We start from the raw sequence: 56539 nt of genomic DNA, 5'->3' as shown, positions 1-56539 counted from the left end.
CCGGCAAGACCGACGGCAAGGGGATGTACGGCATCGATGCGCGGATCGAGGGCATGGTCCATGCCGCGCCGGTCGTGCCGCCCACGCGCAACGGGTCCAAGGTCGCCTCGGTGGACGATGCGGCCGCCAAGCAGCTCAAGGGCTACCAGGGCCATCTGGTCCTGGACGACCCCTCGGGCACGGTGCCCGGCTGGGTGCTGGCGGTGGCCGATTCCACCTGGACCGCCTTCCAGGCGGCGGCGCTGTTGAAGGTGCAGTGGACCAGCGACGACACCGCCAAGGTGTCCGAGCAGGATCTGCAGGCCCATGCCGCCGGCCTGATCGACGATGCCAAGGCCGGCGCGCGGGTCGTGGAAGGGCCGGTCGAGGACGCCTTCGCCAAGGCCGCGCGGACGATCCAGGCCGACTACACCACCGCCAGCGTGCTGCACTTCCAGCTCGAACCGCTCAATGCCACGGCGCTGCTCAAGGACGGCGTGTGGGAGATCCACACCGGCAACCAGTGGCAGTCGCTGATCCTGCCCACCCTGGCCAAGGCGCTGGGCGTGGGCGAGGACAAGGTGGTCCTGCGCACCTATCTGCTGGGCGGCGGCTTCGGCCGTCGCCTCAACGGCGACTATGCGGTGCCCGCGGCGCTGGCGGCCAAGGCGCTGGGCAAGCCGGTCAAGCTGACCTTCGCCCGGCCCGATGACGCGCGCTTCGATTCGTTCCGCTCGCCTTCGCTGCAGCGCCTGCGCATGGGCTTCGATGCGCAGGGCAAGGTGCTAGCGATGCAGCACGATGCCTGCGCGGGCTGGCCGACCCAGGTGATGGCGCCGGCGCTGATGCCCAAGGCCAAGAACGGCGTGGCCTACGATCCGTTCGCCATCTCCGGGGCCGACCACTGGTACACGGTCGGCGCGCACCGGGTGCGGGCGATCACCAACGATCTGGCCAATCGCGCCTTCCGCCCGGGCTGGCTGCGGTCGGTCGGGCCGGGCTGGACCAACTGGGCGCTGGAGAGCTTCATGGACGAGGCGGCGCACGCGCTGGGCGCCGATCCGCTGCAGTTCCGCCTGAGCCTGCTCGACGGCGCCGGCGACAACGCCGGCAGCGCGCCCAACGCGGTCGGCGGCGCCAGCCGCCAGGCCGGCGTGCTGCGTCACCTGGCCGGCCTCTGCGGCTGGGGGCAGGCCTTGCCGGCCGACACCGGGTTGGGCCTGGCCACCTCGTTCGGCCAGGAGCGCGACATGCCCACCTGGGTGGCGTGCGCCGCGCGGGTCCATGTCGATCGCGCCAGCGGCGAGGTCAAGGTGGAGAAGCTGTGGGTGGTGACCGACTGCGGCACCGTGGTCCATCCCGACGGCGCGCTCGCCCAGACCGAGGGCGCCTGCCTGTGGGGGCTGAGCATGGCGCTGTACGAGGGCACGACCTTCGAGAACGGCCAGGTGCGCGACCACAACCTCAACGCCTACACGCCGCTGCGCATGGCCGATGTGCCGGAGCTGCAGATCGAGTTCGTTGCCAGCACGCAGGCCGCCGTCGGCCTGGGCGAGCCGGCCACCACGGTGGTGGCGCCGGCGATCGGCAACGCCATCTTCCGTGCGGTCGGCGCGCGGGTGCGCCATCTGCCGATCACGCCGGCGCAGGTGCTGGCGGCGTTGCCGGCGACCCAGGCCAAGGCGCCGGCTTGACCTGGCGCCTGCCGCGGGGCGGGCCATCGCGCGAGGCCTGGACCTGACTCGTGGCCAAGCGGCAGATGCCGATGGGGAACCGCTTCCGCAGGCAGGCGGTCACACCGGTCTCCCTTCGCAACAGAGGCGTCGCGCCTGATGCCGTCATCTCCTTCTTCGACGCCGCGCTGGCCCTGGGTCATCGTCGTGGTCCTGGTCGCCGCCGCCGGCTGGTGGCTGTTCGGCCAGCGCGACGCGCCGCAGTCAGCCCCTGATACCGACGCGGCGACCGCCGCGCAGCCGCAAGGCCCGGCCGCCTCGACGCCGCCCGCCGGATCCCCGTCCCAGGCCGCCCCGGCCATCCAGCATCCGGTGCCCGGCGATGCGGCCGATGCCGCACTGCCGGCGCTGGCCGCCAGCGACGACGCGGCCTGGCAGGCCTTGTCCGGCGCGTTCGGCAACGACGCGGCGCTCGGCATCGTGCTGCGCGAGCATCTGATCCAGCGCCTGGTGGTGATGATCGACAACCTCACCCAGCCCAGCCTTACGCGTAACGCGCTGGCGGTGAAGCCGGTCGAAGGCACGCTGCAGGTCAGGGAAGGCGAGACGGCGATGGAGATCGATCCGGCCAATGCGCAGCGCTATGCGCCGTATGTCGCGGCGTTCACCCATGCCGACCCCGCCACGCTGGTGCAGGCGTATCGGCGCTTCTATCCGCTGTTCCAGCAGGCCTACCTGGAACTGGGCAAACCCAACGCCTACTTCAACGACCGCCTGGTCGAGGTGATCGACCATCTGCTGCAGGCGCCGGATCCCAGCGGGCCGCTGAGCGTCGAACCCGACGGCAAGGGCCGCCTGCGCTTCACCGATCCGGCGCTGGAACGTCTGTCGGTGGGGCAGAAGGCGCTGGTGCGTCTGGGTCCACAGCAGGAGGCCGCGGTGAAGCAACAGCTGCGCGCCATCCGCACCGCGCTGACGCGCATGGACTAGGCCTGCCCGAAAACGAAGGACAGGTCCTGGCGCCTCAGGCCGCATCCAGCTCCGGGTAGTGGCGGAAGATGCCGTTGGTGTTGAACGGCAGCCGCCGCTCGGAGGCCAGATAGGCCGCGATGCGCGGGCGCTGCGCGACGCGCTCCTGTAGGCCGTGCAGCAGCGGCAGCTCCGGCGCCAGCGCGGCCATGCGCCGCGGGAACATGTACTGCAGCCCGCTCATCAGCTGGAACAGCGACAGGTCGACGTAGGAATGCTGGCGCAGCGCATGCCGGCCATCGGCCTGCGCGAGCACCTGTTCGAAGTAGCCCAGGAACTTGGGCAGGCGCTGCGCGCGCAGGTCCGCGGCGCGGCGCTGCGCCTCGGCCTGCTGGTCCTGGTAGTACAGCGAGGAGGCGATGGGGTGGTGGGTGTCGTGCACCTCGGCGACCAGGTCGGCGATGGTCAGCTGCAGCTGCAGGGCCTGCAGGCGGCGCGACTCGGCCTCCGGCACCAGCTCCAGCGTCGGGCCCAGGTAATGCAGGATCGCGCTCACCTGGGCCAGCACCAGACGCCCGGCCTTGAGGAAGGGCGGCGCGAACGGCCGCGCGCCATCCTGCTGGCCGGACAGGAACGGCTCCATCGCCGCATCGCCCTGTTCGCGGACCACGTCGGTGTAGTCGGCGCCGGCATCTTCCAGCGCCAGCCGCACGAACTCGCCGCGCCCCTGAATGCCGCTCCAGTAGTACAGCTCGTAATGCATCGCGCGCTCCGCGTCCGGGGGAACGCGTCAGGCTAGTCGAGCCGTGGCGAGGGAGGCGTGATGCGCGCCGGGTGCGGTTCGCAGCATTGCCCAACTGTCGCGGATCGTCGGCGTGCGCCCCTGAGTCCCGCACAACAGCGCCCGGCCAATCGCCGGGCGCCGGCGTCGCCGCAGCCCTCAGTAGACCTCCAACTCGTAGATGCGCGTGGCCGGGTCGCCGTTCTGCGTCGGCGTGTTGATCTTGAGCTGCACGTAGCGCGCCGTGACCGGATTGATGTCGTGCGTGCTGACGTTGGCGGTGTTGCTGCTGGCGCTGGCCACGGTGGACCAGGTGCTGGCGTCGGAGGACACCTGCAGCGTGTAGGCGCGGGTGTTCAACGCGGTGTTCTCGCCACCGGCGCCGGCGTGTCGCACGATCACGCGCTTGATGCTCTTGGCGCTGCCCAGGTCGACCCGCAGCCACGCGCCGCTGACCAGAGAACAGAACTTGTCGCTGGTGCCGCCCGAGACGCTGCCGTTGACCGCCTTGGCCGGCGTCTCGTTGGCGTTGCAGGCGCTGCTTCCGGTCGCGGTCTTGGCATAGGTCAGGTTCGGCGAGGCGGTGCCGGTGCCGCTGCTCACCGCCTGGTTGATGGCGCCCGCATAGTCGGCCGCGGTGCCCTGCGCGGCGCAGGCCTGGATATCGTCGTAGAGCCAGATGAAGCCGCCGGCGATGCCGGCCGAGGACTTCCAGGCGCTCATGCGACTGTTGACGCTGGCCGGGCTGTCGCCGCTGGCGCAGTTGCTGCCGTGTCGGCTCCACAGGCCCGGATCGACGGTGATGCCCAGGCTGTCGGACCAGGACTTGGGATCGTTGCCGGCGCCGCCGTCGTAGACCTGCAGATAGACCCCGTCGACCCGATCGCCCAGGTTGGCCTTGAGCGTCTTCCAGAACGTCACCTGCGTATACGGCGCGAAGGTGATCGCCAGGCCCAGGCTGTCGTAGAGCATCTTGCCGAAGGCGGTGGCCGAGGCCAGGTCGTAGGCCGACTCGTCGTCGAAGTTGACGGCGTTGGCGCCGGTGGCGTTCTTCAGCGCCTGGAAGTTGCGGTACAGGATGCTGTCCGACCCGGTGCCCTGGCTGTTGATCAGCGCTTTGATGTTCTCGAAATCGGTGGCGCCCGCCGAGCCGACGGACAGCTCGATGCGCGTCACCGAGGTCGGCGCGGTCTTGAGGCGGGTCAGGCGGCTGGGCCAGCCGCTGTCGCCCACGTAGCTGCCGTTGGACACGATCAGCTTGTCGTTGAGGTACAGGTCGCCGTTGGACTGGACGTGCACGCTCCAGAGCATGACGGTGGTGAAGCCCGAGGCGCGCAGGTCGTCGATGACGGTGGTGCCGCCGGAGTAGAACGGGCCGCCGCCGTAAATGGCGGAGTCGGCACGGGCCTGGCCGGGGAACAGCGGGGCGAGCGCAGCGAGCAGCAGGCAGAGCGAGAGACGGGTCGTGCGGTGCATGGTCCAGCTCCTGGTTGGCGAAGGCGGGGGACGCCGACGCTCGGCAGGGCGATGGGCGTCGTCAATTCGCGGAAAACGGTTGCGGCCCACCGCCTGCGTCGATGTGTGACCCACAACGCAGTTGGAAGCGCCTGCGACGCCCTGGAAAATTCGTAGATTAGATCGATCCAAAGCCTGCTATTGCGCCGCAGCAGCGATTTTGCGCGAAGGCATGTGCCGATCGCCGGCCTGCCGTGCGCTTGCGTGTCATGACGCGGGGCTAGGCTTCCGTCAGCCAGGCCTGCTTGCGGGCGCGCGGCAGTTGCTTGACCTGCCATTCGGCGCGCGCGGCGCTGGCGCGGTCGGGATAGGCGCGGCTGGCCAGGATGCGCAGCGGCGGATGGGCGCGGGTATAGCGCGCGCCGCGGCCCTGCTGATGGGCGGCGAAGCGCGCGGCCACATCGGTGGTGATGCCGCAGTAGTAGCTGCCGTTGCGGCATTCGAGCAGATAGACGAACCAGGGCGCGGGCGCAGGCATCGGCGGGAATTATGCAGCGCCTGAGCGCTGCGTCTCACCACCCCTTGAAACACGCTGGCTGAACGCCATGTGGAAGACATTGCCGGTATCGCCGGCCCCCTTTCTTCGAGGATGTTCCCATGCGAATGGACAAGCTGACTTCGCGCTTTCAGCAGGCACTGGCGGATGCGCAGTCGCTGGCCGTCGGCCGCGACAACAACTTCATCGAGCCGGTGCACCTGATGGTGGCGCTGATCGACCAGACCGGCGGCAGCACCAAGGCCCTGCTGCAGCAGGCCGGCGTCAACGTGCCGCTGCTGCGCGAGCGGCTGGGCGAGGCGCTCGACGCGCTGCCCAAGGTCACCGGGCAAGCCGGCAACCTGTCGGTCGGCAACGACCTGAGCCGCCTGTTGAACGTCACCGACAAGCTCGCCCAGCAGCATGGCGATGCCTTCATCGCCAGCGAATGGTTCGTCCTGGCCGCGGTCGAGGACAGCGGCCCGCTCGGCCTGATGCTGCGCAACGCCGGCGCCGACAAGGCGCGGATCAGCGCCGCCATCGACAAGATCCGCGGCGGGGAGAGCGTGCAGAGCGAGAATGCCGAGGACCAGCGCCAGGCGCTGGAGAAGTACACCATCGACCTGACCGCGCGCGCCGAGGCCGGCAAGCTGGATCCGGTGATCGGCCGCGACGAGGAAGTGCGTCGCACCATCCAGGTCCTGCAGCGCCGCACCAAGAACAACCCGGTGCTGATCGGCGAGCCAGGCGTGGGCAAGACCGCCATCGTCGAGGGCCTGGCCCAGCGCATCGTCAACGGCGAGGTGCCCGAGAACCTACGCAACAAGCGCGTGCTGAGCCTGGACATGGGCGCGCTGATCGCCGGCGCCAAGTTCCGCGGCGAGTTCGAGGAGCGCTTGAAGGGCGTACTCAACGACCTAGCCAAGAGCGAGGGCCAGATCATCCTGTTCATCGATGAGCTGCACACCATGGTCGGCGCCGGCAAGGCCGACGGCGCGATGGATGCGGGCAACATGCTCAAGCCGGCGCTGGCGCGCGGCGAGCTGCACTGCATCGGCGCCACCACGCTGGACGAGTACCGCAAGTACATCGAGAAGGACGCTGCGCTGGAGCGCCGCTTCCAGAAGGTGTACGTGGGCGAGCCCAGCGTCGAGGACACCATCGCTATCCTGCGCGGGCTCAAGGAGCGCTATGCGCTGCACCACGGCGTGGAGATCACCGACCCGGCCATCGTCGCGGCCGCCACGCTCTCGCACCGCTACATCACCGACCGCCAGCTGCCTGACAAGGCCATCGACCTGATGGACGAGGCGGCCAGCCGCATCCGCATGGAGATCGACTCCAAGCCGGAGGAGCTGGACCGCATGGAGCGCCGGTTGATCCAGCTCAAGATCCAGCGCGAGATGCTCAAGAAGGAGAAGGACGAGGCATCGCGCAAGCGCCTGGCCGATCTGGAGAGCGACATCGAGGCGCTGGAGCGCGAGTTCTCCGATCTGGAAGAGATCTGGAAGTCGGAGAAGGCCGCCCTGCAGGGCACGACCAAGATCAAGGAGCAGATCGAACAGGCCAAGCTGGACCTGGAAGCCGCCCAGCGCCGCCAGGACTACGCCAAGATGAGCGAGATCCAGTACGGCGTGCTGCCACAGCTGGAGAAGCAGCTGGCCGCCGCCGCCGAGGCCGAGCACACCGAGTTCAAGCTGGTGCAGGACCGCGTCACCGCCGAAGAGATTGCCGAGGTGGTCAGCCGCTGGACCGGCATCCCGGTCAACCGCATGCTCGAGGGCGAGCGCGAGAAGCTGCTGCGCATGGAGGACGTGCTGCACCAGCGCGTGGTCGGCCAGGAAGAGGCCATCCGCGTGGTGTCCGACGCGGTGCGCCGCTCGCGCGCCGGCCTGGCCGATCCGGACAAGCCCAGCGGCTCGTTCCTGTTCCTGGGTCCGACCGGCGTGGGCAAGACCGAGCTGTGCAAGGCGCTGGCCGAGTTCCTGTTCGACAGCTCCGATGCCATGGTGCGCATCGACATGAGCGAGTTCATGGAGAAGCACGCCGTGGCGCGGCTGGTCGGCGCGCCTCCGGGCTACGTGGGCTATGAGGAGGGCGGCTACCTGACCGAGGCCGTGCGTCGCCGGCCGTATTCGCTGATCCTGCTGGACGAGGTCGAGAAGGCCCATCCGGACGTGTTCAACATCCTGCTGCAGGTGCTCGACGACGGCCGCCTGACCGACGGTCAGGGCCGCACCGTGGACTTCCGCAACACCGTCATCGTGATGACCTCCAACCTGGGCTCGCACCAGATCCAGGAGCTGTCCGGCGACGACTCGCCCGAGGCCTATACGCAGATGAAGGCGGCGGTGATGGGCGTGGTGCAGGCGCACTTCCGCCCGGAGTTCATCAACCGGCTCGACGACATCGTCGTGTTCCACCCGCTGGACAAGGCGCAGATCAAGCAGATCGCGCGCATCCAGATGAGCGGGCTGGAGAAGCGCCTGGCCGAGCGCGGGCTGAAGCTGGAGGTGTCGGACAAGGCCTTCGAGCTGCTCGGCAACGTCGGCTTCGACCCGGTCTACGGCGCGCGTCCGCTGCGCCGTGCGATCCAGGCGCAGCTGGAGAACCCGCTGGCGCAAAAGATCCTGGCCGGCGAATTCGTCAGCGGCGATACCATCCAGGTCGATGCGCAGGGCGGGCAGCTGGTCTTCAGCAAGGCGTGATCGAGGGGGGCGGGATTGGGGGTTCGGGATTGGGGATTCGCAGGGAGCGGTCCTTCGATCCCGGCCTCGCCCGCTCTGACCAATCCCCAATCCCGAATCCCCAATCCCCGACGGCAACAGCCGTCGAGGACAGCTTGGCGAAAGCCAGCCGCGTGATGCTGTGAGGGCCGGCCTCGTGCCCCTCTTCGCCGTCTTCGCATGTCTGGTTTCGCCCTGGTGTCGTCCGTCGCCCATGCCTGGTCCACGCTGGTCGACCTGTTCTCGCGGCATGCCGTAGCGCCGCTGCTGGACGCGCTGCACCTGCGTGGCCTCAGCGACGACCCGCACGACATCGCCGCCTCGCTGCTGATCGCCGCGCTGCAGCTGGCGATCATCGGCCTGGTCTTCCGCCCGCTGGAGAGCCTCTGGCCGGCCGAGCGCTGGGAAGATCGGCGGCTGGCGCGGATCGACTTCCACTACACCTGGGTGATGCTGGTCGGGGTCTTCCCGCTGTTCTCGTTCCTGGTGCTGACGCCGCTGGCCAACCTGGCCGGCGGCGGCGCGGATGCCGGCACTGCCGGGCACGGCCTGCGCGACGCTTGGCCCTGGCTGGACCGCCATCCTGCGGTGCTGTTCGTCGCCTACTACGTGGTCTACGACTTCACCTACTACTGGATGCACCGCGTGCAGCACTGGATGCCGTGGTGGTGGGCGATGCATTCGATGCACCACAGCCAGCGCCAGCTCAGCTGCTGGGCCAACGACCGCAGCCATTACCTGGACGGGGCGCTGCAGTCCTTCGTGCTGGCCGGGGTGGGCGTGGCCTTCGGCATCCGCGCCGACGAGTTCGCCTGGATGATGCTGCTGGGCGAGCTGGTGCAGAACTTCTCGCACGCCAACGTGCGCATCGGCTTCGGCCCGGTGCTGGGCAGGGTGCTGGTGGATCCCACCTTCCATCGCCTGCACCACATGGTCGTCGATCCGCAGCGGCCCAACCTGCACAACTGCAACTTCGGCCAGGTGCTGGCGGTGTGGGACGTGCTGTTCGGCACCGCGCTCTACGGCGAGCCGGTGCGGCCCACCGGCGTGGCCGACCCGATGGTCGACCGCGACAACGAGCTGGGCCTGGTGGCGATGCAGTGGGAGACGCTCAAGCGCTTCTGGGGCGCGGTGCGCTGCCGCGCCGGCTGGACGCCGGGGGACGTGGCCTTCGATGCGCACTATCGGCCGGTGCCGGTGCAGCACGAGGCGCATGCGCCGGTGCCGGCACACGGTGCGCAGGGCGTGCCGGCGCTGGAGGGCGAGCGCGTCCGCTGCTGATCCGGCCCGCGGCGCCGGGGCGGGCGTGCGGCCGCCTCAGGCAGACGTTGCGGCCGGCTCGGCAGCGGGCGGGCGGCCCTGGCGGTAGGGCGGCATGGCCATGATCATCTCGGCCAGCGAGAACGCCAGTTCGCGCTCGGCCAGCACGGCGGCATCGGCGCCGTGTTCGAGCAGGTGTTCGACCTCGGCCTCGCTGTGCGCGCGCGCCAGCACGGTCAGCTCGGGATTGAGTGCGCGCAGCTTGGCGATGGCCTCGCCGGCCTCCAGCGGCTGCGGGATGGCCAGCACCGCGATGCGCGCCTTGTCCGGCTGGGCCTCGGCCAGCACCGCATCGGCCGCGGCGCTGCCGCGGATGGCGGAAATGCCGGCCGCATGCGCCTTGTCGACGTTGTCGCGGCTGTCGTCGATCACCACCACCGGCACGCCGCGCTCGTGCAGCACGTGCACCAAGTTGCTGCCGACCCGGCCATAGCCGATCACGATGGCGTGCTCGCCGGCGCGCAGCGGCGGGCCGGGCAGGGGCTCGGGCTCGACCGCCGGAATGCCGGGGGCATCCTGCGGATGGCGCCGCAGCCAGCGGTCCAGCGCGGTGAACAGGAAGGGGTTGGCCACGATCGACAGCAGCGCGCCGGCCAGGATCAGGTCGTGGCCCTCCTGCGGCAGGATCTTCAGGGCCAGGCCCAGGCCGGCCAGGATGAAGGAGAACTCGCCGATCTGCGCCAGGCTGGCCGAGATGGTCAGCGCCGTGCCCTTGGGATAGCCGAAGCTGCGCACGATGGCATAGGCCGCCAGCGACTTGCCGACCACGATGATCAGGAAGGTGGCCAGCACCTGCAACGGGTACTTCACCACGATGGTCGGGTCGAACAGCATGCCGACCGAGACGAAGAACAGCACCGCGAACGCATCGCGCAGCGGCAGCGAATCGTTGGCCGCCTTGTGGCTGAGCTCGGACTCGTTGAGCAGCATGCCGGCGAAGAACGCGCCCAGGGCGAAGCTCACGCCGAACAGCTTGGCCGAGCCGAACGCCACGCCCAGCGCGATCGCCAGCACCGACAGGGTGAACAGCTCGCGCGAGCCGGTCGCCGCGACGCGCTCCAGCGTCCAGGGGATGACCCGGCGCCCGACCAGCAGCATCACCGCCACGAACGCGGCCACCTGCAGCAGCGTGGCGCCCATCGCCTTGGCGATCTCCATCCACGCGCCGCCGCCGGCCTGGGCGCCGGCCTCGCCTTCGCCCAGCGCGCCGGCCAGCGCCGGCAGCAGCACCAGCGCCAGGACCATGGCCAGGTCCTCCACGATCAGCCAGCCCACCGCGATGCGGCCGCGGCTGGTGTCGAGCATGCGCCGCTCCTCCATCGCCCGCAGCAGCACCACGGTACTGGCCACCGACAGCGCCAGGCCGAAGACGAAGCCCTGCATCGGGTTCCAGCCCATCCACCAGGCCAGCCCGAAGCCCAGCAGCGTGGCCACGGTGATCTGCACGACCGCGCCGGGGATGGCGATCTTCTTGACCGACATCAGGTCTTCGAGCGAGAAGTGCAGGCCCACGCCGAACATCAGCAGCATCACGCCCAGCTCGGACAGCTGCGTGGCCAGGTCCTGGTTGGCGACGAAGCCGGGGGTGAACGGCCCGACGATCATGCCGGCCACCAGGTAGCCCACCAGCGGCGAGAGCTTGAGCTTGTTGGCCAGCGCGCCCAACACGAAGGCCACGGCCAGGCCGACGGCGATGATGTCGATCAGGCTGGTGTCGTGATGCATGGGCGTCCTTCGTGTTGCGAGCCGTCGAGTTTGGCTCAGCATGAACAGGCTGCGCAAATCGAAAATGACCGAACGGTTCATGCGGCCTATCGCTCATGACCGAACCGACAGCTGCGATGCCCCGACCTTACGCCCATCGCCGTTCGCTTCATGCCGATGCGATCTTGTGGTGGCTGCGCGCCCCGCTCGGCGCCACACGCCCCCAACCGCCGTCTTTCCCGCGAACGCGGGAAGTGCCTTTCGGCAGACGCATGTCTGACTATCCGTGGATTTTGGCGATCACGCGCGAAACGCCAAGGTGGCGGCACCCGGCGCCGCACAGCGCGCTATGGATGCACTTCCGGCCGGATACGCACGGCCACCAGCACGCCCGCGATCAGCAGCCCGATCCCTAGCAGCATCACGCCGCCGGGCCAGCTGCCGCGCAGCAGGAAGGCGTAGAGCAGGGCGGCCAGGGTCTCGAACACGATGAGCTGCCCCACCAGCGCGGTGGGCAGGCGTTGGCTGGCGGCATTCCAGCACAGCGTGCCGGCCCAGGAAGACAGCAGCCCGATGGTGCCCATGAGGCCGACGAAGGCCCAGGGGCGCGGACCCAGCGGCGCCACATCGGCCGCCGCGCTCGCCGTTGCGTAGCGCCAGGCCAGATAGGCGGCATAGCCGAGCAGGGCGATCGGCAGGGTCGCCAGGCCCTGGGCCGTGGCCCAGGCGCGCGCCTTGCGGTTCGGATGGGCGCGCATCCAGTCGCCGTTGCGCAGGGGATACCAGGTCCAGCAGCCGACGGCGCCCACCGCGAGGATCGCGCCCCACAGGTAGCGGCTGCGCTGGGCCGCAGAGGCGTGGGCGAGTGCGGCCATCTCGACCTGGTTGACGCAGGCGATGCCGGCCAGGATCACCACCAGGGCGGGGGCGAGGCGGGGCCAGGGCAGACGCCCGTCGCGGGCGTGGTTACGCAGGTTGGCGGCGATGGCGATGACCACGGGCAGGGTGCCGATGATCATGGTCGGCAAGGGCGCGCCGGCGCGCTGGATGGCGCTGGAAAGACACAGGTAGTACAGGAAGTTGCCGACCAGCGAGAGCTTGAGCGCTTCGGTCCAGTCGGCGCGCGTGAGTCGCCGCAGTTCGGCGCGGTCCCACCAGGCCAGCGGCAGCGTGATCAGGCCGAACGCCAGGTAGCGGCCCAGGGTGTGGAGGATGGGCGGGTACTCGGGCAGCAGCAGTGGCCCGACGAAGACCAGGCCCCACATCAAGCCTGCCATCAAGGCAAATGCCACGCCTGCGCCCATGGTCGGTGTTCCCCTGCGATGCCGATGCCGTCACGTCAGGCCGCAGGGTGGCGCGTGGGCGCGGCCGTCGTCTTGTACCAGCTTGCGCTTGCGGTCGTATCGGAGGCTCAGCGGATCTGGCGTTGATAGCGCGCCGGGGTGACGCCGTAGCGGCGTGCGAAGGCGCGGGTCAGGTGGGCCTGGTCGGTCAGGCCGGTGGCCGCGGCGACCTCGGCCGGGCGCATGCCGCGGGCCAGCAGGCGCTTGGCTTCGGCCAGGCGCAAGGCCATCAGCATCTGGTGGGGAGTGAGGTGGTATTGCGCCTTGAACTTGCGCAGGAAGTGGAAGGGGCTCAGGTTCGCCACGGCGGCCAGGTCGGCCAGTGCCAGCGGCTCGTGCAGCGCGGCGCGCATGGCCTCGATCACGGGCGCGAGGCGTGCGGTGGCGCCATCGCGGAGCTCGCGCGTGGCGGTGCGCGCCAGGGGGCGCAGGCTGGCGATGAATTCCAGCAGCAGGCCATCGGCCTGCAGGGCATCGCTGCATTGCCACAGGTGCTGATGCAGGCAGGTCAGGCGCTGCGCGAGTTCGGGATGGCGCGATTCCACCACGTCGCCGAACCACCAGTGCGCTTCGCCGCTGAGCGCGCTGACCAGGCTCGGATCCAGATACAGCATGCGGTAGCGCCAGCCGCCTGCGGTTTCGGCGCGGCCGGTATGCGGCACGTCGGGGTGCATCAGGACGAGGGACTGTGGGGTGGCGAGGTGGTCGGCGCCGCGATAGCGGAACCGTTCGACGCCGGTCTCGATGATGCCCAGTCCGTATGCCTGGTGCGTGTGCGGCTCGAAAGCGTGCTGCACGATGCTTGCGCGGTAGAGCTCGGCGCCCGGCCGGCCCGCCACGTTCCGAAATTCGGCGTGGTCTTCGGAGGCGGTCAGGGGCTCTGGCAGGTGGGGCATGCCGAGAGTCTAAGAGCGATGCGCGTCCTGGTGGCGGTGCTTGAGTCAGGCTTTTGACCAATCTGCTACTTGCAGCGTCATTCGCGTCTGGAGCTCAGTGCTGCAATGTTCCGGCCTCGTCGTTCCAGGGGCCGGGTGTTCTAGTTCCGTCGAAGAACAAAAAGCGTTCTTTGCCTGATTAGGCATCGCGGCGCGTGGTTGTTGTTTTGGCTTCGGGTGGGCAGCGGTCCGGCGGGCGGTGTCCGCTTTTCCCTCGGTCAGGGCATCCTGCCCTGACTCGGGCGCTCGGCGTCCTGCCTCGCTAGGCGCGGCCACCGCCCGCCGGCCCGCTGCTGCGTGCGTTTGGTTGAAGGGCTTCGGGTTGAAGGAAGTCTCGATCCATCTGCCCCAAGGCTCGACCCGATCGGGCCATGCGGAAAGCGGGCCATGATGGCTCGCGACGGCGCGTGGGTGCGATGCGTCCTTGCGGAATGCCGACGACAGATGCGTTGTCGGACCCCATCGTGGGAGCCGCCATGGCGGCGATGAGGCTCTACCGGGCATGTCTGAGTCGCGATTAGGCTTTACCGGGAAAGCCCCATCGCCGCCAAGGCGGCTCCCACCAGGCATGGTGAGGAGTCTCAATCCTCTCCGGTCCAAGGCTAAGCCAAGAGAGCTGGCGAGCCGAGGAGCCGCGCCAAGCCGGATCGAGGCGATGAACGAAGTGCGCTCACCAACCTCGTGCCTGGGCGCAAAAAAAAAAGCCCCGGCCAGATCGGCCGGGGCTTTGGGTTCACGCGATGACGCTGGAGCGGCTTACCAGGTGTAGGCGATGCGGCCGTACACGTAGGCGCCGTTGAAGCCGAACGGCGAGTAGTTGCTGTACGGGAACACGCCGCTGGTCGAGTTGGCGTAGGTGTTTTCCTGCGGATAGGTGTCCAGCACGTTGTCCGCACCCACCGTCAGCGTCCACTGCGAGGTCGGCTTGTAGCTGGCGTTGACGTCGACCAGCCACTTGGCGTCGAAGGTCTGGTCGTTGGCCGGCGTGGTCGAGTTGCGCACGGTGACGCTGCCATAGCGCGTGCCGGTCAGGCCCACGCTCCAGTGGTCGCTATGCCAGGTGCCGCCGACGATCGCCTTGCTCTTGGGGAAGCTGTCTTCCAGTCGGCCGATCTCGTCGCGCCCGACCAGGCCGGTGGTGATGCCCAGGCCGGTCAGCACGGCCGGCGAGGCGTCCAGGCGGGTCACCTCGGTCTTGCCGTAGCTGTAGCTGGCGGTCAGGTCCAGGCCGCTGGTGGCGAAGGGGATCGCATAGGTGCCCACCACGTCCACGCCGCGGGTGCGGGTGTCGGCGGCGTTGGTGAAGTAGCGGAACTGGGTCACCTGGTCCTGGCCCAGGCTGGTCAGCAGCGCGCGCGCGGCCGGGGTGGTGTTGACGTTGGAGGACAGCAGGATGCGGTCGTCGATCTTGATCTGGTAGGCGTCGACCGTCAGCGAGAACGCATCGGTCGGCTGCAGCACCAGGCCCACGCTATAGGAGGTCGAGGTCTCGGCCTTGAGCGGCTTGGCGCCCAGGGCCTGGGCCACGGCGGTGTCGGCCGGGAAGGTGCCGGACTGGAAGAACACGCCGTTGTTGATCGTGCTGGAGATGGCCTGGAAGCTCTGCTGGGCCAGCGACGGGGCGCGGAAGCCGTTGGACGCCGTGGCGCGCAGGGCCACGCGGTCGGTGAAGGCGTAGCGCGCCGACAGCTTGCCCGAGACCTTGCTGCCGAAGTCCGAGTAGTCCTCGTAGCGACCGGTCAGGCCGGCGGAGAACTTGTCGGTGAAGTCGGCTTCCAGCCCGGTGTAGACCGCGTAGCTGTGGCGGTCGGCATGCACGGCGTTGGCCGGGGTGAAGCCGCCGAAGCCCTGCGCGCCGGAGCTGGAGCCGGCGATGCCCTGGCCCGCGTTGGCGTAGGAGCCGTACTCGCCCGGCGACTGGTTCCACTTCTCGCCGCGGTACTCGGCGCCGAAGGACCAGGTCACCGGATAGGCCAGGCCCCAGTCCAGCGCCTGGGTGAAGTCGGCGTTGAAGATGTTCTGGGTGTACTCCAGCGCGCCATCGTAGAAGCTGGTCGGGCTGGCCGCGCCGAGCGTGTAGTTGATGGTGTTGCGGGTGTGGTAGTCGATCTTGTTGTAGCCGTAGTTGTAGCTGACGTCCCAGGTGAAGCCGCCGTCGGTGTTGCCCTTGAGCCCGGCGATCAGCGAGCGGTCCTTGGAGTACTGGTTGATCACCGGCACGTAGCCGTCCGGATAGAACTGCGCCAGCAGCGCGCTCTGGTTGTTATGGTTCTTCGAGCGGTAGAAGGCGTAGGAGTCGATGTCGCGGTTGCTGGCGATCGCCGTGGCGTAGGCGCTGAGGTGGTCGCTGAAGTCGAAGCTGGTGTTGGCCGACACCGCGCCGGCGTTCACGTCCGGGTCGCCGATCACGAAGGCCTTCTGGCCCACCGAGGGGAAGTTGCCGGTGTTGGGCGTGCTGCCGGCGTAGGCGCCGGAGCGGTTGGTCGGATCCTGGTAGCCGACCTGGCCGGCCACGTGCAGCTTGCCGCGACCGTCGGCGAAGCCCACGCCCGCATCGCCGGAGAGCTGGTACTGCTCGCCGTCGCCCTTGGCGTACTTGCCGTAGTTCACCGCCAGGCTGCCGCCGCTGCCGGCGCCCTTGAGCACGATGTTGACCACGCCGGCGATGGCGTCCGAGCCATACTGCGCCGAGGCGCCGTCGCGCAGCACTTCCACGCGCTCGATGGCCGCGACCGGAATGCTGTTGAGGTCCACCGCCGAGGAGCCGCGGCCGATGCTGCCGTTGAGGTTGATCGCGGCCGAGCTGTGGTAGCGCTTGCCGTTGACCAGCACCAGCACCTGGTCGGGCGAGAGCCCGCGCAGCTGCGCCGGGCGCACGCCGCTGGTGCCGTCCACCAGCGCCGGGCGCGGGAAGTTGAGCGAGGGCAGGGCGCGCGAGAGCGCGGTGGCCAGTTCAGTGGTGCCGGTGGACTGCAGGGTCTCGGGCGAGATGATGTCGATCGGCGACTGGGATTCGGCCACGGTGCGGTCGGCCACATGCGTACCGGTGACGATCACGGTATCCAGCGTGCTGGCTTTGACGGGCGCCGAAGAGGCGGCGTCCTGGGCGAAGGCGGGGGCGGCGGCCAGGGCGAGAGCCACGGCGGCGGCGAGGGGACTGGTCTTGCGGTTCATCTGTGCAACTCCGGTAATAAAGGCTCGCATCGCTGGGGGAGGGCTCGTCACCTGAACAGGGGGCGAGGTCGCGATGCACTTTCGAATTAACGCTTTTCTAACTGATGTGTCAAACCCGGTTTCGGCTGAAATCGCTTTGGCCGTGCGCGCCGCGCGCCGGAGAATCCGCGGTTGCGGCGCCCCGCGCGGGCTCCGAGTCAAGTATTCGTTAACGTTAGAATGGCGTCGCAGGAAGGGTCCTCATCTCCTCATGCCCTTCGGTTATTTCGGAAAACCCCCATGATTTCGTTGCGTAATTTCGCCCTCCGTCGCGGCGAACGCCTGCTGTTGTCCAATGTCGACCTGGCCATGCACGCCGGCTACCGGGTCGGCGTGGTCGGGCGCAACGGCACCGGCAAGTCCAGCCTGTTCGCCGCGGTGAAGGGCGAGCTGGAGGCCGACAAGGGCGATGTCGAGCTGCCTGGCAAGGTGCGCATCGCCAGCGTGGCGCAGGAGACCCCGGCCCTGCCTGATGCGGCGCTGGACTTCGTGCTGGGCGGCGACACCGAAGTGGCCGCCGTGCTCAAGGCCGAGGCCGATGCCATGGCCGCCGAGGATTGGGAAGCGGTGGCCGCCGTGCACATCCGCATGGAGGAAGTCGGCGGTTACGACGCCCAGGCGCGCGCCGGCAAGCTGCTGCACGGCCTGGGCTTTCCGGCCGACACCCACCAGCGTGCGGTCAAGGACTTCTCCGGCGGCTGGCGCGTGCGCCTCAACCTGGCGCGCGCGCTGATGATGCCCAGCGACCTGCTGCTGCTGGACGAACCGACCAACCACCTCGACCTGGACGCGGTGTTCTGGCTGGAGCAGTGGCTGCTGAAGTATCCCGGCACGCTGCTGCTGATCAGCCACGACCGCGAGTTCCTGGACAACGTGGCCACCCACACCCTGCACCTGCATGGCGGCGGCGCCAAGCTCTACGTCGGCGGGTATACCGACTTCGAACGCCAGCGCACCGAGCACCTGCGCCAGCAGCAGATCCAGCACGAGAAGGCCGAGGCCGAGCGCGCGCATCTGCAGAGCTTCATCGACCGCTTCAAGGCCCAGGCCAGCAAGGCCAGCCAGGCGCAGAGCCGCATCAAGCGCCTGGCCAAGATGGCCGGCACCGAGGCGGTGCGTGCCGAGCGCGAGTTCCGCATCGAATTCGCCGCGCCGGCGCGCCTGCCGTATTCGCTGATCCGCCTCAACCATGTCGAGGCCGGCTACGGCGAGGACACGGTGATTCTGCACAAGGTCGGCTTCGGCCTGGAGGCGGGCGACCGCATCGGCCTGCTCGGCCCCAACGGCGCGGGCAAGTCCACCCTGGTCAAGACCCTGGTCGGCGAACTGGCGCCGGTGCACGGCGAGCGCAGTGCGCACCCGGACCTGTGCATCGGCTACTTCGCCCAGCACACGGTCGAATCGCTGCACGAGGGGCAGTCGCCCATTGACCACTTCCGCGAGATCTCCCCGGATGCGTCCACCCAGTCGTTCCGCGACTTCCTGGGTAAGTGGAACTTCCCCGGCGATCGAGCCTTCGAGGTGGTCGATGGTTTCTCCGGCGGCGAGCGCGCGCGCCTGGCGCTGGCGCTGATCGCCTGGCAGCAGCCCAACGTGCTGCTGCTCGACGAGCCGACCAACCATCTGGATCTTGAGATGCGCGAGGCGCTGGCCGAAGCGCTGAGCATCTTCGAGGGCGCCATCGTGATGGTCAGCCACGATCGCCATCTGATCGGCCTGGTCTGCGACACCTTCTGGCGCGTGGCCGATGGCGTGGTCGAACCGTTCTCCGGCGACCTGGACGACTATGCCGCCTGGCTGCGCACGCGCCCGGCCGCGCAGGGCACCAAGCAGAAGCTGGCCCAGGCCGCGCCCACGCCACCGCCGCCGACCCCGCCGCTGGTGCAGAAGAAGCCGCCGAACCCGCACAAGCTCAAGGCGGCCGAAGACAAGGTGGCGCAGCTGGAAGCGGCCGTGGCCGCGATCGATGCGCAGCTGGCCGACCCGGCCAATGCCGCCGACGGCAGCCGGCTGGCCGCGCTCGGCCGCCAGCGCGAGCAGGCCGCCGGCGACCTGGCCAAGGCCGAGGCCGCCTGGATGGCGCTGTACGACGACGCGGCCTGAGCCGGCGCGTCAGTCGTCCTGCGCCACGCGCTGTTCGAGCCAGCGCCGGAACTGCTGCGCGGCCGGGCTTTCTGGCCGCGAGCGCAGCCGGGTGAGCCAGTAGCGACCCAGCGCGATGTGCAGATCGAATGGCCGCACGAGCTGGCCGCTGTCCAGCGCCTGCTGGAACAGCTCCACCGGCAGCAGCGCCACGCCGGCGCCCGCGGTGGCGGCCGCGGCCATCGCCAGGGAAGTGTCGAACACCGGCCCGCGCGCATCCAGCGGCGCGATGCCGGCCGCCGCGCACCAGCGCGACCATTCGTCCTGCCGGTAGGTGCGCAGCAGCGTGTGCGCGGCCAGGTCCTCCGGGCGGTGCAGGGTCCTGGCCAGGGCCGGGGCGCACAGCGGCGCGAAGCGCACCGCCATTACCGGGGTGCTGTGCTGGCCAGGCCAGTCGCCCTCGCCGAAGCGGATCGCCAGCTCCAGCCCCTCGCCGGCCAGATCGACGCGGTTGTTGTGGGTCTGCAGGCGCAGGTCGATGGCCGGATGCGCCGCGCCGAACTGCGCCAGGCGCGGCAGCAGCCAGCCGATGGCGAAGGTGCCGACCACGCCGACGTTCAAGGTCTCGCGATAGCGGCCGTCGGTGAAGCGATCCAGCGTGGCGGCGATGCGGTCGAAGCTTTCGTTGAGCATCGGGTACAGCGCCGCGCCCTCGTCGGTCAGCGCCACCCCGCGCGCCAGCCGATGGAACAGCACCACCTGCAGGCGTGATTCCAATACACGGATCTGATGGCTCAGCGCGGCCTGGCTGATGTGCAGCTCCAGCGCGGCGCGGGTGAAGTTCAGGTGGCGCGCGGCGGCCTCGAAGGCGCGCAAGGCATTGAGTGGCAGGGCGGATCGGAGCATGACGACCGGTTCGGGAGGGAGCGGATGCAGGCGCGGCGGCGGGGCGTCGTGCGCCGGGCACTGTAGCCCAAGCCATCGATCCAGCTTATGGCTGCCCCTGAAACTTCGCGCTGGTGGCCGCGGGGCTGCCTTCCAATAATCCTGGGACCCAACCGTTCGGAGTGCCGCCATGTCTGACCGTCGTCGATTCCTCCAGCGCAGCGGGACCGCGCTGCTCACCGCCTTCGCCGCGCCCTGGGCGGCCGCCGTCGCCCCGGTGGCGCCTGCCGCCGCGAAGGGCGGCGTGGCCGCGGCCATCGCCGGCGCCAAGGACTTTGCCGCGCTGGAGCAGGTCAGCGGGGGACGGCTGGGCGTGACCCTGCTGGAGGTCGGCACCGGCCGCCGGATGGGCCGCCGCCAGGACGAGCGCTTCCCGATGTGCAGCACCTTCAAGGCGCTGCTGGCCGCGCACGTCCTCAGCCTGGCCGACGCCGGGGCGCTGTCGCTGGATGAGCGCCTCCCGATCCGTCAGGCGCAGCTGCTGTCCTGGGCGCCGGAGTCGGAGCGGCACGTGGGCAAGGACCTCACCGTGCGCGATCTCTGCCGCGCGGCCGTCACCAACAGCGACAACACGGCGGCCAATCTGCTGCTGGCGCGGGCCGGTGGGCCGCCGGCGCTGACGGCGTTCCTGCGCAAGCAGGGCGACGCGGTGACCCGCAGCGATCGCTACGAGCCGGAGATGAACAACTTCGCGCCGGACGATCCGCGCGACACCACCAGCCCTGCGGCGGTGGCCGCCAGCCTGGCGCGCTTCGCGGTGGGCGATGGCCTGTCCAAGGCGTCGCGTGCGCAGTACGCGGACTGGCTGATCGACAACCAGACCGGCGACGACTGTCTGCGCGCCGGCCTGGGCAAGCGCTGGCGCGTGGGTGACAAGACGGGCAACAACGGCCGCGACACGCGCAACGATCTGGCGGTGCTGTGGCCGCTCGCGGGCGGCACACCGTGGGTGCTGGTGGCGCTGCTGCAAGGCGCCCGGGTCGATGCGGATCAGCGCGACGCGGTGCTGGCGCGCGTGGGCGCGCTGGCGGATCAGATGATCGGTTGAGGGCGAGGCTGCGTTTCGCATGTTGCCGGTTCTTCCGGTTGCATGATCTTGGCGTTTGGGCGTTCGGCTTCGAAGAGCAGCGCTACGGCCGACGGTGTTCGCTTGTCCCTCGGTGGGGTCATCTGCCGCGCCTTACGTGTCTATCGTCGTTCCCGCGAACGCGGGAAACCAGGGACTTTCGCTCGGAGCACCAAGACCAGGTTCTTCCCGCGATCCTGAGGTCGCGTTGCACCTGTGCGTTGTGACTTCGGAGGAGCGGTGCTTCCGGCTTCGGAGGGGCAGCGGTCCGGCGGGCGGGGGCCGCTGATCCCTCAATCAGGGCATCCTGCCCTGATTCGGGCGCTCGGCTCCTACCTCGCTAGGCGCGGCTCCCGCCCGCCGGACCGCTGCTGCACGCGTCACGTCGCAGGACTTCGGTTTGCGGGGCGGGGGCTTTCGAACCTTCCTCGCGCGTAACGCGATCAGTGACGGGAAGGTGTCGACTTGAGGCCCCCTCCCTTGCGCGCAGCGCAGGGGAGGGATGGGGAGGGGTCGGGGCTTTCCCGGTCGAGCTACCGAAGCAAGAGCAAAAGCACCCCACCCCGGCCCTCCCCTTCGCCCGCGGCGAAAGGGAGGGGGCAGAGCGCTGCTCGATGCCTTCGAGTTGGAAGACGTCCTGATCCATCCACAGTGGGGCTTCCACCGGTCGGCGCTGATCCCATGTGGGAGCCGCCATGCCTCCCACTTGTAGAGCGGAGCTTGCTCCGCTGGGGCTCTCCCTACGACCGAACGAAGAGCAGCGGAGCGAGCTCCGCTCTACAGACGGGCGGCTGCTAGATTTGAGAGACAGTTGCTCCCACAAGAGCATGCAGCGCTGTCCATCCTTTTCATCCCGACGTCCGCTGTCGTTGGCGGATCGAGCCGAGGAGCCGCGCCCGGCCGGATCGCGGCTGGGTGGCGACGTCCGATTTTGCAGCGGCCAGAATCTCGGCGAAGAACCAATAAACAAAAAGGCCGCTTCTTAGCGGCCTTTCTGCGGTCTGCGGCGCTGGTGCGCGGCAGGCTTACTTCAGCTTGGCATCGGCGCGCAGGGCGTCGGCCTTGTCGGTCTTCTCCCACGAGAAGGCGGTGGCGGTGTGCTGCGTGCCGGCGCCGTCGGTGTAGGTGAATTCCTTCGGCTTGCGGCCGAAGTGACCGTAGGAGGCGGTCGGCTGGTACATCGGGTGGATCAGGTCGAGCATCTGGATGATGCCGTACGGACGCAGGTCGAAGTGCTTGCGGATCAGCTTCTCGATCTTCTCGTCGGCGATCTTGCCGGTGCCGAAGGTGGTGACCGAGATCGAGGTCGGCTCGGCCACGCCGATGGCGTAGGAGACCTGCACCTCGCAGCGGTCGGCCAGGCCGGCGGCGACCACGTTCTTGGCCACGTAGCGCGCGGCGTAGGCGGCCGAGCGGTCGACCTTGGACGGATCCTTGCCCGAGAACGCGCCGCCACCGTGGCGGGCCCAGCCGCCGTAGGTGTCGACGATGATCTTGCGCCCGGTCAGGCCGCAGTCGCCCACGGGACCGCCGATGATGAACTTGCCGGTCGGGTTGATGTGGAACTTGGTGCCCTTGTGCAGCCACTTGGACGGCAGCACGGGCTTGATGATCTCCTCGCGCACGGCCTCGATCAGGTCCTTCTGCTTGATGCCCGGATCGTGCTGGGTCGACAGGACCACCGCGTCGATGGCCGTGGCCACGCCGTCCTCGTAGCGCAGGGTGACCTGCGACTTGGCGTCGGGGCGCAGCCAGGACAGCGGCGAGTTCTTCTTCTTGCGGATCTGCGCCTGGCGCTCGACCAGCCGGTGCGAGAGGTGGATCGCCGCCGGCATGTAGCTGTCGGTCTCGTTGGTGGCATAGCCGAACATCAGGCCCTGGTCGCCAGCGCCCTGTTCCTCGGGCTTCTTGCGGTCCACGCCCTGGTTGATGTCCGGCGACTGCTTGCCGATCAGGTTGAGCACGCCGCAGGTCTCGCCGTCGAAGCCGACCTCGGAGCTGTTGTAGCCGATGTCCAGGATGACCTTGCGGGTCAGGGCTTCCAGGTCGATCCAGGCGCTGGTGGTCACTTCGCCGGCCACGATCGCCACGCCGGTCTTGACCAGCGTCTCGCAGGCCACGCGGGCGCGCTTGTCCTGGGCCAGGATCGCGTCCAGGACGGCGTCGGAGATCTGGTCTGCGATCTTGTCCGGATGGCCCTCGGAGACCGATTCGGAAGTGAACAGGTAGCTGGACATCAGGCTTATATCCTTTGATTCGGATGAAAAGATGGCCGCGCATGATACACGCGCGGCGCCGGCCGCGCATGGTGGCGTGCCCCGTGTTGCCGGGACGTTACTTTCCGCGCGCCGGCCCGCGGCCGGGCGGTGTCATCGCCGTGCCGCATGCGTGCAACGCGGCTGACGCCATCGCGGCCCAGTCTGGCGTTCCAGATCCGCCGCTGACCGGGATGGGACCCGACCATGCGCCCTCTGGAAGACACCCTGCTCGAACGTTATCCGCGCTGGTTCGGCGGTCGCCGTGGCCTGCTGACCCGGCCGCTGCTGCGCCGCTACGGCCACTGGTCCGGCCTGGACCAGGCGCTGGCCTTCCTGAACGCGCACCGGGACAGCACGCCCTGGGACTTCGTCGCCGCCGCGCAGGACTTCCTGCAGCTGGACGGCAGCTTCGATACGCAGGCCCTGGCGCGCATTCCCGCCAGCGGCCCGCTGCTGGTGGTCGCCAACCATCCTTCCGGCGCGCGCGATGCGATGGCGCTGCTGCATCTGGTCGGCCAGGTGCGGCGCGACGTGCGCATCGTCGCCAACGAGGTGCTGACCCACATCGCGTCGCTGCGCCCGCTGCTGCTGCCGGTGCGCGTGTTCGGCGGCAGCTCGGCCGCCGGCAGCCTGCGCGCGGTGCGCGCGGCGCTGGATGCCGGACAGTGCGTGATCGTGTTTCCGGCCGGCGAGGTGTCGCGCCTGTCGCCGCTGGGCGTGCGCGATACGCGCTGGCGGCCGGGATTCGTGCGCTTCGCCCGGGCCAGCGGCGCCAAGGTGCTGCCGGTGCGCGTGCAGGCACGCAACTCGGCGCTGTTCTACGGCGCCTCGGCGGTGTTCAAGCCGGCCGGCACGGTGCTGCTGCCGCGCGAGATGTTCGCGCGCCGCCAGCAGCCGCTGCGCCTGTACGTGGGCCAGGCGCAGGCGCTGGCCACGCACGCCGACGAGACCACCGTGCTGCGCCAGCTGCGGCGCGCGCTGTATGCGCTCGGCAGCCGCGCCGATGCCGGGGCCGAATCGCCGGCCGCACTGGTCGCGCCGGTGCCGGTGGCGCAGCTGCGCGCGGCGATCGCGGCGCTGCCGAGCTTCGGCCGCACCAGCGAGGGCCGGCGCATCGTCGCCGGGCCGCTCGCCTCCGACTCGCCGCTGCTGCGCGAGATCGGCCGCCTGCGCGAGCTGACCTTCCGCAAGGTGGGCGAGGGCACGGGCCGGGCGCTGGACGTGGACGACTACGACACCTGGTACGACCACATCGTGCTGTGGGACGAGGAGGCCGGCGCGGTCGCCGGCGCCTACCGCGTGGCGCGCGGGGCGCAGGTGCTGGCCAGGCGCGGGCTGGCCGGGCTGTACACGGCCAGCCTGTTCGACTGGTCCGAGGGCGCGCTGCCGCGCATCGCCCAGGGCATGGAGCTGGGCCGCAGCTTCGTCGCGCCCGACTACTGGAACAGCCGCAGCATCGACCAGCTGTGGCAGGGCATCGGCGCCTACCTGGTGGCGCATCCGCAGGTGCGCTATCTGTTCGGCGCGGTGTCGATGAGCGCGGCGCTGCCACAGGCCGCGCGCGAGCAGATCGTGGCCTATTACCAGCGCTTCCACGGCCAGGACGCCGGCGCCACGGCGCGCCATCCCTTCGTGCTGCAGGCGGTGCCGGCGGCGTTCGAGACGCTGGATGCGCAGGCGGCCTTCGCCGTGCTGCGCGAGAACCTCGCCGCGCTCGGCGCCCAGGTGCCGATGCTGTTCCGCCAGTACACCGAGCTGTGCGAACCGGGCGGCGCGCGCTTTCTGGCCTTCGGCGTGGACGCCGACTTCGCCGGCTGCGTCGACGGGCTGATCGAACTGGACCTGGAGCGCATGCACACGCGCAAGCGCCAGCGTTATCTGCACACCCCCACGCAGGAGCAAGCCGCATGAACCGCGCCGTGTTCGTCTCCGATGTGCACCTGGGCTCCACCCATTGCCATGCCGCCGAGTTCGCCGACTTCCTGACCCGGCTCAAGTGCCGGCAGCTCTATCTGGTCGGCGACATCGTCGATCTGTGGTGGATGTCGCGGCGGCGCGCGCGCTGGGACGCCGCACACCAGCGCGTGGTCGAGGCGCTGCACGCGCTGGCGCGCAACGGCACCGAGCTGATCTACGTGCCCGGCAACCACGACCGTGCCGCGCGCCGTTTCTGCGGGCTGATGCTGCCGGCCATGCAGGTGCGTCGCCGCGTGATCCACACCACGGCCGACGGCCGCCGCCTGCTGGTGGTGCACGGCGACGACTACGACGCGGCCACGCACTTCGGCGGGCTGCAGGAGCAGTTCGGCGACTGGCTGTACTACCGCATCCTGACGGGCAACAAGCTGGTCAATCGCATGCGGCGGCGCTTCGGCCTGCGCTACTGGTCCCTGGCCGAATACCTCAAGCGCAAGAGCGCGGCGGCCGAGCGCTATATCGCCCGCTTCGTCGAGGCCGGCCTGGCCGACGCGCGCCGGCGCGGCCTGGACGGCATCGTCTGTGGCCACATCCATCGCGCCGCGCTGATCCGACGCGACGGTCTGGTCTATGCCAACGATGGCGACTGGGTCGAGAGCCTCACCGCGCTGTGCGAGACCGCCGACGGCAGCCTGCAGCTGGTGTCCCACGCCGGCCAGGTGCTGAGCGAACTGCCGGCGCGCCTGCGCCTGGTACCGGACGAGCCGGCGCTGCCGCAGGCGGCCTGAGCGCGCGCTCGATGTAGTCGCGCTTTCGTTCCGCGCGGCGCCTGTCCGGGTGGCGCCGCGGGCTGCGTGTGCTGGGGCATGGAGCCAAGACTGCGCGCATCATTCCCCGGACTGCTGCTGATCGCGGCCCTGCTGGCGTTGGCGCTGGCGCGCGCGATGGTCGGCACCGCCCGCGATGGCCTGACCCTCGACGAGCCCTACCACTACGCCGCCGGTGTGTCCTACGCGCGGCTCGGCGACTACCGGATCAATCCCGAGCACCCGCCGCTGGCCAAGCTGTGGACCGGCTGGCTGGCGCCTGCCTCGGTAGTGCTGCCGCCGCTGCGCGAGCTGCACGAAAAGGACGACGAGCGCATCTACACCCAGTCCATGGCCTACCTGGACAACGCGCCGGCCGATTCCCAGCACCACATCCGCGTGGCGATGTTCGCGCTCAACCTGCTCCTGCTGGCCGCGCTGGCGCTGCTGGTATGGAAGGTGGCGGGTCTGTGGTGGGCGGCCGGGCTGCTGGCCTGGCTGGCGGTGGATCCCACGGTCGGCGCGCACCTGCCGGTGCTGATGACCGACCTGCCGGTGGCCCTCGCCCTGGGCATGAGCGCGGCCAGCGCGGCCTGGCTGGCCAGCACCTGGCGCTGGCCGGCCTGGCTGGCCTTCGCGCTGTCGGCGGGGCTGGCGCTCGGGTCCAAGCACTCGGCCCCCGGCGCGGTGGCCGGCATCGGCGTGGCGCTGCTGCTGGCCGCGGCCTGGCGGCACTGGCGCAGCCGGCGGGATGCGCTGCCCGGCGCGCATGAGCGCGGTGCGACCCTGCTGGCGCGGTGGGCGGCGGTCGCGCTGGCCGCCCTGGTCGCGGTGGCCGTGCTGTGGTCGCTGTACGGATTCCGCTTCCATGCCGGGCGCGATGGCAGCGACGCCTTCAATCGGCCGATGGCGCCCAAGATCGACGACTTGGCCTCGCCCGTGCAGCGCCAGGTGCTGCATGCGCTGGACGACGCGCGCCTGCTGCCGCGTGCCTATCTGTGGGGCATGGCCGACACGCTGCGCGCCGGCGTGGAAGGCCGCGGCCAGCGCGAACACAAGCTGTTCGGCCACGACTTCAAGGGCGCGCCGCCGTGGTTCTTCTGGCCCGGCGAGCTGGCGGCCAAGCTGCCGCTGCCGCTGCTGGCCGGCGCGCTGCTGGGCCTGTTGGCGCTGTGGCGCGCGCCGCTGTCGAGCGGGCAGAAGCACCTGCTGCTGACCATGGGCGCGCTCGGCGCGGCGTACTGGGCCAGCCTGCTCGGCTCGCGCGGCACCTATGCCGGTGTGCGCCACGCGCTGCCGCTGTTCCTGCCGCTGGCCACGCTGGCCGGCGCGCTGGCCTGGCGTGCCTCGGTGTCGGTCCGGCGGCGCTGGCTGCTGCCGCTGGCCTTCGCGCCCACCGCGCTGGCGCTGGTGATGACCGCACGCGAGCCGCGGCTGTGGGAGTACTTCAACGAACTGGGCGGCGGCAGCGCGGACGGCTGGCGCAACTTCTCCGATGAAGGCGTGGACCTGGGCCAGCGCCTGCCCGAGATCAGCCGCTGGATGCAGACCCACCAGCCGCCGGGAACCACGCTCTACAACAGTTATATGTACATGCCCGAATGGGTGCGCGGCAGCGGCTCGCCGCTGCGCGAATACGTGGAGAGCGTGGACGACACCAATCTCGCCGGGCGCTACGCCGGTCTGTTCGTGATGCGGTTGAGCAGCACCATTCCCGAGCCCGAGTACAACTGGAATCCGGCCGTCACCATGCGCAACCTGCATCAGGTGGGGCGGATCGGCGTGCTGGGCATCTGGCAGGGCCGGATGGACGACAAGCGCCTGCGCGTGCGCGGCCTGTATCGCGAGGTGCTCAAGGAGGTCTATCGCACGCCTTCGCCCGACTGGCGGCAGGTGGCCACGCGCTGCGCGGAGATCCTCGAGGCGGTGCCGTTCGCCACCGGCTGCTACGTCGAGCGCGGCAATGCACTGGCGCGGCTGGGCGATGTCGCCGGTGCGCGCAAGGCCTGGGCAGGCGGGGCCGATCAGCTTGCGCCAGACGATCCCATCGGCCTGCAGCTGCGCGCGCTGGTCAAGGCCAGCGAAGGCGATCGTCTTCCGGCCAACTGGCGGCCGGTGCGCAATCCGAGCCTGGAGTAAGGCGCTTCGGCCCGTGCTGATCGCGGGCATCGGCATGCGTCGGGCCTGAAGCCAAGGGACCGGGCCGTGCGTGCGTGGCATCCGGGCAGGGCGGCTTGATCGGCAATCCCATCGGGCCGCTCGTGCAATGCAATGCATGGCGCAGTCGCGCGCTGATGGCTCCACATGAAAGCAGCGGCACATGGAACCCGCAGCCCCGACCAAGCAGGCATGATGCGGGCATGGATTCGGTCACTCATCTTCTGCTTGGCGGCGCCATCGGCGCGGCCCTCGCCCCGGCGGGTCAGCGCCGGGCCGCCATCCTGGCCGGCGCGGCGCTCAACACCTTGCCGGACCTGGACGTGCTGCTGCTGCCCCGGTTCACCGACGATCCGGTGATGCTGATGACCTGGCATCGCAGCTTCCTGCATTCGGTGTTCGTGCTGCCGCTGATCGGCGCGCTGGTGTGGTGGGTGTGCCGGGTGCGCGGCACGCGGGTCAATTCGGCACCGGTGCGCTGGTTCTGGCTGATCCAGGCCTGCCTGCTCAGCCATCCACTGATGGACGCCTGCACGGTCTACGGCACCTCGCTGCTGTGGCCGCTGGATGTGCCACCGACGATGTGGTCGCTGTTCTTCATCATCGAACCGGCCTTCACCCTGTGGCTGCTGCTGGGCTGCGTCATCGCCTGGTGCGTGCCGCGCAAGCCGCTGGGCCAGCGCGGCGCGATCGCCGGCCTGGTGCTGGCCGCCGGCGTGCTGGGCGTGGCTGGCCTGGCCAAGGCGAGGGTCGATCGCGAGGCCGAGCGCACCCTGGCGGCGATGGGCCTGGGCGATGCGCCGCGCTTCTCCACGCCGATGCCGTTCTCCACCCTGCTGTGGCGGGTGGTGGCGATGACGCCGTCCGGCTATGTCGATGCCGAACGCTCGGTGTTCGATCGGGGGCCGATGGTGTTCCGCGGCCATCCCTCCGACACCCAGGCGCTGGCCCAGGCGATGCGGATCGGCATCCCGGCGGTGACGCGGCTGGACTGGTTCAACCACGGCTTCATGCGCGCCAGGGTGCAGGACGGGCGGCTGGTGCTGTCGGACCTGCGCATGGGGCTGGATCCGGACTACACCTTCAATTTCGCCGTGGCCGAACTGCGCGACCAGGGTTGGCAGGCGATGGCGCCGCAACAGATCCAGGCGCCGCTGCCGATTTCAGGCGTTGACGGCTTCAGGCGATTGATCGGCGCGGTGTGGCAGCGCACCTGGCAGGAGGACGACACGCCGCTGCGGGCGCTGATCTTCGGGCCGCAGGCTCAGGCGGCGTCGGCGAACGACACCGCCACGCCGGCCTCCAGCGCGTCGAAGTAGTCGCGCGTCAGGCGCAGCTGTTCCTCGGCGCTCTCGGCGCGGTTGACCACCGCGCGGAAGGCGGCGTTCTCCGCGCGGTCCTTGGCGTACCAGCCCAAGTGCTTGCGCGCGATGCGCACGCCCTGCGGTTCGCCGTAAAACTCGTGCAGGGCCTGCAGATGGCCGAGCAGGATGTCGCGCACCTCGCCGATGGTGGGAGGCGGCAGTTCCTCGCCGGTGGCCAGGTAGTGGGCGATCTCGCGGAAGATCCACGGCCGTCCCTGCGCGGCGCGGCCGACCAGGACCGCGTCGGCGCCGGTGTCGCGCAGCACCTGTGCGGCCTTGCGCGGGGAGTCGATGTCGCCATTGGCGAACACGGGGATGTCCAGCGCGGCCTTGATCGCGGCGATGGTGTCGTACTCGGCCACGCCGGTGTACTGCTGATCGCGGGTGCGCCCGTGCACGGCCAGGGCGGCGATGCCGGCGTCCTGGGCGATGCGGGCGATGGTCGGCGCGTTGCGGTGCTCGGCGTCCCAGCCGGTGCGGATCTTCAGCGTCACCGGCACGTCCACGGCCTTGACGACAGCTGAGACGATGCGCGCGACCAGCGCTTCATCGCGCATCAGCGCCGAACCGGCCCAGGCGTTGCACACCTTCTTGGCCGGGCAGCCCATGTTGATGTCGATGATCTGCGCGCCGTGGTCGACGTTGTAGCGCGCGGCCTCGGCCAGCTGCGCGGGCTCGGTGCCGGCGATCTGCACGCTGACCGGCGCAGGTTCGCCCTCGTGGTCCATGCGCCGCAGCGACTTGTCGGTGCTCCAGAAGCGCGGATCGGAGATGGTCATCTCCGACACGGCCAGGCCCGCGCCCAGCCGCTTGCACAGCTGCCGGAACGGCTTGTCGGTGACCCCGGCCATCGGCGCCAGGATCAGCGGCGGTTCGATCTTGTAGGGGCCGATGCGCATGGGCTAGGGGCGAGGAGTGAGCGAGGAGGAGTGAGGAGTGAGCGGAGCAAGACGTAAGCAGGTGCTTCTACTCATTCCTCCACGCGATCCTCAGCTTTCCGGCGTGAGCCGCGGCATCGACACCGCCGCGCCCTCGCTCTCGGTCGAGCGCGCGGCGAAGCGGTTGGCGAAGCGCACGTGCAGGTTGAACGCGGCCTGCGGCGCATGTGCCAGCGAGGCGGCCAACGCGCCGTTGAAGGCATCGCCCGCGCCGGTGGTGTCCACCGTCTGCGCGGTGTCGGCCGCCACGCGGTAATAGGCCTGCGCGTCGCCGCGCAGATGCTCGTCCTCGTGCGAGACGAAGGCGCCGACCGCGCCCAGGGTGATGACCACCGTGCCGCCGGGCAGCAGCTGGCGGCACAGGCCGTGCAGCGTGTTGCCGTCCAGCGCGGCCACATCGTCGCCTTCCATGCGCTGGCCGACATGGCGGCCCAGCAGGGCGGCGAACTCGGTCTCGTTGGGCGTCAGGATGTCGCTCTGGCGCAGCAGCGCGATGCTGGCCACCGCGTTGGCCGGGGCGGGGTTGAGGATAGTGGTCACGCCCGCGGCGCGCGCGCTGGTCAGTGCCGCCTCGATGCTCTCCAGCGGCGACTCCAGCTGCGCCAGCACCACCTGCGCGCCGGCCAGCAGCGGCTGCTGCTGGGCGATGAAGCCGGGGCTCAGGGTGAAGTTGGCGCCGGGGCCGATCACGATGGTGTTGCGGCCGTGGTTGTCCACGTAGATGCCGCCGGTGCCGGTGGGTTCGTTGCTGGCTTCGGCGACGACCTGCACCCCGTCCTGCTCGGCCAGGCCGCGCGCCATCGCACCGCCGACATCGCCGCCCAGCGCGCACACGAACGTGGTCGCCGCGCCCGCGCGCGCGGCCGCGATGGCCTGGTTGAAGCCCTTGCCGCCGGGGCCGGAGCTGTAGCGCCCGGCGATGGTAGCGCCGGCGGTGGGCAGCGCATCGCAGCGCCAGACGTGGTCGACATTGAACGAGCCGACGACAACGACAGAACTCATAGACATCTCTTCTTCGAATCCAACATAAAAACGGCGGCCGCAAAGCTGCCGTCGGGGGCGTCAGTATGCCGCAGCGCGGCACAGGCCTAGCGGCGAACGGCGTCAGCAATGCTGAACGAGGCGCGCGCGGTCAGCGCGCGCGGGCGACTTGGTTCAGCTGAAGTGGCTCAGCACGCCGGCGATGGTGGCGGTCATGAACGTGGCGATCGAGCCGCCCAGCACCGCGCGCAGGCCGAAGCGCGCCAGGTCCGCGCGGCGCTCCGGGGCCAGGCCGCCGATGCCGCCGATCTGGATCGCGATCGAGCTGAAGTTGGCGAAGCCGCACAGCGCGTAGGTGGCGATCAGGCTGCCGTCGGCGCTGAGCGACACGCCCGGCACCTGGCCGTTCACGATGCGCGCCAGCTCGGTGTAGGCGACGAATTCGTTGATCACCACCTTCTGCCCGATCAGCGAGCCGACCGTGGTCGCGTCCACCCATGGCGTGCCGATCACCCAGGCCACCGGCGCCAGCACATAGCCCAGGATCGTGGCCAGGTTGGTCGGCCGGCCGATCGCGGCGGCCAGGCCGCTCCATTCGCCGAACCAGGTCAGCGGCGCGTTGAGCAGGGCGATCAGCGCGATGAAGGCCAGCAGCATCGCGCCGATGTTCAGCGCCAGGCGCAGGCCGTCGCCGGCGCCGGCCGCGGCCGCGTCGATGACGTTGCTGGTGGTCTTTTCCACTTCCATCTTGACCGTGCCGCGGGTCAGCGGCGTGCCGGTCTCGGGGATCAGGATCTTGGACACCACCAGCGTGGCCGGCGCGGCCATGATCGAGGCCGCCAGCAGGTGCTTGGCGTAGAAGGCCTGCTGCACCGGGTCGCCATTGCCCAGCATGCCCACGTAGGCCGCCAGCACGCCGCCGGCGATGTGGGCCATGCCGCCGATCATCATCGTGATCAGCTCCGACTCGGTCATCCGCGGGATGTACGGGCGCACGGTCAGCGGCGCCTCGGTCTGGCCGATGAACACACTGGCGCAGACGCTGGTGGTTTCCGCGCCGGACACGCGCATCACCTTGGTGATGGCCCAGGCCATCGCCCGCACCACCGCCTGCATCACGCCCAGGTGATAGAGCACGCCCATCAGCGCGGAGAAGAAGATGATGGTGGGCAGCACCTGGAAGGCGAAGATGAAGCCCGCCTTGGGCACGTCCATCAGGCTGCCGAAGATGAAGTTGGAGCCTTCGCCGACGAAGCTCAGCACCTTCACGAACACCTTGCCCAGCCAGTCGAAGACATCGCGCCCGCCGGGCACCAGCAGCACCAGCGCGGCGAAGCCGATCTGCAGCGTCACGCCGGTCACCACCAGGCGCCAGTCGACCGCGCGCTTGTTGTTGGAGAACAGCCAGGTGATGCCCAGCAGCACGACCAGCCCGAACAGGCCGAACGCGGCCCGCGATACACCTTCCAGCATTGCGATCCCCAAGACCACGCGACGTCGAAGCGATGCAGCCTAAGTGAGGGGGACGGGCGCGGCAAGGCGAGGCGGCGCGAAAGACCGCCCCGCGGGCGCCGGGCGGCATGGGACGGGACGCGGCGGGCACGGTTCGCGCGGGCGCGGCCGGTGCTACTGGCAGGGTGCGGCGGCCGGGTCGCCGGGCCGCAGCTCCAGGTCGACGGACACCGGCGCGGCCAGCGCCCGGCTGCCGAAGGCCTCGCGGAACAGCCGCTGCGCCTGGCGTTCGGCGTCCACGCGCTGGCGCAGGGCCAGGGTCGAGACGTCCGGCGCCGGGCCGGCCTTCAGGTAGGACAGCAGCAGCCGGTAGCGATAGGCCAGCGCCGGGTCGTCCGGCACCCGCGCGTCGAGCAGGCCCTGATCGTCGCTGTAGGCGTTGGCCAGCAGCAGCGCCGCGCGCGGATCGCCGGCCTGCAGCGCACGCTGCAGCATCGGCACGGCCTCGCCATACCAGTCGGCGAAGCCCGGGTCCTGCAGGTAGCGCTCGTGGTCCTGGGCCTGGGCCGCCTGCGGGAAGGGGCCGGCGGCGTAGCGCAGCAGGGCGTCGCGGTTGCCGGCCAGCGCCGCCTTGCGCAGATAGAACGCGGCCTTGCCGCGCAGCGCGGCGTCCACGCCCTGGCAGCGGTCGCGGCCGGCGTCGGCGGGCGAGGGCGCGGCGCACAGCATCAGTTCCACCGCGATCCGGCAGGCGGCCGCCGCCTCGCCGGCATCGGCCCGGCGCAGGACGGCCTGCAGATTGGCGCCGAGCGGTTCGCCCCAGGGGGGCAGGGCGGAGGCGGCGAGCGCGTCGGTGCGCGGGGGCGTCGCGCCGGCCGGATCGTTGCGCGCGGCGAAGGCGCGCTGCGCCTGCGCGGTCTGCGCGGCGATCCGCGCCGACAGTGCGGCCGCCTCGTCGGCCTGGCGCCGCCAGCGCCAGACACCGAATCCCACGGCCGCCAGGACCAGCACGCCCATCACCAGGTTGAAGCGACCACGCGGGCTCACGCCGTGTCCTTGCTCGATCCGACAGCGACGAGTCTGCCATGGGCCCCGTGCATCCCGCGCCGCCGTGGCGCGTGCGTAGATAAAGAATCGGAAGCGCGATGACCATCGAAGAATTCAATCAGGACCATTTGACTCTTCAATGAGAATGATTATCATCCACAGCGAACCACACAGGAGCTGCCCCATGTCCGCCAACACCATCGCCTTCCCCCACGCCGACACGCGCGCCGCCGAGCGCAGCCCGCGCGTGGTGCCCCCGTCCGAGACCCTCAACAGCGAAGCCCTGCTCAAGGGCCGCCGCGAGATCCTGATCCAGCACGGCGACCGCGTGTATCGCCTGCGCCATACCAGCAACGACAAGCTGATCCTGACCAAGTAAGTCGTGGTTTGGCGGGCGATGGAGCGCCCGCTGCCGTGTTCGCGCCCGCACCGGGCGGCAGCGGCCAGTTCGCGCGCGGCGATGGCTCTCCCTCTCTCACCATCGCCGCGCGCGGGCCGCTGTCGCCGCCGGTGCACCTGCCTGACGCCATCCGCCCCCAGGAGCCGGTCATGACCCTCGACACGATTGCGCCGACCGCGCGCGCCGATGCGATCCGCTCGCTGCCGCTGCCGCAGCAACTGGCCGCGCTGGGCACCGTGCTGTGCCTGTATCGCGCCCAGCAGGGCAGCGAGCTGGCTGGCTGGAACCAGGCGGTGCGCGCGGCGATCCAGTCCGGCGTGGAAAGCGACGGGCTGCGCGAGAGCCTGCTGTTCTTCGATCGCGACGGCGCCTGCTGCTGGCGGCTGTGCCTGCTGCCGGACAGCGACTTCCTGGCCTGGGACCAGCTCAGTGCGCGCCTGCCGGCGCATGCGGCCGGCAACCCGCATGGGCGCGGGGTGAGCGAGCGGCTGTGGCAGCGCCTGGCCCGGCGCCTGACCGGCGAACAGTGGCGCGCGTGTCCGGTGCGCCTGCATGCCCTGGCCGCCGCCGGCGCGCAGGCGGTGCTGGCCGCCAGCCTGACGCCGGTCTCCGCGCTGGGCGCGGCCGCCACGCGCGAGATCGTGCACGCCGAGGGCGCCGAACTGGCCGTCTGGGACGACTGCTGCTGCGCGCAGGCCGCGCTGCAGTCGGTGGGCGTCGGTGCGGCGCATGGCGACCTGGCCGACTATGTGTTCAGGCCCGACCTGAAAGCCAGTCGATGACTTCGCGCGCATCCCCCTTATGTATGCCACTGGCTCGCCTCGTCCGATGGCGTGCGCCGCCTGCCTGGGACGGGCGCGACCGCGCCGGGCCGCGCTTGCTTGAGGCGCGAGCAGCCGACTGAAGCCCGGGCGCCTAGTCTGGCCGAGGCGACATCGCCAAGTCGGGATCGCCGCGACCGGCGCTTCCCTGTTGAACCTCACCTTGCGGTGGCCCTGCGTCACCGCGTCTTCCTCCTCCTCCTGGGCGCCAGCCTCGACCGTGCACGGTCGCGCCAGCCTGCCGGGTCACCTTGCAAAGGGCCTGTCATGCCGACGTTCCGTGTTTCCCTGCTTGCCTGTGCGCTCGCCTGCGCGCTGGCCTCCCCGGCGCGCGCCGCCGATTCCTCCGTCACTCCGCCGGGCGCGGCCGACGATGCGCTGCCTACGCACGACTTCGATCCGCTGCAGGTCACCGCCACCCGCAGCCAGCGCGCGGTGTCCGACGTGCCCAACACCGTGGATGTGATCGAGCGCCAGCGTCTGGACCAGACCCTGGTCTTCGACATCAAGGATCTGGTGCGCTACGAGCCCGGCGTATCGGTGACCTCCAGCTTCGGGCGCTTCGGCCTGGGCGGCTTCCGCATCCGCGGGCTGGAGGCCAACCGCGTGCAGATCCTCACCGACGGCATCCGCGTGCCCGACGCGTTCGCCATCGGCAGCTATTCCAATGCCAACCGCAACTTCGTCGACCTGGACACGGTCAAGCGCGTGGAGATCCTGCGCGGGCCGGCCAGCGCGCTGTACGGCTCCGACGCGCTCGGCGGCGTGGTCGCCTTCGTCACCAAGGACCCTTCGGATTATCTGAAGGCGGGCAAGGACGCCTACTTCGGCCTCAAGTTCGGCTATGCGGTCGACTGGAACGGCCTGTTCGCCGGCGCCACGGCGGCCTTCGGCGGAGAGCGCTGGAGCGGCCTGGCCGCGGTCAGCCATCGCCAGGGCCAGGCGCAGGAGAACATGGGGCACGACCGCAGCCTGGCGCCGGTCGGCACCGCCGCCAACACTCGCACCGCGCCCAATCCGCAGGATCGCAACGGCACCAGCGTGCTGACCAAACTTGTCTACGCACCGTCGCAGACCAACCGCCTGCGCCTGACGGTGGAGGGCAACCGCGACGACACCGACACCGACGTGCTCACCTCGCGCGGCTACACCGCCTCGACCCGCGCCACCACGCTGGACCTGCGCGGCGACGACCACCAGTCGCGCGAACGCGTGGCCCTGGCGCAGGAACTGGACGCGCTGGACTGGGCGCTGGCCGACAGCCTGGACTGGCAGGTCTACTGGCAGGACAGCCAGACCACGCAGGACACCCACGAGCTGCGCACCACCGCCAGCCTGGGCCGGCATCGCCGCGACCGGCGCTTCGACTTCGAGCAGCGCGAGATCGGCGTGCAGGCCAACCTGCTCAAGACCATCGACGCCGGCAGCGTGGTCCACACCCTGCGCTACGGTGTGGACCTGCAGCGCACGCGCACCGAACAGGAACGCGATGGCCGGGTGACCTACGCCAACGGCACCAGCACCAATGTGATGTCGCCGGACGTCTTCCCGGTGCGCGACTTCCCGATCACCGACACCACCACCTCGGCCCTGTACGTTCAGGACGAGATGGCCTTCGGCCAGCGCTTCAGCCTGGTGCCGGCGGTGCGCGTGGACCATTACGATCTGGACCCGAAGCCCGATGCCATCTTCGTCGAGGACAACCCGGGTGTAGCCGTGACCGGTCTGAGCAAGACCAGCGTTTCGCCCAAGCTGGGCGCGGTGTGGAAGTTCGCCGGCGACTGGTCGCTGTACGGCGGCTACGCGCGCGGCTTCCGCGCGCCGCCCTACAACGACGCCAACCTGGGCTTCACCAATCTGCAGTTCGGCTACACCGCCATCCCCAACCCGGACCTCAAGCCGGAGACCAGCAACGGCTTCGAGCTGGGCCTGCGCTACACCGGCCCGGCGGTGTACGCCGCGCTGACCGGCTATCGCAACGACTACCACGACTTCATCGAGTCGCAGGGTTTCGTGGGCTACAACGCGCAGGGCCTGATGGTGTTCCAGTCGCGCAACGTGTCCCGTGCACGCATCTATGGCGGCGAGTTCAAGGGCGGCATCGACCTGGGCGCGCTGGCCGGCTGGAGCGGCTGGTCGCTGCGCGCGGCCGCGGCCTGGTCGCACGGTCAAGACCTGACCGCCGATGTGCCGCTGGACACGATCGATCCGCTGACCGGCACGCTCGGCCTGATCTACGACGCGCCGACCTGGGGCGTGGAGCTGGCCGGTTCCTTCGCCCGGCGCAAGGACCGGGTGTCCGACGCGACCTACTTCCGCGCGCCCGGCTACGGCGTGGCCGATCTGCTGGCGCACTGGAACTTCGCCCCCGGCGCGCGGGTGAACCTGGGCGTGTTCAACCTGGGCGACCGCAAGTACTTCAGCCCGGGCGACGTGCCGGTGGGCACGTTGGCCAGCAGCGTGACGCTGGATCGCTACACCAGTCCGGGCCGCACCGTCTCGGCCAGCCTGACGGTGGAATGGTGAGCCTGCGCATGCGCCCCGCACACCGCCGCACGACACCCGCGCCTGGCGGGTTCCAGCCTCTGTCCCAAGTCAAAGGAAAGCCTTCCATGTCCAGTCGCCTGCCCATCGCCGCGCTCGCGGCCCTCGCCGTCCTCGCACCGGCGCATGCGCAATCCGCCGATCCGGTGCGCGACCATGCGGCCATCCTGAAGATCGCCGGCGAGTTCGCGGTGGACTTCGCCTTCGACGAGACCGTGCTGCTGCAGCCCGGCTACGAGCGGGCCGCGGCCATGCGCAGCAGCGCCGACGAGGCGGTGGTCGTGGTCGAGGACACGCCCACGCGCGTGGTGCTGCAGCACCTGCTGGTCGACGGCAAGAGCGGCCACGTCACCAAGCACTGGCGCGAGGACTGGGTCTACCAGGCGCCGCGGCGGTTCGAGTTCAGCGCCGACCAGACCTGGACCGTACGCGCGCTGTCGCCGCAGGAAACTACCGGCGCCTGGACCCAGTGCGTGTACGAGGTCAGCGACGCGCCGCGCTACTGCGGCACCGGGCGCTGGACCTACAGCGGCGAGGTGGCGACCTGGACCAGCGACGAGAGCTGGCGTCCGCTGCCGCGCCGCGAGTACACCCGCCGCAGCGACTACAACGCCCTGCGCGTGGTCAATCGCCACACCATCACGCCCAACGGCTGGAGCCACGAGCAGTTCAACACCAAGGTGCTGCGCAAGCCCGACGGCCGCCAGGTGGAGATCGCGCGTGAGTTCGGCTTCGACGACTACCGCCGCGACAGCCAGGTCGACTTCGCCCCGGCCTACGCCTACTGGAAGGCGACTAGCGACTTCTGGGCCGGCGTGCGTGCGCGCTGGGCCGGATTCCTGAACGCGCCGCCGGGGCTGCACCTGAAGACCAAGCTCGATGGCATGGCGATGGTGATACCGCTGTTCGAGCAGGCCGACGCCCTGGTGCACGGCGGCAAGGTCAAGGCCGCCGACACCGATGCGGTGTTCGCCAATTACGTGGAAGCCGCGCCGGCGCCCGCCGATCGATGAAGGTGCGGCGGCCGTCCGGCACGGCGGCGCATCCCGCAGGCGCGACCCTATAATTGTTTCGGGAGCGCCCGCCTCGGGCGACAGGCAAGGGGAGTGCAATGGGAACGGGAATGATCCTGGCCGCGTTGATCGTGGTCTTCGTCGTGGTCACGCTGTTCAAGGGCGTGCGCGTGGTGCCGCAGGGCTTCGAGTACACGGTCGAGCAGTTCGGCAAGTACACCAACACACTGAGCCCGGGCCTGCACATCCTGATTCCCTACATGCAGGGCGTCGGCCGCAAGGTCAACATGATGGAGCAGGTCTTCGACGTGCCCTCGCAGGAAGTCATCACCAAGGACAACGCGGTGGTGAAGGTGGACGGGGTGGTGTTCTTCCAGGTGCTGGACGCGGCCAAGGCGGCCTATGAAGTGTCCAACCTGGACCAGGCGATGATCGCCCTGGTGCAGACCAACATCCGCACCGTCATCGGCTCGATGGACCTGGACGAATCGCTCAGCAACCGCGAGACCATCAACGCGCGCCTGCTGGGCGTGGTCGACCACGCCACCAGTCCGTGGGGCGTCAAGGTCAACCGCATCGAGATCAAGGACATCCAGCCGCCGCGCGACCTGGTCGATTCGATGGCCCGACAGATGAAGGCCGAGCGCGACAAGCGCGCCTCGATCCTGGAAGCCGAGGGCGCGCGCCAGTCGGAGATCCTGCGCGCCGAGGGCGAGAAGCAGAGCGCCATCCTCGAGGCCGAAGGCAAGCGCGAGGCGGCCTACCGCGAGGCCGAGGCGCGCGAGCGCCTGGCCGAGGCGGAGGCCAAGGCCACCACCCTGGTGTCCCAGGCCATCGCCGACGGCGATGTGCAGGCGATCAACTACTTCGTGGCGCAGAAGTATGTCGAGGCGTTCAAGGAGCTGGCCACCGCGCCCAACCAGAAGTTCGTGCTGATGCCGATGGAGGCCTCGGGCATGATCGGCTCGCTCGGCGGCATCGCGCAGCTGGCGCGCCAGGCGCTGGGCGAGGACGGCCCGCGGCCGCCGGCCATGCCGCCGAAGGTGCCGCGTGCCGGCGTTTGACGCGGCGACCCTGCGTCTGGCGTTCTGGGCCGGCCTGGCGCTGGTGCTGTTCGCCGCCGAGGCGCTGGTGCCCGGCGCCTCGCTGATGTGGCTGGGCTTCGCCGCCACGGCGATGGTGCTGGTGACGCTCATCGCGCCCGGGCTGGAGGTGCTGCCGCAGGCGGCGCTGTTCGCGGTCTTCGCCATCGCCTCGGTGCTGGTGTACCGGCGCTGGTTCCGCGCCCGTGCGCAGATCAGCGACAAGCCCTTGCTCAACCGGCGCGCCGAGCAGCTGGTCGGCCAGACCGCCGTGCTCGAGCAGCCCATCGTGCGCGGCCGTGGCCGCATCCAGCTCGCCGACACTTACTGGAGCGTGGCGGGCCCCGACCTGCCCGCCGGCGCGGCGGTGCGCGTGGTGTCCACCGACGGCATGACCCTGCAGGTGGAAGCGGCCTGACCGGCGCGGCCGTGGCCTGGGTCACGGCCGCGGGGCGGCGAGGTTCTGGGATAATGCGGGCCTCTTTGTAAGGACCAGCCCATGACCCAGAAGACGATCCTCAACGACAGCCATCGCGCGCTCGGCGCCAAGATGGTCGATTTCGGCGGCTGGGACATGCCGATCAGCTACGGCTCGCAGATCGAGGAACACCACGCCGTGCGCCGCGACGCCGGCATGTTCGACGTCAGCCACATGACCGTGGTCGACCTGCGCGGCCCGCGCGTGCGCGAGTTCTTGCGCTACCTGGTCGCCAACTCGGTGGACAAGCTCAAGAAGCCGGGCAAGGCGCTGTACACCGCGATGCTCGACGCCAACGGTGGGGTGATCGACGACCTGATCGTGTACTTCCTGGAGGACGCCTTCTTCCGCCTGGTGGTCAACGCCGCCACCCGCGAGAAGGACCTTGCCTGGATCAACAAGCAGGCCGCCGCCTATGGCGTGGAAGTGATCGAGCGCCCCGAGCTGGCGATGATCGCCGTGCAGGGCCCGAACGCGCGCGCCAAGGTCATTGGCCTGCTGCGCGAGGAGGATCGCGAGGCCGCCGACAAGCTGGCGCGCTTCGCCGCGCTGGACGCGGTCAGCAGCGCCGGGGTCGAACTGTTCCTCGCCCGCACCGGCTACACCGGTGAGGACGGCTTCGAGATCGTGCTGCCGGCCGAGCGCGCCGTGGCGTTCTGGGACGCGCTGCTGGAAGCCGGGGTCAAGCCGGCCGGCCTGGGCGCGCGCGACACGCTGCGCCTGGAGGCCGGCATGAATCTCTACGGCCAGGACATGGACGAGACCGTCTCGCCCTACGAGGCGGCGATGGGCTGGACCGTGGCGCTGGACGAGGGCCGCGAGTTCGTCGGCCGCGAGGTGCTCGAAGCCCAGCACCTGCAGGGCCCGCCGCGCCAGCTGATCGGCCTGGTGATGGACGAGAAGGGCGTGCTGCGCCACGGCCAGAAGGTGCTCACCGCGCAGGGCGAGGGCGAGATCCTGTCCGGCACCTTCTCGCCGACCCTGGGCAAGGCCATCGCCTTCGCCCGCGTCCCCAGCGGCGAGCCGGGTGAGGTGCGCGTGGACATCCGCGGCCGCGAGGTGCCGGTGCGGGTGGTCAAGTTCCCCTTCGTCCGCGACGGGCAGCCGCAGCCCGGCGTCCTCGTCTAAAGGCAGGTCGCGACCATGGCCGAGCAACTGGACTACTTCGTCACCCTGCTTTCGCCCTGGTCCTACCTCGGACACCGGGCGTTCCTGGACATGGCCGCGCGCCACGGCGCGGTCGTGCGCACGCGACCGGTGCGGATCTTCGATCTGTTCGGCGAGGTCGGCGCCCTGCCGCTGGCGCAGCGTCCGCCGGTGCGCCAGGCCTACCGGCTGGTCGAGCTGCAGCGCGTACGCGAGCAGCGCGGCCTGCCGCTGAACCTGCGGCCGAAGTTCTACCCCTGCGATATCGCCCTGGCCGATCGCACGGTGATCGCGCTTATCGCGCAGGGCCACGATCCGCAGGCCTACATGGCCGACGCGTTCGCCGCGCTGTGGGCCAACGAGCAGGACCTGGCCGATCGCGCGACGCTGGCGGCGCTGCTGTCCGCGCACGGCTTCGATGCCGAGGCGGTGCTCGCGCTGGCCGACGCGCCCCAGACCCATGCGACCCACCAGGACAACACCCGCGCCGCGATCGATGCCGGCCTCCCTGGCCTGCCGGGTTACGTGCGCGACGGCGAGCCGTTCTGGGGCCAGGACCGGATCGACCTGCTCGACGACGCCCTGCGCAGCGGCCGCGCGCCGTACCGCGCCGGGTGACAAGTCGCGGCGGCCTTTCGTTAGACTTGCGCCATTCCCAACCATCGCGCCCAACCGGCCGGAGCATCCTCATGAGCGAGATCCCTGGTGATCTGAAATTCCTCAAGTCCCACGAGTGGGCGCGTGTCGAAGGCAACGGCCGCGTCACCGTCGGCATTTCCGACCACGCCCAGGGGCTGCTGGGCGACCTGGTCTACGTCGAGCTGCCCAACGTGGGCGATGCGGTCACCGCCGGCAACGCCTGTGCGGTGGTCGAGTCGGTCAAGGCCGCCTCGGACGTCTACAGCCCGGTGTCGGGTACGGTCGTCGAGGTCAACGAGGCGCTGGCCGACAAGCCGGAGACCATCAACGAGGACGCCTACGGCGAAGGCTGGCTGTTCGTGGTCGAGATCAGCGACGCCGACGAGCTCAACGACCTGCTCGGCCCGGACGACTACGCCGAGCAGTTGGAAGAAGACGAAGAGTGATCCATGCACGCCGGCCTGGTGCCGGCGTCGCACGCAAGACCAACGCCGCGTCCTGGACGCGGCGTTTTTTTTATGGGTCCGTTCCGGCGCCATCGCGGCGTGATGTTCGTGTCGTCGAGACGCTCGCCTGCATCGACATGGCAGGCGATCGGGATGCGCGGGACGCCGCGCGCTTGGAAAAAGTTTGCGCAGTTGGCGCGCGAGGCAGCTTGTGCGACGCGAAAACGCATGCCGCGAGCGCCTTCGGAATCAGGTGCGATTCAACTGCGCGACACCTTCGACGCCACCCTCGGCACGCGCGTCCAAGCGCATGCGTCGGCAGCCGCGTTACGCGCGACGCGCGCAGCAAACTGCATAAAAAAAGCACTCTGCTCGACATGCGTTGTCGCGCGTGCGTCGCCGCGCCATCGGCTCGAACGCCATCGGCTCGGCAGGCCGGCGCGGCAAGGCGATGACGCGCTTCAAAACACATGAGAAATTTTTCTGAAAAACCATTGACACTAGAAAAAACCGTGATTAGGTTTCGCCCCAACGCGCACAGGCGCTATGCAAATCAAGCGAGTCGGTCATCGCGACGAAACCCACAACGGCAAGGTCGCCCGCCCGTACCCCCGGCAGGATGGTCGAAGGCTTCGCTTCCCCTGAAGAAATTCGAACCCCGATCCGCATCGACACCTGCGCCGCAGTCGCCGCAGGTGTCTTTGCTTTGACGGGTGCACGACGTCGGCCCCGGCCGGCGTCGCAACAGATCCGCCCCAGCGCGCATGGCGCGTCGGCGGCTGCATGCGGGTCCGACTCCCGCGGCGTTTTGAGTACTGGGCTTAGCAACGGATGTTTCATCCAAAGTAATCACTGACGAGGAGCCATCACATGGCAACGAAGAAAGCTGCGAAGAAGCCGGCCAAAAAGGCCGTCAAGAAGGTCGCCAAGAAAGCGGCCGCCAAGAAGGCTGTAAAGAAGGTCGCCAAGAAGGCCGCCAAGAAGGTCGCTAAGAAGGCCCCGGCGAAGAAGGTCGTGAAGAAGGCTGCCAAGAAGGTCGCGAAGAAGGCCGCCAAGAAGGCCCCGGCGAAGAAGGTCGCCAAGAAGGCCGCCAAGAAGGCTCCGGCGAAGAAGGCTGCCAAGAAGGCTCCGGCCAAGAAGGCTGCCAAGAAGTCGCCGGCCAAGAAGGCGACCAAGAAGAAGGCCGCTCCGGTCGCTCTGCCGGCAACCCCGGCGCCGCTGATCTAACGAGAAGTATCGCGGCGACATCGCCGCGCGCTGTCGTTCTGACTGCAGCTTCCTTCCCCGGTTGCCCAGCGGGGAAGGAAGTGTTTTTTTTTTTTAGGGCGCCACGCCGGCGCCGCACGCGACACCGGGCCCGGCCCGCACATCTCGACCACGGCATCGGCCTGCCAGGCGCAGGAACAAAGTGGCGCCCGTGCCCTGCGGCGCGCGAAAGCCGCGTGCTAACATCCCGACCGTATGCCCTGCGCAACGCAGGGGGGCGATCACGCCAGAGAAGTCGGGGCAAGACGGATGATTCATCGGGGGAGCATGTCAAGGATCTGGTTCGGCGCGGCGATCGTGCTGATCTCCACGGCCTGTGCGCCGCTGCCTGCCGCCACGCGGACCAAGCAGGCCCCGCCGCCCGAGCAGACCGCCGAAGTGGCCGAGCCCAGCATCGGCAACACCGCCGAGGAGCTGCGCCACCTGATGGACGCCGGCTCGCTGACCGAGCTGCGCACCACCTACAACGGCAACTACGGCGCCAGCCTGCTGTTCCATGCCGACTCGCTCAACTATTACGTCACCCTGTTCCGCGACAAGCAGTTCTGGCGCGTGATCCGCACCAGCTCGGTCGAGCAGGCCGAGCAGGTCTACAAGACCTTCGTCGACCAGACCAACCAGCTCTCCCAGGTCTATATCGACACCGTGCGCCTGGAGGCCGGCAAGCGCTACACCGAGCGCATGGTCGAACTGAACCAGAAGCGCCTGCAGGGACTCCAGGCCGAAGTCGAGCAGCAGCGCCAGCAGGCCCTGCAGGTCAGCAACGCCCTGCAGCAGAACAAGCAGCAGGCCGTGAGCCTGAGCAGCGACCTGCGCGCCACCAACACCGAACTGGAAGCGCTGACCCGCCGCATCGAACAGCTGCAGCAACAGCAGGGCAATCCCGCGCTGGAGCTGCCGCCGACACCGGCCACCGCTCCGGCAGCGCAGCCGGCTGCGCCGAGCCCTTCGGTGCCGGCGCCGGGCACGGACTGAGCGAAGCGAGGGGTCGCGCCGTTTCGGCATGGCCCGGTTCGCAATCAAGCCCGGCAGTTGCCGGGCTTTTTTGTTCCTCGCCGAGCGTGGGGCGTCAAGCGCCTCACGACCTGCATGCGGTCTTGGCCCATCCATTCGCCGACCGGCCTCGCCCAGCCGAGCGCACCTACTCGGTTGGTCATCCTGCCTGGCTGACGCTCGGATGGGAAAGGAATGGGCTCGCCGCATCCCGTAGGAACCACTGTCTCTCAGATCAGTCGCGTCCTCCTTGTAGAGCGGAGCTTGCTCCGCTGCTCTTCGTTCGGTTCGTGGGGAAGGCTCCAGCGGAGCAAGCTCCGCTCTACAGGGGGAGCCGCAATGGTGGCGATGAGGCACTACCAGGAAATGCGTGAAGCGCGATGAGACATCGCCGGTAAAGCCCCATCGCCGCCATTGGCCCAAAAGGCCAGAAGGGCGGCTCCCAGGGGATTTTCGCAAGGACTGTTTTATCGCCGTCCGACGGACTGCTGCCCCTGCGAAGCCAAAACGCGTGCGCCGCGATCGCTCGACCGAGAGACCCTCTTGTCTTGATTCCAGGGGCTACTTGCGCCAGTCGGCCGGGCACCCGGTCGATCAGGCGCTGCCGCAGTGAGCGACACTGCGAATACCGCAGGCGCACTCCGCACGGGCAGCAGCCCGCGACCCGTCCAGCCCGAACTGCGGCAACCACGCATCCGAGGCCGGGGGTACTTCCCAACGAACAACGCCGGGCAAAGCCCGGCGTCGTTCTTGGCTGATGTCCGCCGGTTGGCGGATCAGTGCGGCGCAGCCACGGCCTTGCTCGAAGCCGCGCCGGCTTCGTCGTCGTCGCTGACGTTGTCGTCGGAGGCGGCGTGCATGGCCTGCGGCAGCGGATGACCGTTGGTCTGCGCCAGCAGCAGCTGCTTGGCCATGTCGGTGTCCAGCCAGCGCTGCGGCGACAGACCCAGCGCGGTGTCCAGTACGGTCGGCAGCAGGCCGGACGGCAGCGGACTGTTGCTGTTCCACAGGATCGCCACGCCGAAGTCTCGCCCCGGCACCAGCGCGACCAGGCCGCGATAGCCCTCCACCGCACCGGCATGGAACACGACCTGCTGGCCCGAGTAATCCAGCACGCGCCAGGCCAGCGCATAGCTGGCCGACTCCACGCGCGCACCGCGCCAGCCGGCGCGCATCTCGCCCGGCGTGCTGATCAGCGGCGCATGCAGCGTGGCCAGCAGCGGCGCCGGCAGCACGTCCGGACGGTGGCCCAGCTGCGCAAGCAGCCACTGCGCCATGTCGCTGGCGCTGGCATTGACGCCGGCGGCCGGCGCCAGACGGTAATAGGTCGGCTTGGGATTGATCGAAGCCCAGCCACTGCGCGCACGCACGTGCGGCTTGGCCCAGCTCGGGCTGTTCTCGATGCCGGCCAGGCCGATGCTGGCGTCGTTCATGCCCAGCGGCTTGAAGATCCGCCGGTCCACGGCCTGATCGTAGAAACTGCCGGTCGCGGCGAAGACCACATCGCCGATCAGGCTGAAGGCGACGTTCTGATACTCGTAGCACTGCCCCGGGCGGCAGCCCAGCGGCGCGGTGGCCAGCTTCTGCGAGACGGTGTAGTAGTCCGCGTTGCCCTCGATGTCGTTGTCGAAGGCGTTGTGCCAGCGCAGACCGGTGCGGTGGCTGAGCACGTCGGCCACGGTGACCTCACGCGTGGCGACCGGATCGATCAGGCGGAAGCTGGGCACATAGTCGGCGACCTTGCTGTCCCAGCGGATCACGCCATCGTTGACCAGCAGCCCGGCCATCGTGCCGGCGAAGGCCTTGGACAGCGAGGCCAGACGGAAGACGGTATGCGCATCGATCGGACGCGGATTGCGCACATCGGTCACGCCATAGCCCTTGGCGCTGATGATGCGGCCGTCCTGGACCACGGCCATGGCCAGCCCCGGGACGCGCTGGCCCACGGTCAGGTCCTTGGCCAGTGCCTCGAACGCGGCGACGTCGAAGCCCGGCGCGACCGGGCGCACATCGCTGGGCGACAGCGCGGTGCGATACGGCAAGGGCTTGGTGGGAGATTCGTAGGGCGCCGGCGCGGCGCGCCAGGCGGCGGCTTGCGTTGCGCCTTCGGCGGCGCCGCTCATGGTGACCGTCGCCAGCTGTGCGGGCAGGGTCGGCGTCTGTGCAGTGGAGGACACGGCCAGCGGCAGCAGCGCGGCCAACAAGGTCATCGTCAGCGATCGCGCACGATGGCGCCCCCTGAGGTTTTTCATGTGCGAGATGCCCGCGTGATCTGGCCTGTTTTGGATCATAACGCTCATGTCGAGAAATGCACAAACGGCCGGAGATTGGCCGGCCATCTCGTTCATCCCATTGATCTTTTTGAACAGCGCGCCGCGCCTCTCGCGCGCCCTGTTCAGGGTTTCACAACGCGACCAAAGCGGTAATGACGGCACTGCAAGGTGCGGGCGATCATCCCCGGACATGGCCGCGCCAGCCCCCGACACCCCGCCCCGTTCCTGCCGCGATGCGCTGCTGGGGATCGGGTTCGTGCTGGTGTGGTGCACCGGCTATATCGCCGGCAAGGTCGCCGTCGCCCACGCCGCGCCCCTGACCTCGCTGACGCTGCGCTTCGGCATCGCCGCGCTCGTGTTCGGCGCGCTGGCCCTGGTCGGACGGGTAGGGCGCTGCCGGCGCGTGGACCTGCTGCACAGCGCGGCCACCGGCGTGCTGATGCTGGCCCTGCACTTCGGCGCGGTCTACGTGGCCTTCCAGTGGGGCGCCAACGCCGGCGTGTCGGCCCTGGTGATCGGCGCCATGCCGCTGCTGGTGGCGCTGGTGGCCACCCTGGACGGCAGCGAGCGGCTGGGCGCGTGGCGCTGGTTCGGCATGGCTCTGGGCCTGCTCGGCGTGGCGCTGGTGGTGGCCGACCGCGTCGACGGCGCCACGCCGCTGAAGGCCTGGGCGATGCTGGCACTGGGGCTGGTGGGCATCACGGCCGGCACGCTCTACCAGAAGCGTCACGCCGCGCACCTGGACATGCGCCTGGGCCTGACCGTGCAGAATGCGGCCGCCACGCTGGTGCTCTTGCCGTTCGCGCTGTTGGAGGGCTTCCGCTTCGACGACAGCGTGGCCTTCCACGGCGCCCTGGCGTGGCTGGTGCTGGTCAATTCGATCGGCGGCTTCGCCCTGCTGTTCCTGCTGATCCGGCGCGGTGCGGCGACCCGGGTCGCCGCGCTGTTCTTCCTGATGCCGCCGGTGACCGCGGTGTTCGGCCACCTCACCCTGGGCGAGCACCTGACCTGGCTCAAGGGCGCGGGATTCGCCTGCGCGGCGATCGGCGTCTGGCTGGCCACGCGCAGCGAGGCGCCGCGGGCCGCCTAGCGATCCGCGCCTGCGCGCTGGCGATGTTGCAGTGCATCGGCTACCGTGCGCGGCAATCGAACGCGCCGGAGTCGCCGCCCGTGGTCACGCACAAGCCCCACCGGATCGAAGGGGGAGAGGGTTGGGCGCTCGCGCTGTCCTTCGTGTGCTTCTTCTGTGTGCTAGCCGCGTACTACGTGGTGCGCCCGGTCCGCGAGCAGCTGTCCGCGGCCGTGGGTTCGACCCAGCTGCCCTGGTTCTATCTGGCGACCTTCATCGCCACCCTGCTGCTGACGCCGGTGTTCGCCGGGCTGGCCTCGCGCTGGCCGAGGCGGCGACTGGTGCCGCTGGTGTATCTGTTCTTCATCGTCTGCCAGCTGGCCTTCATCCCGGCCTTCACCTCGGTCGGCCTGCTCAGCCCGCGCGCGCTGGGCATGGTGTTCTTCGTCTGGGTGAGCGTGTTCAACCTGTTTGTGGTGTCGGTGTTCTGGATCTTCATGTCCGACATCTGGAGCCTGGCGCAGTCCCGGCGCCTGTTTCCCATCATCGCGGTGGCCGGCACGCTGGGCGCGCTGGCCGGCCCGATGCTGACGCGCTCGCTGGTGCAACTGCTCGGCGTGGCGCCGCTGCTGCTGGTGTCGGCCGCGCTGCTGGGCGTGTCGACCGTGTGCGTGGTGCTGCTGGGCCGCTGGGCTAGCGCGCACGGCGCGCGCCGGCATGAGGACGGGCACGAGGCCGCGCTCGGCGGCAGCATGTGGGATGGCCTGAAGCAGATCTTCGCCGACCCCTTCATGCGCGGCATGGCGATCCTGCTGCTGCTGGCCGACGGCATCGGCACGGTCAACTACGCCCTGTTGGTCGATTACTCCGGCGCGACCTTCGCCGATGCGGTGGCGCGCACGCGCTTCCATGCCGACGTGGACCTGGCCGGCAACCTGCTCACGGTGATCGTGCAGCTGACCATCACCCGCTGGCTGCTGCCCCGGCGCGGACCGGGCACGCTGATCCTGCTGTGGTCGGTGATCAGCATCGCGGTGCTGCTGCTGGTGGTGTGCTCGTCCAATCCGCATGCGCCGCTGTTCGTGCTGCCGGTGCTGATCGGCCCGGTCGCGCCCACGGTGCTGGCGCTGGTGGTGAGTCGCGGACTGGCCTACGGCATGGCCGAGCCGGCGCGCCACAGCCTCTACACCCGCGTGCCGCGTAACGTGCGCTACAAGGGTCAGAACGCGGTGGACACCGCGGTGTGGCGCTTCGGCGACGTGGCCATCGCCACCGGCATGAACGGGCTGAAGTCGGTCGGGATGACCATCGGCGGCTTCGCCGCGGTCAGTGCGCTGGCCGCCTTCGCCGCGGCCGGCATCGGCTGGCGCCTGTGGAAGCGCGTGGAGCGGATCGACGAGTCGGCCGCACCGCGCTGAGCCGGACGCGTGCTTACCGGCCGCGCACGCGGCACACTGCGCGCCTGCTCACCGACCGGATGGAACCATGCCTGCCATCGCCCTCGTCCTGACCGTATTGGTCGCGCTGCTGCACCTGTGGTTCATGGTGCTGGAGATGGCGCTGTGGACGCGCCCGCTCGGGCTCAAGACCTTCCGCATGTCACCGGAGAAGGCGCAGACCACGCGCGTGCTGGCCGCCAACCAGGGGCTCTACAACGGCTTCCTCGCCGCCGGCCTGCTGTGGGGCGGGCTGCTGCTGCACGATGCGCGCGTGGTGGCGTTCTTCCTGGCCTGCGTGGTGGTGGCCGGTGCCTTCGGGGCGGCGACGGTAAGCCGGCGCATCCTGTGGATCCAGGCCGCGCCGGCGGCGCTGGCGCTGGTCTGTCTGTTCGCCGGCCTATGAGCGCGGCGCGCGCGCCGGCTTCGGCGAGACCCACATGTCCACCTGCGCGGTGAACACGGTGTCGCCAGCGGCGTCGCGCACGGTCACGTCCACCGGCAGCGCATAACCCTCCGTCGCCTCGCGTATCGGCGCGGCCGGCGTGGCCACCGCCTGCTGCGGGCCGACCGCCCTCTTCAGATAGCGCACCGACATGCCCTGGGGAATCCAGCGCATCGAGGCGGGGATGCTGGCGTCGGTCATCAGGCCGGCGGTGAGCTCGGCCAGGTTGCACAGGGCGATGGCATGCACCGTGCCGATGTGGTTGTGCACGCGGCGACGGTCGGCGATGCGCGTCTCGCAGCGTCCGACTTCCAGCAGGGTGATGCGCGGGGCGATGCTGCCGAAGTAGGGCGCCTTGAAGCACACCGCGCGCGAGAACAGCCAGCCGCCTGCGGGCCAGCGCTGCAGGCGGCGATACAACGCCAGGAGAGGTGCGGCCATGTGAGGCGACTCCGGACAAGACGACGGCGGACCGAGGTCCGCCGTCGTGGGCAACGAAAAAGCGCGGGGAACTCAGGCGGCTTCGCGCGCGTCGGCCTGTCGCGCCTGCTGGCGGTAGCCGGCCGAGCGCAGTTCCTCGGTGTCGAAGTCGTCCACGCTGATGGTGTCCATCGTGATCGCACGCAGCTCTTCCAGCTGCACGCGCTCCTCGGCGGTGATCAGCCCCTCGCGCACTGCCTCGTCCAGCTGCGCCGGGAAGTCCAGCGCCTCGATGCCCTTGGTCTTGAGCGCCTTGATGAACTTGCGCTCGACCGGCTCGGCGGCCACGGCCTTGGCCAGATAGCTGGCGATGCGGCCGCCCGGGTTGTTCTCGCACGGGGTCAGGAACACGCCGCGGGCCAGCTGATCGCGCGCGGCATTGGGCGTCATCAGCAGCGCGGCCACGCGATGGCCCAGGCGGTCGCCCGGCGCTTCGGCACGGCGGCCCCAGGGGAAGATCAGCGCCCACATCAGCCAGCCGATCGGACGAATCGGGAAGTTGCGCAGCGCCGCCGACAGCGCCAGCTCGATCTCGTGCACGCTGTTGTGGAAGGCCCAGGCCAGCAGCGGCTGCTCGGCCTGCGGCGCGCCCTCGTCGTGATAGCGCTTGAGCATGGCGCTGGTCATGTAGATGTGGCTGAGCACATCGCCCAGGCGGCCGGACAGCGACTCCTTGAACTTCAGCTTGCCGCCCAGCGTCATCATCGAGATGTCGGCCATCAGCGCCAGGTTGGCCGAGTAGCGGTCCAGCTTGCGGAAGAAACGCTTGGTGTAGGCGTCGCCCGGGGCGGCGCCGATGCGCGAGGCGGTCAGGCCGAACCAGAACGAACGCACCGCGTTGGAGATGCCGAAGCCGATATGGCCGAACAGGCTGCGATCGAAGGCGTCCAGGCCCGCGGCGCGGTCCGGATCCTGCGCTGCCTTCATTTCCTTCATCACCCACGGATGGCACAGGATCGCGCCCTGGCCGAAGATCAGCAGGCTGCGGGTCATGATGTTGGCGCCTTCCACGGTGATGGCCACCGGCGAGGCCTGCCAGCTGCGGCCGGCGAAGTTGCGCGGGCCCAGGATGATGCCCTTGCCGCCGATCACATCCATCATGTCGGCGATGCACTCGCGGCTCATGCTGGTGCAGTGGTACTTGGCGATGGCCGAGGGCACCGACGGCACGTCGCCGCGGTCCACCGCCGCGGCCGTGGCCTGCGACAGCGCGCTGATGATGTAGGCCTTGCCGCCGATGCGGGCCAGGGCTTCTTCCACGCCCTCGAAGCGTCCGACCGACAGGCCGAACTGCTTGCGGATGCGGGCATAGGCGCCGGTGACCACCGCGCCGGCCTTGGCGCCGCCGCTGGCGGTGGAGGGTAGGGTGATCGAGCGGCCCACGGCCAGACACTCGTTGAGCATGTTCCAGCCCTTGCCGGCCATGTCGGCCCCGCCGATCAGCTGGCTGAGCGGGATGAAGACTTCCCTGCCGTGGATCGGGCCGTTCTGGAACGGCGAGTTGAGCGGGAAGTGGCGACGGCCGATCTCCACGCCCTCGGTGTCGCGCGGCAGCAGCGCCAGGGTGATGCCGATGTCCTTGGTGTCGCCCAGCAGACCGTCAGGGTCGTACATGCGGAAGGCCAGGCCGATCAGCGTGGCCACCGGCGCCAGGGTGATGTAGCGCTTGTCGAAGGTGAGCTTCAGGCCCAGCACGTTGGCGCCGTTCCACTCGCCCTTGCAGACGATGCCGTAGTCGGGGATGGAGGTCGCATCGGAGCCGGCGAACGGCCCGGTCAGGCCGAAGCACGGCACTTCCTCGCCCACGGCCAGACGCGGCAGGTAATAGTCCTTCTGCTCCTGGGTGCCGTAGTGGTTGAGCAGCTCACCCGGGCCCAGCGAGTTGGGCACGCCGACCGTGGAGCTGACCACGCTGGAGATGGAGGCCAGCTTCTGGATCACCTTGTGGTGGGCCAGCGCCGAGAACCCCAGGCCGCCGTACTGCTTGGGAATGATCATGCCGAAGAACTTGTTCTTCTTGATGAAGTCCCACAGCTCGGGCGGCAGGTCGGCGTGGACGTGGGTGATCTCCCAGTCGTTGACCATCCGGCACAGCTCCTCGACCGGGCCATCCAGGAAGGCCTGCTCCTCGGCGGTGAGCTGCGGCTTGGGATAGTTGAGCAGCTTGTTCCAGTCCGGATCGCCGGTGAACAGCTCACCCTCGAAGCCCACCGAACCGGTCTCCAGCGCGATGCGCTCGGTCTGCGACAGCGGCGGCAGCACCTTGCGGAAGAACTTCATCATCGGCGCGCTGACCAGGGCCTTGCGCGAGGCCGGCAGCAGCAGCGGCAGGGTGATCGCCGCGACGATGACCGCGGCCACGATGCATGCGGTGGCGCTGGCGCCGAGCAGCCAGCACGCGACCAGGGCGCAGGCGCTGATCGCGGCCCACGTGGCCAGGCGCATGCGGTGATAGGCGGCGATCGCGCCGGCCAGCAGGACGGCGAGGAACGGGACCAGGATGCTCATGAGCGTGCTCCGGAAGCGGAATCGAAAGCGATATTGAAGGAGCGGGGGTGCCGGGCGCGCGCCAGCGTGCCCAGGTAGTCGAGCACCACCGCGGTGAATGCATCGTTGTCGTCGCCGGCCAGCATGTGGCCGACGTGCGGAACCTGGATATGCTGCGCGTGCGGCACCAGCGCCTGGAAGGTGCGCACGTTGTCTTCGGAGACCAGCTCGCTGCGGCCGCCGCTGATCAGCAGCACCGGGCAGCGCACGCTGCGCGCCGCCGCGGCGATGTCATCCTGATGGCGGGCACTGTCGCGCACCAAGTCGTCCACCAGACGCCGATCCCAGTGCCAGTGCCAGCGGCCGTCCTCCCCTGCGTGCAGCAGCGCGGCCAGTTCGTCGGCCGTCTTGCGGGCGCGCCGGTGCGGCAGATAGCCGGCCACCACATCGGCGGCATGCTCGAGCGAGTCGAAGCCGTCGGGAAACGCGGTGACGAACTGCAGCACGCGCGCCAGCCCGGCCTCGTCCCAGTGCGGGGTGATGTCCACCAGCACCAGGGCCGAGAACAGCCCGGGCCAGCGGCTTTCGGCCAGCAGCCCGAACAGGCCGCCCATCGAGGCACCGACCAGCACCGGCGGCTCGGCCTGTTCGCCGGCGACGATGATCAGGTCGTCGACGAACTGCGCGCCGTCGTAGGCCACATCCTGCGGATTACGCTGCGAATCGCCGTGGCCGCGCGCGTCGTAAGCCAGGCCTGCATGGCCCTGCGCGGCCAAGCGCAGGCCGGTGCGCTGCCAGGCGCCGCGGGTCTGACCGAAGCCATGGGTACAGAGCACGGATGCCTGGTCCGCCGGCGCACCCGCCGGGGGCAGGTAGGCCGTGCCGGCCAAGTGGATGCCGCAGGCGCCGACGAGGTCGACCGCGCGCGTGGCGGCCGATACAGGGGCGTCGAGCGGAGAGCGGGTGTCAACCATACGCACAAGTATGGGCGTGTGTTTCGAGCGCCGTCAATCCATACAAGCGTTTGATTCAACAAAAGAAAATGATGCATTGCAGCAAACGTACCGCTGCATGCTCATGCGTATGGTTAAATGCGGCGATGAACACGCCAGCGCCTTCGCCACGCCCCGTTCCCGCCTCGCGCTCGGCCCGTTTGAGCGCCGACGACTGGGCCCAGGCCGCGCTGGACATGGTCGCCGAGCAGGGCGTGGCCGCGGTCGCCGTCGAACCGTTGGCGCGGCGCCTGGGTGTGACCAAGGGCAGCTTTTATTGGCATTTCCCCTCGCGCGACACCTTGCTGCAGGCCGCGCTGGAGCGCTGGGAGATGGTCGAGCAGGAGAGCGTGTTCGGCAGCCTGGAGGCCGTGCCCGACCCGCGCGAGCGCCTCCGCCAGCTGTTCCTGCTGGTCGCGCACGAGGCCAAGTCGCACATTATTTATAGTGAGCTGCTCAAGGCGCTGGACCATCCCGCGGTGGCGCCGGTCATCCAGCGCGTGTCCCAGCGCCGTCTGGACTACCTGATCGCCTCGTTCCGCCAGGCCGGCATGAGCCGCACCGACGCCCAGCACCGCGCGCGCCTGGCCTATGCGGCCTACGTCGGCTTCCTGCAGCTGTCCCTGCAGCTGCACCAGCCGCGCATGCAGCACGAGGAGTTCGAGGATTACGTCAACCACATGATCGCCGCGCTGATTCCCAATTAGTTCGCGACGGCCTTAAACCTTCCCGCCGCAGCGCGCATCCGAACTGGCATGCTGACCTCGGCCGTGACCTTCGCCACCGACCCGCTCGCCACCGACGCCACCGAAGTGGACGTCGAACAGGCGCGCGCCGCCGCCGCCGGCGATACCCGCGCCTTCGAGCAGCTCTACCGACGACACGTGGGCAAGGTGCACGGCGTGATCGTGCGTCTGGTCGGCGGCCACGGCGCCCGCGCCGAGGACCTGACCCAGGAGACCTTCGTGCGGGTGTGGCGCGCGCTGCCGGAGTTCCGCTTCGAAAGCGCGCTGTCGACCTGGCTGCACCGCATGGCGGTCAATACCGCGTTGATGGAACTCCGCAGCCGGCGCGCCGGTCCACGCTGGGAAGAGGAGGTCGACGGCGACGACGTGGCGATGCTCGACCCGCGCGAGCAGGGACCGGCCCTGCGCATGGACCTGGAGCGCGCGATCGGCACCTTGCCGCCACGCGCCCGCGCCGTGCTGGTCCTGCACGACGTGGAAGGCTGGAAACACGAGGAAATCTCCGCATCACTGGGCATGGCCGTCGGCAGTTCCAAGGCGCAGCTGCACCGCGCCAGGCAGTTGCTGCGGGTCCGTCTGGAGGCACACCAATGAACGAACGACACGACGACGATTTCCGCTTCGCCCTGCGCACCCTGCGCCAGGACGCGGCCCCCGAACGCGACCTCTGGCCCGATATTGCCGCACGCCTGGAACCGCGCAGCGCCGAGCCGCCAACGCATGCCGCGCCGCGCAGACAACGCACGCGGCGCTGGCAGCCCTTCGCCCTGGCCGCCGCGCTGGCGCTGGTGGCGGTGATCGGCTGGCGCCTGCAGTCCGGTCTGCATCCCGCGTCCTCGGCGCCGACGCCGTCGCTGGCGCAGACGCCACCGCGGGCGCCCAGCCACGCCCCGCTGCGTGCCGAGGCCGTGCGCATGACGCGCGATTACCAGATCGCGCTGGAGCGGATGCAGGGCGCGCCGATGCCGGTGGCGCTGCAGCCGGCGCTGGAGGATCTCGATCGCAGCGCCAGCCAGGTGCTGGAAGCGATCGACCACAACCCGCGCTCGGCCCAGCTGCTGCAGACCCTGCGTTACACCTATGACCGCCGCCTGGCACTGACCCGCCGCGCGGCCCTGAGCTAGAGGCCCCGATCATGCGACACCTCGTCTTCCTCGCCCTGCTCCTGGGCAGCGCCGCCGCCCAGGCCGGCACCCCGATCAACCAGACCCTGCCGCTGGACGCGCGCGGCAAGGTCGAAGTGGACAATCTCAAGGGCCGCATCCAGGTGCGCACCTGGGATCGCAACGAAGTCCAACTGCGCGGCACGCTCGGCGATGGCGTGGAGAAGCTCGACGTCGATGCCGACGGCGGCGGCTCGCTCGACATCAAGGTGCGCTACCCGAAGGACGGCGGCTGGGGCGGCAAGTCCTCCGGCCCGACCGACCTGCAGCTGACCGTGCCGGTGCGGGCCTCGCTGGAGCTGCACTCGGTGTCGGCCGATATCGACGTGTCCGGCGTGGCGTCCGACGAGCTGTCGATCAACAGCGTCAGCGGCGAGGTACGGGTGGCCGCCGCCCCGCGCGAGGTCTCGATCAATACGGTCAGCGGCTCGGTCACCGCCACGGTCAACAGCAGCCAGGTCGATCTGCAGACCGTCAGCGGCGCGGTCGATCTGCGTGGCCGGCTCAGCGGCGAAGTCGAGGTCGAAACGGTGTCGGGCAGCATCCAGGTCGCGGTCAAGGAAGAGCGCCTGCGCGAGCTGTCCACCAACAGCGTCAGCGGCAGCACGCGCGTGTCCACCGCCCTGGCCCGCAACGGCAAGCTCTCGCTGTCCAGCGTCAGCGGCAGCGTGCTGCTGGTGGCACCGAAGGATCTGTCCGCCCACGTCAGCGGCGAGACCTTCAGCGGCAGCCTCAAGGCCACCGGTGCCAGGATCGAGAAACCCGAATACGGCCCCGGCCGCTCCTTCGACAGCCGCTACGGCAACGGCGAAGGCGAGATCACCCTGGAGACCTTCTCCGGCGACGCCGAGCTGCGGCTGGAGTAAGGGCCCGCACGCGTCGATCGCCCCCCCCAGCCCGGGCGGAGGTCGGGGTGGGGAAAGCCGTGTACATCATCCCCCCCGGGCCGGCGCAAAAAAACAAAAATAGGCCCG

At 69.6% G+C, this 56539-nt stretch carries 46 protein-coding genes (1 of these 46 cut by a window edge); 29 read left to right on the top strand and 17 right to left on the bottom strand.

Going from position 1 to position 56539, the window contains the following annotated elements; all coding sequences use genetic code 11:
* Both WFQ05_RS10860 and WFQ05_RS10855 read left to right on the top strand, forming a co-directional pair.
* Positions 1-1673, top strand: the 3' portion of a protein-coding gene (locus WFQ05_RS10860; RefSeq protein ID WP_337053825.1) for a molybdopterin cofactor-binding domain-containing protein. The gene continues 625 nt to the left of window position 1, outside the view; the window shows 1673 of its 2298 coding nt (coding positions 626-2298); its start codon lies off the left edge, out of view; it ends in the stop codon at positions 1671-1673.
* Between the two features lie 138 nt (positions 1674-1811).
* Positions 1812-2642, top strand: a complete 831-nt coding sequence (locus WFQ05_RS10855; protein ID WP_337053824.1) for a DUF3014 domain-containing protein — start codon at positions 1812-1814, stop codon at positions 2640-2642.
* A 34-nt stretch (positions 2643-2676) separates the two neighbouring features.
* On the opposite strand, the gene WFQ05_RS10850 is transcribed toward WFQ05_RS10855, so the two are convergent.
* The 3 genes from WFQ05_RS10850 to WFQ05_RS10840 all read right to left on the bottom strand — a co-directional run bounded on the left by WFQ05_RS10850 (position 2677) and on the right by WFQ05_RS10840 (position 5395).
* The gene (locus WFQ05_RS10850; RefSeq protein ID WP_130535219.1) at positions 2677-3384 is read right to left on the bottom strand and encodes a glutathione S-transferase; all 708 of its coding nucleotides are present in this window, start codon (positions 3382-3384) and stop codon (positions 2677-2679) included.
* 177 nt (positions 3385-3561) lie between these two features.
* Positions 3562-4878: a discoidin domain-containing protein gene (locus tag WFQ05_RS10845; RefSeq protein ID WP_337053823.1), complete on the bottom strand. Its 1317-nt coding sequence runs from the start codon at positions 4876-4878 to the stop codon at positions 3562-3564.
* A gap of 259 nt (positions 4879-5137) precedes the next feature.
* Positions 5138-5395, bottom strand: coding sequence for a GIY-YIG nuclease family protein (locus tag WFQ05_RS10840; RefSeq protein ID WP_130517249.1), 258 nt, complete (start codon positions 5393-5395; stop codon positions 5138-5140).
* Positions 5396-5514: 119 nt separating this feature from the next.
* On the opposite strand from WFQ05_RS10840, the gene clpB reads away from it, so the two are divergent.
* Both clpB and WFQ05_RS10830 read left to right on the top strand, forming a co-directional pair.
* Entirely contained in the window at positions 5515-8100 is a 2586-nt protein-coding gene (gene clpB / locus WFQ05_RS10835) for an ATP-dependent chaperone ClpB (protein WP_130517250.1), read from the top strand.
* Between the two features lie 198 nt (positions 8101-8298).
* Positions 8299-9399: a sterol desaturase family protein gene (locus WFQ05_RS10830; protein ID WP_130528480.1), complete on the top strand. Its 1101-nt coding sequence runs from the start codon at positions 8299-8301 to the stop codon at positions 9397-9399.
* Positions 9400-9435: 36 nt separating this feature from the next.
* Here the strand turns inward: WFQ05_RS10830 and ybaL are convergent, their stop codons facing one another.
* From ybaL to WFQ05_RS10810, 4 genes are all read right to left on the bottom strand, one after another.
* Positions 9436-11163, bottom strand: a complete 1728-nt coding sequence (gene ybaL / locus WFQ05_RS10825) for a YbaL family putative K(+) efflux transporter (protein WP_337053822.1) — start codon at positions 11161-11163, stop codon at positions 9436-9438.
* A 326-nt stretch (positions 11164-11489) separates the two neighbouring features.
* Positions 11490-12446: a DMT family transporter gene (locus WFQ05_RS10820; protein ID WP_337053821.1), complete on the bottom strand. Its 957-nt coding sequence runs from the start codon at positions 12444-12446 to the stop codon at positions 11490-11492.
* 107 nt (positions 12447-12553) lie between these two features.
* Positions 12554-13381 (bottom strand): AraC family transcriptional regulator, encoded by an 828-nt coding sequence (locus WFQ05_RS10815; protein ID WP_337053820.1) that lies wholly within the window; start codon positions 13379-13381, stop codon positions 12554-12556.
* A 795-nt stretch (positions 13382-14176) separates the two neighbouring features.
* A complete protein-coding gene (locus tag WFQ05_RS10810; RefSeq protein WP_337053819.1) occupies positions 14177-16594 on the bottom strand; it encodes a TonB-dependent receptor in 2418 nt (805 codons plus the stop codon).
* 279 nt (positions 16595-16873) lie between these two features.
* On the opposite strand from WFQ05_RS10810, the gene WFQ05_RS10805 reads away from it, so the two are divergent.
* Positions 16874-18736: an ATP-binding cassette domain-containing protein gene (locus tag WFQ05_RS10805; protein WP_130517261.1), complete on the top strand. Its 1863-nt coding sequence runs from the start codon at positions 16874-16876 to the stop codon at positions 18734-18736.
* A gap of 9 nt (positions 18737-18745) precedes the next feature.
* On the opposite strand, the gene WFQ05_RS10800 is transcribed toward WFQ05_RS10805, so the two are convergent.
* A complete protein-coding gene (locus WFQ05_RS10800) occupies positions 18746-19621 on the bottom strand; it encodes a LysR family transcriptional regulator (protein ID WP_337053818.1) in 876 nt (291 codons plus the stop codon).
* Between the two features lie 169 nt (positions 19622-19790).
* Here WFQ05_RS10800 and bla point away from each other — a divergent pair, with 169 nt between their 5' ends.
* On the top strand, positions 19791-20708 hold the full coding sequence (gene bla / locus WFQ05_RS10795) for a class A beta-lactamase (protein ID WP_337053817.1): 918 nt from the start codon (positions 19791-19793) through the stop codon (positions 20706-20708).
* 1043 nt (positions 20709-21751) lie between these two features.
* Here bla and metK read toward each other — a convergent pair.
* The gene (metK, locus tag WFQ05_RS10790) at positions 21752-22963 is read right to left on the bottom strand and encodes a methionine adenosyltransferase (protein ID WP_130517268.1); all 1212 of its coding nucleotides are present in this window, start codon (positions 22961-22963) and stop codon (positions 21752-21754) included.
* Positions 22964-23188: 225 nt separating this feature from the next.
* Between metK and WFQ05_RS10785 the strand changes: the two genes are divergently transcribed.
* From WFQ05_RS10785 to WFQ05_RS10770, 4 genes are all read left to right on the top strand, one after another.
* Positions 23189-24895, top strand: coding sequence for a GNAT family N-acyltransferase (locus WFQ05_RS10785; RefSeq protein ID WP_337053816.1), 1707 nt, complete (start codon positions 23189-23191; stop codon positions 24893-24895).
* Positions 24892-25689, top strand: coding sequence for a UDP-2,3-diacylglucosamine diphosphatase (locus WFQ05_RS10780; RefSeq protein ID WP_130517272.1), 798 nt, complete (start codon positions 24892-24894; stop codon positions 25687-25689). Before WFQ05_RS10785 ends, WFQ05_RS10780 begins: the two co-directional genes overlap by 4 nt.
* A gap of 78 nt (positions 25690-25767) precedes the next feature.
* Positions 25768-27846, top strand: a complete 2079-nt coding sequence (locus tag WFQ05_RS10775; RefSeq protein WP_337053815.1) for a hypothetical protein — start codon at positions 25768-25770, stop codon at positions 27844-27846.
* A 221-nt stretch (positions 27847-28067) separates the two neighbouring features.
* The gene (locus tag WFQ05_RS10770; RefSeq protein WP_337053814.1) at positions 28068-29183 is read left to right on the top strand and encodes a metal-dependent hydrolase; all 1116 of its coding nucleotides are present in this window, start codon (positions 28068-28070) and stop codon (positions 29181-29183) included.
* On the opposite strand, the gene dusB is transcribed toward WFQ05_RS10770, so the two are convergent.
* The 4 genes from dusB to WFQ05_RS10750 all read right to left on the bottom strand — a co-directional run bounded on the left by dusB (position 29129) and on the right by WFQ05_RS10750 (position 33646).
* Entirely contained in the window at positions 29129-30127 is a 999-nt protein-coding gene (gene dusB, locus WFQ05_RS10765) for a tRNA dihydrouridine synthase DusB (RefSeq protein ID WP_337053813.1), read from the bottom strand. The two genes, WFQ05_RS10770 and dusB, sit on opposite strands and share 55 nt — an antisense overlap.
* A gap of 90 nt (positions 30128-30217) precedes the next feature.
* A complete protein-coding gene (locus tag WFQ05_RS10760) occupies positions 30218-31168 on the bottom strand; it encodes a ribokinase (RefSeq protein ID WP_130528491.1) in 951 nt (316 codons plus the stop codon).
* A gap of 153 nt (positions 31169-31321) precedes the next feature.
* Positions 31322-32620 (bottom strand): nucleoside transporter C-terminal domain-containing protein, encoded by a 1299-nt coding sequence (locus WFQ05_RS10755; RefSeq protein ID WP_337053812.1) that lies wholly within the window; start codon positions 32618-32620, stop codon positions 31322-31324.
* 153 nt (positions 32621-32773) lie between these two features.
* Positions 32774-33646 (bottom strand): hypothetical protein, encoded by an 873-nt coding sequence (locus WFQ05_RS10750; RefSeq protein ID WP_337053811.1) that lies wholly within the window; start codon positions 33644-33646, stop codon positions 32774-32776.
* Between the two features lie 184 nt (positions 33647-33830).
* Between WFQ05_RS10750 and WFQ05_RS10745 the strand changes: the two genes are divergently transcribed.
* From WFQ05_RS10745 to WFQ05_RS10690, 12 genes are all read left to right on the top strand, one after another.
* Positions 33831-34025 (top strand): hemin uptake protein HemP, encoded by a 195-nt coding sequence (locus WFQ05_RS10745; protein ID WP_337053810.1) that lies wholly within the window; start codon positions 33831-33833, stop codon positions 34023-34025.
* A gap of 170 nt (positions 34026-34195) precedes the next feature.
* A complete protein-coding gene (locus WFQ05_RS10740) occupies positions 34196-34828 on the top strand; it encodes a Hemin transport protein (protein WP_337053950.1) in 633 nt (210 codons plus the stop codon).
* A 306-nt stretch (positions 34829-35134) separates the two neighbouring features.
* The gene (locus WFQ05_RS10735) at positions 35135-37393 is read left to right on the top strand and encodes a TonB-dependent hemoglobin/transferrin/lactoferrin family receptor (RefSeq protein ID WP_337053809.1); all 2259 of its coding nucleotides are present in this window, start codon (positions 35135-35137) and stop codon (positions 37391-37393) included.
* 86 nt (positions 37394-37479) lie between these two features.
* The gene (locus tag WFQ05_RS10730) at positions 37480-38424 is read left to right on the top strand and encodes a DUF6607 family protein (protein ID WP_337053808.1); all 945 of its coding nucleotides are present in this window, start codon (positions 37480-37482) and stop codon (positions 38422-38424) included.
* Between the two features lie 98 nt (positions 38425-38522).
* Positions 38523-39488, top strand: a complete 966-nt coding sequence (locus WFQ05_RS10725) for an SPFH domain-containing protein (protein WP_130517323.1) — start codon at positions 38523-38525, stop codon at positions 39486-39488.
* The gene (locus WFQ05_RS10720) at positions 39475-39924 is read left to right on the top strand and encodes an NfeD family protein (RefSeq protein WP_337053807.1); all 450 of its coding nucleotides are present in this window, start codon (positions 39475-39477) and stop codon (positions 39922-39924) included. Before WFQ05_RS10725 ends, WFQ05_RS10720 begins: the two co-directional genes overlap by 14 nt.
* Before the next feature lie 81 nt (positions 39925-40005).
* Positions 40006-41112 (top strand): glycine cleavage system aminomethyltransferase GcvT, encoded by a 1107-nt coding sequence (gene gcvT / locus WFQ05_RS10715; RefSeq protein WP_131660445.1) that lies wholly within the window; start codon positions 40006-40008, stop codon positions 41110-41112.
* A 15-nt stretch (positions 41113-41127) separates the two neighbouring features.
* Positions 41128-41748: a 2-hydroxychromene-2-carboxylate isomerase gene (locus tag WFQ05_RS10710; protein ID WP_337053806.1), complete on the top strand. Its 621-nt coding sequence runs from the start codon at positions 41128-41130 to the stop codon at positions 41746-41748.
* A gap of 71 nt (positions 41749-41819) precedes the next feature.
* Positions 41820-42215 (top strand): glycine cleavage system protein GcvH, encoded by a 396-nt coding sequence (gene gcvH / locus WFQ05_RS10705; RefSeq protein ID WP_130517329.1) that lies wholly within the window; start codon positions 41820-41822, stop codon positions 42213-42215.
* A gap of 3 nt (positions 42216-42218) precedes the next feature.
* Complete coding sequence (locus tag WFQ05_RS10700; RefSeq protein ID WP_337053805.1) at positions 42219-42689, top strand: hypothetical protein; 471 nt, start codon at positions 42219-42221, stop codon at positions 42687-42689.
* Positions 42690-43085: 396 nt separating this feature from the next.
* Positions 43086-43442, top strand: coding sequence for a histidine biosynthesis protein HisIE (locus tag WFQ05_RS10695; RefSeq protein WP_130517333.1), 357 nt, complete (start codon positions 43086-43088; stop codon positions 43440-43442).
* A gap of 306 nt (positions 43443-43748) precedes the next feature.
* Positions 43749-44456 carry a DUF2968 domain-containing protein gene (locus tag WFQ05_RS10690; protein WP_235871647.1) on the top strand — a complete coding sequence of 236 codons (708 nt, stop codon included), beginning with the start codon at positions 43749-43751 and terminating at the stop codon, positions 44454-44456.
* Positions 44457-45250: 794 nt separating this feature from the next.
* On the opposite strand, the gene WFQ05_RS10685 is transcribed toward WFQ05_RS10690, so the two are convergent.
* Positions 45251-46726: a serine hydrolase domain-containing protein gene (locus WFQ05_RS10685; protein ID WP_130517337.1), complete on the bottom strand. Its 1476-nt coding sequence runs from the start codon at positions 46724-46726 to the stop codon at positions 45251-45253.
* A 211-nt stretch (positions 46727-46937) separates the two neighbouring features.
* On the opposite strand from WFQ05_RS10685, the gene WFQ05_RS10680 reads away from it, so the two are divergent.
* From WFQ05_RS10680 to WFQ05_RS10670, 3 genes are all read left to right on the top strand, one after another.
* A complete protein-coding gene (locus tag WFQ05_RS10680) occupies positions 46938-47837 on the top strand; it encodes a DMT family transporter (RefSeq protein ID WP_337053804.1) in 900 nt (299 codons plus the stop codon).
* 80 nt (positions 47838-47917) lie between these two features.
* On the top strand, positions 47918-49234 hold the full coding sequence (locus WFQ05_RS10675; RefSeq protein WP_228257874.1) for an MFS transporter: 1317 nt from the start codon (positions 47918-47920) through the stop codon (positions 49232-49234).
* Between the two features lie 67 nt (positions 49235-49301).
* Positions 49302-49658: a DUF1304 domain-containing protein gene (locus WFQ05_RS10670; RefSeq protein ID WP_337053803.1), complete on the top strand. Its 357-nt coding sequence runs from the start codon at positions 49302-49304 to the stop codon at positions 49656-49658.
* On the opposite strand, the gene WFQ05_RS10665 is transcribed toward WFQ05_RS10670, so the two are convergent.
* The 3 genes from WFQ05_RS10665 to WFQ05_RS10655 form a co-directional block, all read right to left on the bottom strand.
* Entirely contained in the window at positions 49653-50138 is a 486-nt protein-coding gene (locus WFQ05_RS10665; protein WP_337053802.1) for a hotdog fold domain-containing protein, read from the bottom strand. The genes WFQ05_RS10670 and WFQ05_RS10665 overlap by 6 nt on opposite strands.
* Positions 50139-50210: 72 nt before the next feature.
* Positions 50211-52685, bottom strand: a complete 2475-nt coding sequence (locus tag WFQ05_RS10660; protein WP_337053800.1) for an acyl-CoA dehydrogenase — start codon at positions 52683-52685, stop codon at positions 50211-50213.
* Complete coding sequence (locus WFQ05_RS10655; protein WP_337053799.1) at positions 52682-53638, bottom strand: alpha/beta hydrolase; 957 nt, start codon at positions 53636-53638, stop codon at positions 52682-52684. The genes WFQ05_RS10660 and WFQ05_RS10655 overlap by 4 nt, the downstream gene beginning before the upstream one ends.
* Before the next feature lie 125 nt (positions 53639-53763).
* On the opposite strand from WFQ05_RS10655, the gene WFQ05_RS10650 reads away from it, so the two are divergent.
* The 4 genes from WFQ05_RS10650 to WFQ05_RS10635 are packed head-to-tail and all read left to right on the top strand — an operon-like array spanning position 53764 to position 56431.
* A complete protein-coding gene (locus tag WFQ05_RS10650; protein ID WP_130517351.1) occupies positions 53764-54363 on the top strand; it encodes a TetR/AcrR family transcriptional regulator in 600 nt (199 codons plus the stop codon).
* A gap of 48 nt (positions 54364-54411) precedes the next feature.
* Complete coding sequence (locus WFQ05_RS10645; RefSeq protein ID WP_130524902.1) at positions 54412-54996, top strand: RNA polymerase sigma factor; 585 nt, start codon at positions 54412-54414, stop codon at positions 54994-54996.
* Positions 54993-55526, top strand: coding sequence for a hypothetical protein (locus tag WFQ05_RS10640; RefSeq protein ID WP_337053796.1), 534 nt, complete (start codon positions 54993-54995; stop codon positions 55524-55526). Before WFQ05_RS10645 ends, WFQ05_RS10640 begins: the two co-directional genes overlap by 4 nt.
* Positions 55527-55537: 11 nt before the next feature.
* The gene (locus WFQ05_RS10635; protein ID WP_337053795.1) at positions 55538-56431 is read left to right on the top strand and encodes a DUF4097 family beta strand repeat-containing protein; all 894 of its coding nucleotides are present in this window, start codon (positions 55538-55540) and stop codon (positions 56429-56431) included.
* Positions 56432-56539 lie beyond the last annotated feature (108 nt).

The organism is Pseudoxanthomonas sp. USHLN014, from assembly GCF_037153335.1.
In the GTDB taxonomy this organism is placed as follows: Bacteria; Pseudomonadota; Gammaproteobacteria; order Xanthomonadales; family Xanthomonadaceae; genus Pseudoxanthomonas_A; species Pseudoxanthomonas_A winnipegensis.
Note: the sequence above shows the minus strand (reverse complement) of the source record. Positions and strands in the feature narration are given on the sequence as shown.

What these genes read in the sequence shown, in the direction of transcription:
- WFQ05_RS10840 (WP_130517249.1), bottom strand. Translation starts at nt 5,395, where the DNA reads ATGCCTGCGCCCGCGCCCTGGTTCGTCTATCTGCTCGAATGCCGCAAC.
- WFQ05_RS10680 (WP_337053804.1), top strand. Translation starts at nt 46,938, where the DNA reads ATGGCCGCGCCAGCCCCCGACACCCCGCCCCGTTCCTGCCGCGATGCG.
- WFQ05_RS10820 (WP_337053821.1), bottom strand. Translation starts at nt 12,446, where the DNA reads ATGGGCGCAGGCGTGGCATTTGCCTTGATGGCAGGCTTGATGTGGGGC.
- WFQ05_RS10850 (WP_130535219.1), bottom strand. Translation starts at nt 3,384, where the DNA reads ATGCATTACGAGCTGTACTACTGGAGCGGCATTCAGGGGCGCGGCGAG.
- WFQ05_RS10725 (WP_130517323.1), top strand. Translation starts at nt 38,523, where the DNA reads ATGGGAACGGGAATGATCCTGGCCGCGTTGATCGTGGTCTTCGTCGTG.
- WFQ05_RS10770 (WP_337053814.1), top strand. Translation starts at nt 28,068, where the DNA reads ATGGATTCGGTCACTCATCTTCTGCTTGGCGGCGCCATCGGCGCGGCC.
- gcvH (WP_130517329.1), top strand. Translation starts at nt 41,820, where the DNA reads ATGAGCGAGATCCCTGGTGATCTGAAATTCCTCAAGTCCCACGAGTGG.
- WFQ05_RS10755 (WP_337053812.1), bottom strand. Translation starts at nt 32,620, where the DNA reads ATGCTGGAAGGTGTATCGCGGGCCGCGTTCGGCCTGTTCGGGCTGGTC.
- WFQ05_RS10780 (WP_130517272.1), top strand. Translation starts at nt 24,892, where the DNA reads ATGAACCGCGCCGTGTTCGTCTCCGATGTGCACCTGGGCTCCACCCAT.
- WFQ05_RS10635 (WP_337053795.1), top strand. Translation starts at nt 55,538, where the DNA reads ATGCGACACCTCGTCTTCCTCGCCCTGCTCCTGGGCAGCGCCGCCGCC.
- WFQ05_RS10640 (WP_337053796.1), top strand. Translation starts at nt 54,993, where the DNA reads ATGAACGAACGACACGACGACGATTTCCGCTTCGCCCTGCGCACCCTG.
- WFQ05_RS10665 (WP_337053802.1), bottom strand. Translation starts at nt 50,138, where the DNA reads ATGGCCGCACCTCTCCTGGCGTTGTATCGCCGCCTGCAGCGCTGGCCC.
- metK (WP_130517268.1), bottom strand. Translation starts at nt 22,963, where the DNA reads ATGTCCAGCTACCTGTTCACTTCCGAATCGGTCTCCGAGGGCCATCCG.
- WFQ05_RS10685 (WP_130517337.1), bottom strand. Translation starts at nt 46,726, where the DNA reads ATGAAAAACCTCAGGGGGCGCCATCGTGCGCGATCGCTGACGATGACC.
- WFQ05_RS10695 (WP_130517333.1), top strand. Translation starts at nt 43,086, where the DNA reads ATGGCAACGAAGAAAGCTGCGAAGAAGCCGGCCAAAAAGGCCGTCAAG.
- WFQ05_RS10660 (WP_337053800.1), bottom strand. Translation starts at nt 52,685, where the DNA reads ATGAGCATCCTGGTCCCGTTCCTCGCCGTCCTGCTGGCCGGCGCGATC.
- WFQ05_RS10815 (WP_337053820.1), bottom strand. Translation starts at nt 13,381, where the DNA reads ATGCCCCACCTGCCAGAGCCCCTGACCGCCTCCGAAGACCACGCCGAA.
- ybaL (WP_337053822.1), bottom strand. Translation starts at nt 11,163, where the DNA reads ATGCATCACGACACCAGCCTGATCGACATCATCGCCGTCGGCCTGGCC.
- WFQ05_RS10800 (WP_337053818.1), bottom strand. Translation starts at nt 19,621, where the DNA reads ATGCTCCGATCCGCCCTGCCACTCAATGCCTTGCGCGCCTTCGAGGCC.
- WFQ05_RS10735 (WP_337053809.1), top strand. Translation starts at nt 35,135, where the DNA reads ATGCCGACGTTCCGTGTTTCCCTGCTTGCCTGTGCGCTCGCCTGCGCG.
- WFQ05_RS10730 (WP_337053808.1), top strand. Translation starts at nt 37,480, where the DNA reads ATGTCCAGTCGCCTGCCCATCGCCGCGCTCGCGGCCCTCGCCGTCCTC.
- WFQ05_RS10710 (WP_337053806.1), top strand. Translation starts at nt 41,128, where the DNA reads ATGGCCGAGCAACTGGACTACTTCGTCACCCTGCTTTCGCCCTGGTCC.
- WFQ05_RS10855 (WP_337053824.1), top strand. Translation starts at nt 1,812, where the DNA reads ATGCCGTCATCTCCTTCTTCGACGCCGCGCTGGCCCTGGGTCATCGTC.
- WFQ05_RS10655 (WP_337053799.1), bottom strand. Translation starts at nt 53,638, where the DNA reads ATGGTTGACACCCGCTCTCCGCTCGACGCCCCTGTATCGGCCGCCACG.
- WFQ05_RS10745 (WP_337053810.1), top strand. Translation starts at nt 33,831, where the DNA reads ATGTCCGCCAACACCATCGCCTTCCCCCACGCCGACACGCGCGCCGCC.
- WFQ05_RS10700 (WP_337053805.1), top strand. Translation starts at nt 42,219, where the DNA reads ATGCACGCCGGCCTGGTGCCGGCGTCGCACGCAAGACCAACGCCGCGT.
- bla (WP_337053817.1), top strand. Translation starts at nt 19,791, where the DNA reads ATGTCTGACCGTCGTCGATTCCTCCAGCGCAGCGGGACCGCGCTGCTC.
- WFQ05_RS10805 (WP_130517261.1), top strand. Translation starts at nt 16,874, where the DNA reads ATGATTTCGTTGCGTAATTTCGCCCTCCGTCGCGGCGAACGCCTGCTG.
- clpB (WP_130517250.1), top strand. Translation starts at nt 5,515, where the DNA reads ATGCGAATGGACAAGCTGACTTCGCGCTTTCAGCAGGCACTGGCGGAT.
- WFQ05_RS10785 (WP_337053816.1), top strand. Translation starts at nt 23,189, where the DNA reads ATGCGCCCTCTGGAAGACACCCTGCTCGAACGTTATCCGCGCTGGTTC.
- WFQ05_RS10690 (WP_235871647.1), top strand. Translation starts at nt 43,749, where the DNA reads ATGTCAAGGATCTGGTTCGGCGCGGCGATCGTGCTGATCTCCACGGCC.
- WFQ05_RS10830 (WP_130528480.1), top strand. Translation starts at nt 8,299, where the DNA reads ATGTCTGGTTTCGCCCTGGTGTCGTCCGTCGCCCATGCCTGGTCCACG.
- WFQ05_RS10740 (WP_337053950.1), top strand. Translation starts at nt 34,196, where the DNA reads ATGACCCTCGACACGATTGCGCCGACCGCGCGCGCCGATGCGATCCGC.
- WFQ05_RS10645 (WP_130524902.1), top strand. Translation starts at nt 54,412, where the DNA reads ATGCTGACCTCGGCCGTGACCTTCGCCACCGACCCGCTCGCCACCGAC.
- WFQ05_RS10810 (WP_337053819.1), bottom strand. Translation starts at nt 16,594, where the DNA reads ATGAACCGCAAGACCAGTCCCCTCGCCGCCGCCGTGGCTCTCGCCCTG.
- WFQ05_RS10650 (WP_130517351.1), top strand. Translation starts at nt 53,764, where the DNA reads ATGAACACGCCAGCGCCTTCGCCACGCCCCGTTCCCGCCTCGCGCTCG.
- WFQ05_RS10760 (WP_130528491.1), bottom strand. Translation starts at nt 31,168, where the DNA reads ATGAGTTCTGTCGTTGTCGTCGGCTCGTTCAATGTCGACCACGTCTGG.
- gcvT (WP_131660445.1), top strand. Translation starts at nt 40,006, where the DNA reads ATGACCCAGAAGACGATCCTCAACGACAGCCATCGCGCGCTCGGCGCC.
- WFQ05_RS10775 (WP_337053815.1), top strand. Translation starts at nt 25,768, where the DNA reads ATGGAGCCAAGACTGCGCGCATCATTCCCCGGACTGCTGCTGATCGCG.
- WFQ05_RS10845 (WP_337053823.1), bottom strand. Translation starts at nt 4,878, where the DNA reads ATGCACCGCACGACCCGTCTCTCGCTCTGCCTGCTGCTCGCTGCGCTC.
- dusB (WP_337053813.1), bottom strand. Translation starts at nt 30,127, where the DNA reads ATGCGCATCGGCCCCTACAAGATCGAACCGCCGCTGATCCTGGCGCCG.
- WFQ05_RS10670 (WP_337053803.1), top strand. Translation starts at nt 49,302, where the DNA reads ATGCCTGCCATCGCCCTCGTCCTGACCGTATTGGTCGCGCTGCTGCAC.